Genomic DNA, 55,494 nt, shown 5'->3' with positions numbered 1-55,494 from the left:
ATCGACAAGAGTGACATCCGCAACGTCGTCCATTTCGACTTGCCCAAATCCATCGAGAACTACAGCCAGGAAATCGGTCGTGCAGGCCGGGATGGGGCGACGTCGGAGTGTCTGGTGCTGGCCAATCGCGACAGCCTGAACGTGCTGGAGAACTTCGTTTACGGCGACACGCCGGAGCAGGAAGGCATTCGACTGGTGCTGGAAGATCTGCAAGGCGCGCGCAACGACAGTCAATGGGAGTTTCTGCTGGCGCCCTTGTCGGACCTCAGCAACATCCGCCAACTGCCCCTCAAGACGCTGCTGGTGCAGTTGGAACTGCGCGGGATCATCGCGCCGCGTTATTCGTATTTCGCGGAGTACCGCTTCAAGTACCTGATCGAGCCGCAGGTGCTGGTGCAGCGGTTTCAAGGCGAACGACGCGAATTCGTGCAGGCGCTGACCGAGACATCAAGCCGGGCGCGGACGTGGGCAACCGTCAACTTCGACGCGATGTATCAGCAGTATCAGGCCGAGCGCGGGCGCGTGGTGACGGCGCTGGATTTCTTTCAGGAGAAGGGCTGGATCGAGCTTGAAAGCAAGCAGATGACCGAGGTCTACAGCCTGATCGCCGCCGGCTTCGACGCACAGGCGCTGAGCGAGGAGTTGCATGACTACTTCGTCCATCATGAAAAGACCGAAGTCGCGCGCATCCACGCGATGCTCGAGCTGTTCGCCAGCGAGCAGTGCCTTAGTCATCGTCTCGCTCAATATTTTGGCGACGACCGTGCGCCCGAGCGCTGTGGTCATTGTTCGGTGTGCGAGGGGCATGTGGCCGTACTCCCCGAGCCGCCAGCCTTGACGCCTTTGGTAGAGCAGGACTTCGCGGACCTGTGCAGTGAGTTCGTCGGCAAGCACCTTGAGATCCGTGGGCATGAACCGGGCGCGGAGTGCCTGACGCGGTTCCTCTGCGGGATCAGCGTGCCGATGTTTACCCGGCTCAAGGCCCGTAATATCGGCGGATTTGCGGCGCTGGAGGCCTATCCGTATGCGGAGGTGCGTCAGTGGATTCAGCGCCAGATTCAATAGTGGTCACGAACCTCATGAACGAAGAAACAAGACAGACACACCGGAGGGATCCCCATGAATGACACCCCGCAGCGCGCCGACTATCGCCACTTCCAGCCGATCGTGACGCGCTGGCACGACAACGATGTGTACGGCCATATCAATAACGTCACGTACTACAGCTTTTTTGACAGCGCGGTGAATACCTATCTGATCGAACAGGGCGGGCTGGATATTCATGACGGTGAAACAGTGGGATTCGTGGTGAGTTCGTCGTGCGATTACTTTGCGTCGATCGCCTATCCCGAGCTGATCGAGGTCGGGCTGCGGGTCGGCAAGCTGGGCAACAGTTCGGTGCAATACGAATTGGCAGTATTCAAGACGGGAGAGGAGGAGGCGCGGGCAGCAGGCCGCTTCGTGCATGTGTTTGTGGATCGGGCGTCCAATCATCCAGTGCCGATCCCGGCAGGGTTGCGGCAGGCGCTTGAGCGATTGGTGGCCTGAACATAAAACCGGCCGCGTTATCGGCGGCCGGCGTTTATCGGGTCAGATGCGCGAGAGGAACTCGACGGCATCAGTCACGATGGTGCTTGCGATGACCATACGCGTGGCCGCGACCATGTTTGTAGTCGCGGCGATCGCCACGGTAGCCACGGCCTCGGTCGTCGTCACGGCGGCTTTCGTCGCCCATGTAGTTACCAAGTGCGCCGCCCGCGCCGCCGCCTGCTGCTGCGCCGATCAAACTGCCGGTGCTACCACCGACGCTGCGACCGATCACGTTACCGCCAGCGGCACCCAGGCCGCCGCCGATTGCGGCTTCGGTACGGTTCCGGCGGTTGGCGCCCACTGCGCCACCGGCCGCACCGCCAAGGCCGGCACCAATTGCCGAACCTGTGCTGCCGCCGACCTGTTGGCCAACGACGGAGCCGAGTACCCCACCCAATGCGCCGCCCACGCCGGCCGTCACGTTATCGCCTGCTGAGGCAAAACCGCTGACCAGTGAGAACGACAACAACAGAATCGAGGAATACTTCATATATGGATGCTCATAGGGATGACGCCGCGATCCTGCGATCATGAAGAAAATGTCACAATCGAATTCCGACGAATAGCACGACCTGTATACAAAACCCTAACTTATTGTTTTGGCTCGGGAACCTAAGTCAGGTTGGTGAGTCATACGCTACTTGATAAGGCCCGAATCTCGCGATTCGGGCCTTTTTTGTGCTTGCAGGAAGGGTGAGCTTTTCTTGCGACGAGGCCGGTACATCCGCTAACTATCCAGCGGTTGTTAGATCCCTTTCGCGAGCAAGCTCGCTCCCACATGGGCAGCAGTCGACTTGATATTCGGCCAGGCCGATGGACCTGTGGGAGTGAGCTTGCTCAAGAATGCGCCGGAACATTCAGCCAGTTTCTCTAGAGACTGGAAGCAGGCCTTAGCGAGCAAGCTCGCCCCCACGTGCGCAGCGGTCGACTTGATATTTGGCTAGGCCGCTGAACCTGTGGGAGTGAGCTTGCTCACGAATGGGCCGGAACATTCAGCCGATTTCTCTAGAGACTGAAAGCATGTCTATGTGGGCCATCTCGCCCACATAGACATGCTTTGCTACGCAGATCAGATAATCCGAGCTGTTTCCGCGTGGCGCTCAAGCTTGATCGCGACGAACTTGGACGTTGGGGTACTGCTGCCGTCGCCGACGCTTTCCAGCGGTACCAGCGGGTTCACTTCCGGGTAATACGCAGCGGCCTGGCCGGCCGGGATGTCAAACGGCAGCAGGGTGAAGCCCTTCACGCGCCGGGTGATGTCATCGCCCCAGATCGACACGATGTCGACTTTCTGACCCGGTACGAAGCCCAGCCGAATGATGTCGGCCTCGTTCACGAACATCACGTCACGCTGACCTTTCACGCCGCGATAACGGTCGTCCAGGCCATAGATGGTGGTGTTGTACTGATCGTGCGAACGCATGGACTGCATGATCAGGTCCGGCACGATGCCTGTCCCGCGCACGCTTTCATGCACCAGATCGCTCGGCAATACGTTCGGCTTGAAGTTGGCCCGCGCACTTGGCGTGTTCCAGCGACGGGAGCCTGCGGCGTTGCCCAGATAGAAACCACCCGGGTTCTTGATCTTCTCGTTGAAGTTCTGGAACGACGGAATGGTGTCGGCGATCAGGTCGCGAATGCGGCTGTAGTCCGCCACCAACCACAGCCAGTCTACCGGCTGCTTGCCCAGCGTTGCGTTGGCGATGCCTGCCAGGATCGCAGGCTCGGAACGCATCTGCGCTGACAGCGGCTTGAGCTGGCCGTTGGACGCATGAACCATGCTGAAAGAGTCTTCAACGGTCACCGCTTGCGGGCCTTCGGCCTGGATGTCGATGTCGGTACGGCCGAAGCACGGCAGAATCAGCGCCTCCTTGCCATGGGCCAGGTGGCTGCGGTTGAGCTTGGTGCTGATCTGCACGGTCAGGTCGCAGTTGCTCAGGGCTTCGAAGGTGCGCGGGCTGTCCGGGGTTGCCTGGGCGAAGTTACCGCCCAGACCAATAAAGACCTTCGCGCGGCCTTCCAGCATCGCGTGAATCGCTTCAACGACGTTATGGCCGTTTTCACGCGGCACCTTGAACTGGAAACGTTTCTCCAGCGCATCGAGGAAGAACGCCGGTGGACGCTCGTTGATGCCCATCGTGCGGTCGCCCTGCACGTTGCTGTGACCGCGCACCGGACACAGGCCAGCGCCGGGCCGGCCGATGTTGCCGCGCAGCAGCATCAGGTTGGAAACTTCCTGGATGGTCGGCACCGAATGGCGGTGCTGAGTGATGCCCATCGCCCAGCACATGATCACGTTCTTGCCTTTGGCGTACATGCGCGCGGCGAGTTCGATGTCAGTCAGTGGCAGCCCCGACTGCTCGACGATGAATTCCCACGAGGTGTCGTCGATGGCGGCCAGGTATTCCAGCACGCCGTTGGTGTGTTCGTTGAGGAAGGTGTGATCGAACACCGACGGCTCGTTGCTCGCCTGGGCTTCACGCTCCCACTGCAGCAGGAACTTGGCCATGCCGCGCAGCAGGGCCATGTCGCCGCCCAGTGCCGGACGGAAATACGCCGTGTTGGTCGGCTCCGAACCGTTGCTGAGCATTTCCAGCGGATGCTGCGGGTGCTGAAAACGCTCCAGACCGCGCTCTTTCAGCGGGTTGACGCACACCACTTGGGCGCCACGTTTAACCGCTTCACGCAGCGGTTCCAGCATGCGCGGGTGGTTAGTGCCCGGGTTCTGGCCGAGGACGAAAATCGCGTCCGCGTGTTCGAAGTCTTCGAACGTCACTGTGCCTTTGCCGACGCCCACGCTTTGCGACAACGCAACGCCGCTGGCTTCGTGGCACATGTTCGAACAGTCAGGGAAGTTGTTGGTGCCGTAGGCACGCACGAACAGCTGATACAGATACGCCGCTTCATTGCTGGCACGGCCCGAGGTGTAGAACTCGGCCATGTTCGGGCTTGGCAAGCTGTTCAAGTGCTTGGCGATCAGGGCGAAGGCGTCGTCCCAGGCGATCGGCTTGTAGCGATCGGTTTGAGCGTCGTAGACCATCGGTTCGGTCAGACGGCCCTGGTATTCCAGCCAGTAATCACTTTGTTCGAGCAGCGAGCTGACGCTGTAACGAGCGAAGAAGGACGGGTCGACGCGGCGCTTGGTCGCTTCCCAGTTCACTGCCTTGGCGCCGTTCTCGCAGAACTTGACCATGCCGCTTTCCGGCGAATCGCCCCACGCGCAGCCCGGGCAGTCGAAGCCGCCGTTCTGGTTGGTCTTGAGCATCGTGCGGATGTTCTTCAGGGCGTTGTCGCTGGTCAGCCAGAAGTGGGCGACGCTGATCAATGCGCCCCATCCGCCGGCCGGCCCTTTGTAGGGCTTGTAGCGAGGGGTCGATACTTTGTCGGCTTCTTTATGCATGCTCACGCTTGATTCTCCAACGCAGGACTGTAAACCCGCGGCGCACTGTGTTTAGGCAGATGAATGAGGTTGAGGTTGTGGCGGCGAGCCCATTGCAGCGCCAGCCCGGTGGGCGATGACAGGCTGACCAGGGTCTGAATGCCGGCACGTAATACTTTTTGAATGAGTTCGAGGCTGCAGCGGCTGGTGACGATGGCCAGACCGCCCGTGGTTGGGATGTCCTGGCGAATCAGCGCGCCGATCAGCTTGTCCAAAGCGTTATGTCGGCCGATGTCTTCACGACCTAAGAGAATTTCGCCGCGAGCGTCCATGAACATCGCTGCATGGACGGCGCCGCAGTGTTCACCCAACGGCTGAAATTGGCCCATACGTTCGCGCAGGCCTTTCAGCCATTCGGCGGGGGGAAGGGGCGCGCCGGGCAGCACGTTGAGCTCGGGCAACGCCTGCTCCACGGCTTCGACGCCACACAGGCCGCAGCCGCTAGTGCCGGCCATTTGCCGTCGCTGGGTCTTCAGATTCCAGAACGCGCGGCTGGCGATTTCCACTTCTGCGGTCTGCGCAGAGCCGCAGCCACCGAGCTTGATGTCGTAGATCTCATCCGGTGATTCGATGAGCCCACTGCCGATGCTGAAGCCGACGATAAAGTCTTCCAGATCGCTGGGCGTGACCAACATGACTGCCTGGCTGATGCCGTTATAGGCGATCGCCAACGCGACTTCCTCGGCGAGCACATTGGGCTCGCTGACGTCGTGTTCGAGGTTCGAATAGCTGTAGGACTGGCTTGCGGCGGGCGCGGGCAGTTGTTGTGCGGGCGCCGTGATATCCATGTGCTTGGCGTGCATCGGGAGTGACCGGCAGATTGATTAGGCTTAAGCCTAGGCCTCTGGTCGGATAACGTCTAATTGCTAGTACTGATGCGCCGATAGATGACGTCGATCAAGATGCTTCCATCATTGTGTGGTACAGCGCCAGGCAAGCTTCAGCCAATGCCGAACGTGGCGCGGAGCGTCGCATGATCAAGCCAAGCCGGGCGAGGGTTTGCGCGTCTTCGATGGGCTGCAAACGCAGATGCTCAGTGAGGTATTCAAGGCCGCCGTGCAGCGGCATGATCGCGCAGCAGAAACCGCCATGAACCGCTTGCAGCAGTTGATGGACGGCATCGGTCTGGATGATCGGCTGCGGATGAAGGCCGCGGCTGTGGAAGTTGTGATCGATGGACTGCCGAAAGTGCATGCCGCTGGTGAGCATGCCCAAGGGCAGTTCGGTCAGGCTTTCCCAGCTTGAAGTGGCTTCGGCAAAGCTGAAATAACGCTGGTCGTACATCACGCCCATACGGGTTTCGGCCAGTTGCAGTGAGTCAAACCGTTCGGTATCCAGCCGGTCCAGATACGAAACCCCGAGGTCCAGGCGGTTACTGGCGAGTTGGTCGAGGATCTGCTCGGAGCTCAGGGATGAAAGCTCGAAGCGCATGTTCGGGTGCAGGGAGTGCAAACGTTGCAGCAAGGGCAATGGATCAAAATTGGAGAGCGGCACCACGCCCAGCCGTAATGTGCCGACCAGATGCCCGCGACAGGCGGCTGCTTCAGCCTGCAAACCGTCGTACGCCGCCAGCACGGTGCGCGCCCACGCCAGAACGCGTTCGCCCGGCGCAGTGAAACCTTCGAAGCGCTGGCCGCGATTGACCAGTGGCAGGTCCAGCTCTTCCTCAAGGCTGCGCAGACGCATCGACAGTGTCGGTTGCGTGATGTGGCAGCGCGCAGCGGCCTGCCCGAAGTGACGGGTTTCGTCGAGGGCGATCAGAAATTTCAGCTGTTTAATATCCATCTTCACTCCAGAAGGCACAGGCTGGCCCGGCGAAGTCTATCGCGACCGAACGTCGAATGGCTTGAAACCTTGGGGCGCGGCATCGGGTCGGAGTTTTGTCGGGCAATGTCAGCGGATTAGATGTTGCGCGGGGAAACCACAACGACATCACAACGACACCAAGGAGAAACCCATGAGTCTGTTCAGTTTTGTGAAGGAAGCCGGCGAGAAGCTTATCGACCTGCTCACCCCGGGAAACGCCAATGCCAGTGATGAGCTGAAAAAGCACATCGAGTCTGTTGGCTTGGGCAATCCCAATGTTCACGCAACGGTCGAAGGTGACAAGATCACTTTGACGGGCGAAGTCGCCAGTCAGGAAGAGAAAGAGAAGGTCGTGCTGGCTGCCGGCAACATTTCCGGCGTGGGTAGCGTCGATGATCAACTGACTATCGCCGCCGGCGCACCTGCCGTAGTTGCCGCGACGTTCGTCACTGTCCAGAAGGGCGATACGCTGAGCGCTATTTCGCTGCGCGTTTATCACGATGCCAACAAGTACCAGAAAATCTTCGACGCCAACAAGCCGATGCTGAAGGACGTCAACAAGATCTATCCGGGTCAGGTTCTGCGTATTCCTGAGTAAGCCTGTTGTATTGACCGTACTGCCCTCCGTAACTGTATTGGGCGTGCGGTGATTATTCGTAGCAGCACGCTTGCCCGCGAAAAATCGTACATCCGGTTGATCTGCATCGGGGGTACGAATCCTTCGCGGGCAAGCGTGCTTCTACAGCTGTTTTGTGGTGCTTATAAGCCCTGAATCAACGACCGATAGTCTTCAACCGCTTCGAATTCTTCCGTGTCTTTAGGCCCTTTGCGACTGTCCGGCTCACGTACCGCCAGCAGATGACCAATGCCGTATCGGCCCGCGCTGCGCAAGATCGGCAAGGTGTCGTCAATGAACAGACTGCGCGCAGGATCGAACTTGATGTCGTTTTGCAGCGCGTCCCAAAACTGCGGGTTTTCCTTGGGGTAGCCGTAGTCATGGGAGCTGATCAGACGCTCGAAGTAGGGTGCCAACTCCAGTCTTTCCATCTTCAGCGACAGCGAGTCCCGGTGCGCGTTGGTAATCATGATCACCCGTTTTCCGGCCTGCTTGATGGCGGCCAGAAACGTCTCGGCGTCAGGGCGCAAGGCGATGAGGTGAGCGATTTCAACTTTCAGGTCCTTCACCGGCAGGTTCAGCTCGGTGCTCCAGAAGTCGGTGCAGTACCAGTTGAGGGTGCCGGCGTTTTTTTCGAAGAGCGGCATCAGCTCCATTTGCGCCATCGCCAGACTGACCCCGTGCACTTCGGCATAGCGCTTGGGCAGATGCTCCAGCCAGAAGTGATTGTCGAAATGCAGGTCGAGCAGCGTGCCGTCCATATCCAGCAGAACGGTGTCGATATCGCGCCAGGGCAAGGAAGGCATACAGGTCTCTCGGCGTTGAATGAGTCGCGTGGGTTTGCGGCGAAGACATCCGCAAAAGCCACGGTATAGTAACCCGTCTACGCCAAGGAGCTCGTCATGCAGCAGAAACCTACCGTCCTCTCTCGCGAAATCGTCGCGAGCAGCCGTCTGTTCCGCGTTGAAGAAGTGCAATTGCGCTTCTCCAACGGCGTCGAGCGTACCTACGAGCGGCTGGTCGGCAGCGGCAGTGGCTACGGCGCGGTGATGATCGTAGCCATGCTCGATGCAGATCACGCCGTACTCGTCGAGGAGTACTGCGGCGGCACTGACCAATACGAGCTTTCGCTGCCCAAAGGCTTGATCGAACCAGGCGAAGACGTGTTGGCCGCCGCCAATCGCGAGCTCAAGGAAGAGGCCGGTTATGGCGCGCGGACCTTGGTGCACCTGACCGAACTCTCTCTTTCGCCGGGCTACATGAGCCAGAAAATTCAGGTCGTGCTGGCCACCGATTTGTATGAAGAAACGCTGCCCGGCGATGAGCCTGAGCCAATGCGTGTGGACAAGGTCAATTTGCGCGAGCTTTCCAGTCTGGTGCAGAACCCGCAGTTCACTGAGGGGCGCGCGCTGGCTGCGTTGTACCTTGCCCGCGACCTGCTGGCCGAGCGTGGGGATTTCCTGCCATGAACCCGACATTTTCCCAATTGCCACACCCGCTGCTTGCGCCCGTGATCGAGCTTTGCCGCCAGGCTGGAGAAGTTACTCTGCCGTTCTGGCGCTCCGGCGTGGACGTCACGGTCAAGTCGGACGACTCGCCTGTCACCGCCGCCGACCTGGCCGCCCATGAGCTGCTGGTGGCGGGCCTCAAGGCGCTGGATCCGAGCATTCATATCCTCTCCGAAGAGGACGCCAACATCCCGTTGAGCGAACGCAGCCAGTGGCAACGCTGGTGGCTGGTGGACCCGCTGGATGGCACCAAGGAATTTATCGCCGGCAGCGAAGAGTTCACCGTCAACGTGGCGCTGATCGAGAACGGTCGTGTGGTATTTGGCGTGGTATCGATGCCGACCAATAACCGCTGCTATTTCGGTGGCGCCGGTCTGGGCGCGTGGCGCAGTGACGATGCGCAGCATCTGGCGCCGATCAGCGTGCGCAACGAGCCGGGCGCGGGAGAAGCGTTCACCGTGGTCGCCAGCCGTCGTCACTCCAGCCCCGAGCAACAGAGGTTGCTCGCCGGGTTATCGGAAGTAGTGGGTGAGCTTGAGCTGACGAATATCGGCAGCTCGCTGAAGTTTTGCCTGCTCGCCGAAGGGGCTGCCGACTGCTACCCGCGTCTGGCGCCGACTTCTCAGTGGGACACCGCTGCTGCCCAAGGCGTGGTGGAAGGCGCCGGCGGCGTGGTGTTGAACCTGGACGGCACGACCTTCGAGTACCCGGCACGGGAGACACTGCTCAATTCGTTCTTTCTGGCGTTGCCGGGGGAAGCAACGTGGCGCGACGCGTTGCTGGCGTTGGCGCGGACTTGAGCTCACATCAGGGCTGGTAAATCTCCAGCGGCTGGAATGCCGCTTTCGTGAGCAAGCTCACTCCTACAGGGGCTGTGTCGGCTGCGAGAAAGCGCGGTGTCAGAGGACGCCGCAAATATATTTGCCAACGGTGATTTGTGGGAGCGAGCTTGCTCGCGAACAGGTCGGTATATCCACGCAATTTTCAGCGGCTGGAATGCTGTCTTTGTGAGCAAGCTCACTCCACAAGGGGCTGTGTCGGCTGCGAGAAAGCGCGGTGTCAGAGGACGCCGCAAATATATTGGCCAACGGTGATTTGTGGGAGCGAGCTTGCTCGCGAACAGGTCGGTATATCCACGCAGTTTTCAGCGGCTGGAATGCTGTCTTTGTGAGCAAGCTCACCCCCACAGGGGCTGTGTCGGCTGCAACAAAGCGCGGTGTCAGAGGACGCCGCAAATATATTGGCCAACGGTGATTTGTGGGAGCGAGCTTGCTCGCGAACAGGTTGGTATATCCACGCAATTTTCAGCGGCTGGAATGCTGTCTTTTTGAGCAAGCTCACTCCACAAGGGGATGTGTCTGCTGCAACAAAGCGCGGTGTCAGAAGACACCGGAAATATATTTGCCAACGGTGATTTGTAGGAGCGAGCTTGCTCGCGAACAGGTCGGTATATCCACGCAGTTTTCAGCGGCTGGAATGCCGTCTTCGTGAGCAAGCTCACTCCCATAGGGGCTGTGTAGGCTGCGAGAAAGCGCGGTGTCAGAGGACGCCGCAAATATATTTGCCAACGGTGATTTGTGGGAGCGAGCTTGCTCGCGAATAGGTTGGTATATCCACGCAATTTTCAGCGGCTGGAATGCCGTCTTCGTGAGCAAGGTGGAGCGCCACCCCGGTCACTCCCACATAGGCAAGGCGTGTCGGGCAGCTTTGTTCAGCGATGCAGCACGAACTGCCCGACGAATTCCACGGCCGTGTCTTGTGATCCTTCCACCACGATGCGGGTGTGCAGCGTCAGCCTTGCACGGCCGCGGCGTTGGTAGAGCTTCAGAAATTTCTCCCAGCTTGCTTCATCCGGTGCGTCGCAAACTGCGACGCCATCGCGGGTGACCGGCAGGGGATAGCTGATCTGACCGTCCTGAATCACGATGTGCCCGTCATCGATCCCGGCTTCTTTGAGCCGCAAATACAGCCAGCCCCAGCCCACCAGCACCGCGCCGCAATACAGGCTGCCGCCGAATAGGGTGTTCTTGTGATTGACGTTGGGCGCCAATGGCAGGTGCAGACGCAGTTGATGGTCTCGCCAGCCCAGCACCTTGATGCCCATCTCCCGGGTGAGGGGAATGTCCCGGTGCAGCACCGCTTCCAGGTCTCTAGCGGACACGCGTCGCGGGTCAGTCATTATCATCGGACCCCGCGCCGTTGAAGGTCAGCCCATGCTTGCGCAGTTTGTCGTGCAGGGTTTTGCGGGGCAGCCCCAAGGCTTCGGCAAGGCTGCGGACCGAGCTGTGCGGGCGGGTCAGTTCGGCGGCGATCAACGCCCGCTCGAACGCCTCGACCTGCTCGCTCAGCCCGCCGTTGGATGCCACCAGATCCGGCTGCGCGGCGCCTTCCAGTTCCAGCTCAAGCCCCAAGGCGAAACGCTCGGCGGCGTTCTGCAGTTCACGCACGTTGCCCGGCCAGGTGTGGCGCAGCAGCAGCGCGCGATGTCCCGGCTGCAATTCATGGCGGGGCAGACCGTGGCGCAAACTGGCGGTATCGGCGAAATGCTGGAACAGCACTAGCGCATCTTCGCCACGCTCCCGCAGCGGCGGAATGCGCAACGGCGCGACGTTGAGGCGGTAATACAAGTCGGCCCGGAAACGGCCCTGATCCGCCGCCTGGCGCAGGTCTTCTTTAGTCGCCGCGATCACCCGGATGTCCAGCGGGATCTGCTGATTCCCGCCCAGGCGCTCGACCACGCGCTCTTGCAGCAAGCGCAGCAGCTTGACCTGAACGTCCATGCTCATGCTTTCGATTTCATCCAGAAACAGCGTGCCACCGTTGGCGAATTCGAACTTGCCGATGCGACGCTTTTGCGCGCCGGTGAACGCCCCCGACTCATGGCCGAACAGCTCGCTCTCGACCACCGACTCGGCCAGCGCCCCCGCGTTGATCGCCACAAACGGACCGTTACGGCGGTTGGACAAGTCATGCAGCGCGCGGGCGACCACCTCTTTGCCGGCGCCGGTTTCGCCAAGAATCAACACGTCAGCTTTGGTCGCGGCCAGCGCGCCGATCTGATCGCGCAGGCGCTGAATGGGTGCGGACAATCCCACCAGTCGCGTACTCAGTTGCTGACGATCGCTGAGCTCAAGCCGCAGGCTGCGGTTGTCCAGCACCAGCCGGCGTAGTGCCAAGGCGCGACGCACGCTGTCGAGCAGAGCGTCGCTGGCGAACGGTTTTTCCAGAAAATCGTAGGCGCCCGCCCTCATGGCCTGAACCGCCAGCGGGACATCGCCGTGACCGGTGATCAGCAACACCGGCAACTCCGGATCCTGGGCATGCAGCTGATTGAGCAATTCGAGGCCGTCGATGCCCGGCATGCGGATGTCACTGACGATCACCCCCGGCCAGTCACGCTCGATGCGCGCTTGCAGGCCTTTGGCGTCGCTCAGCGGCAGGATTTTCAGGCCGGCGAGGTCGAGCGTCTGGCTCAGGGCCTGACGCAGGTGCGGGTCGTCGTCGATCAGCACCACCTGAATCTGGCTGTCGATGGCGTCGGTGCTCATGCAGATAAGTCCTCAGACGGTTGAAGGTTGACGCCCGAGGCGCCGGTGCGCATCCGCAACGTCAGCAGCGCGCCGCCTTCCGGGTGATTGGCGAACAGCAGCTCGCCGCCCAGTGCGCGCATCAACGTATCGCAGATCGCCAAGCCCAAACCGAGGCCCTGGGTGCGCGTCTTGGTGGTGAAAAACGGCTCGCGCGCGTGCTCCAGCGCTTCTTTGGAAAAACCCGGGCCGTTGTCACGGATGAACAGATTGACACCCTCGGCGTTGTACTCGGCGCTGATCCACAATTTGCGCGGAGGGCCTTTCTCGGTCAGTGCGTCCAGCGCGTTCGCCAGCAGATTGCCCAGCACCTGACGCAGGCGCGTCTCGCCGGCCTGCACCCACAAGGTCGCGGCGGGCAGGTCGCGGATCAGCTCCACTTCCATCGCGCGCCGACGCTTGGCGAGCAGGGCCAACGCATCGTCAAGCGCCGGTTGCAACGCCACGCTTTCGGGTGCATGCCGGTCGCGGCGGGCGAAGGCGCGCAGGTGCGCAATGATCGACGCCATGCGCCCGGTGAGTTCGCTGATCAGCTTGAGGTTGCCGCGGGCGTCTTCGGTACGCTGGTGATCGAGCAGCACTTCGGCGTTCTCGGCGTAGCTGCGAATCGCCGCCAGCGGCTGGTTGAGTTCGTGGCTGATGCTCGCCGACATCGTGCCCAGCGCAGACAGCTTGCCGGCCTGAACCAGTTCGTCCTGGGCGCGAAACAGCTCTTGCTGCGCCTGCTCGCGCTCAAGGACTTCCTGGCGAAGTCGCTGATTGACGCCTTCCAGATCACAGGTCCGCTCGGCGACTCGCACTTCCAGCTCACGGCGCGCCTTGGCCTCGAAGTTGATGCGATCCAGATAATGACGTCGTCGCTGCATCATCAGACCCAGCAGCAACATCAGCACCAGCAACGCCGCACCGCCAATGGCCACGACCGTTCGCACCGGTCTCGACACAAGCACCTTGGGCGCAAGGATATTGACGCTCCAGCCAGTCTCGTCGATCTGCTGCGTCTGGGTCAGCCAGCCGGTTCCATCCAGCTGCAGCGGGCGCGGGTCGCGGGTCGGGTAGGGCTGGATGGCGACGATGGCCTGCTTTTCCTCCTCGCTGAGCGGCCGGGTCGCGCGGAAACGCCAGTTGGGATTGGAGGTGAGGATCACGACGCCGTTGTGGTCGGTGACAAGCAACTGCTCCGGCGTTTTGCCCCACAGCGTTTCGGTGAGGTCCAGGTCGACTTTGACCACCAGCACGCCAATCACAGCGTCGCCATCGCGCACCGCTGCGGCGAAGAAATAGCCGCGTTTGGCCGACGTTGTGCCCAGGCCGAAAAAGCGGCCGAGGTTGCCGGCCATGGCGTTGCTGAAGTACGGACGAAACGCGAAGTTGCGCCCGACGAAGCTGTCACGCTTGTCCCAGTTCGACGCAGCGAGGGTGTCGCCATTGGGCGCCATCAGGTAAATCACCTCGGCGCCAGTCTGCCTGGCGGTGTTCATCAGCAGCAGGTTCGCCTGGGCCTGGGCGTGCTGGTCCTGCGGATTCGCCAGCGTGGCGCGCAGGCCGGGCAGGTCGCCAAGAATCTGCGGCAGGACTTCATAGCGGTGCAAGGTGCCGAGCAGGTTGGCGACGTAAAGGTCGAGCGTCTGGCGATTCTGGCTCAGCAGCTCATTGCGGTAATAGTGTTCGGCCAGGCGTTCGAGCGGCCACAACAGCGGGGCGAGGATCAGCGCCAGCAGGGCAAGGCTGCGCCAGCGAGGACGGCGGGGAAGGGCGTTAGTGCTGATCATGGAATCGCCGGTGGGGTTCGTTGCGATGCGGGGCGGCTGCGGATGTATCAGTGCTCCGCAGCCGCTCAACATCGAGTCGGCCCATTATGCCTACCGCTGCTGCGCTAAGCACTCCAGCAGCGCATCGTGCCAGTCGGGCTGGCTGACGCCCCATTGGCGCTGCAACAGGCTGCAATCCAGACGCGAATTGAGCGGGCGTGCAGCCGGGGTCGGATAAGCGCTGGACGCAATCGGTTCCAGCGCCGCGCAGGGCTTGCCGGTGTTGATCAATTGCTGACCAATTGCTTCAGCGAACCCGAACCACGACGTCTCGCCGCTGGCCGTCAGGTGATAAACACCCCAGGCGCCCGGCGCGCCGTCACGCCAGCGCTCAATCAGCGCGCCGGTGCTGGCGGCGATGGTGCCGGCCCAGGTGGGTGCGCCAATCTGGTCGGCAACGATCGACAACTTCTCTCGCTCTTGCAGCAAGCGCTGCATGGTCAGCAGGAAGTTGCGCCCGGTCAGGGAATAAACCCAGCTCGTGCGCAAAATCAGGTGCTGCCCGCCCGCTGCGGCGATCGCGCGTTCGCCAGCCAACTTGCTGTTGCCGTAAACGCCCAGCGGATTGGGCGTGTCTGCCTCGACCCACGGCCCAGCCTTGCTGCCGTCGAACACGTAATCGGTGGAATAGTGAATCAGCGGAACGCCTAAGGCAGCGGCTTCTTCAGCGAACACACCAGGGGAGGTCGCGTTGATGGCGAAGGCCAGGTCCGGCTCGCTTTCGGCCTGATCCACCGCTGTGTGTGCGGCAGCGTTGATGATCAGGTCAGGCTTGATGTCGCGAACCACCGGGCGGATGGATTCCGGCTGGCTCAAATCAAGCTGATCACGGCCCAGCACAATCAGCTCGCCCATGCTCTGCAGGTGTTGCTGCAGCGCTTGGGACACCTGGCCATGTTGCCCGCTGATCAGAATCCGCAGCGGCGCACTCACGGGAACAGATCCGCTTCTTTCAGGGTCTTGCCGAGCTGATCTTTGGCCGACAGTCGAGGTGCTTCGTTCAGGCCCCAGTCGATGTTCAGCTCCGGATCGTCCCAGCGAATGCAGCGCTCGGCCGACGGCGTGTAGTAGTCGGTGGTCTTGTAGAGGAATTCGGCGTAGTCGCTCAGCACCACGAAGCCGTGGGCGAAACCTTTGGGAATCCACAGCTGACGAGCGTTCTCGGCCGACAGCTCCAGACCGAACCACTGGCCGAACTGCGGCGAGCTGCGACGGATGTCGACGGCGATGTCCAGCACGCTGCCAGCGGTCACGCGCACCAGTTTCCCCTGAGGATTTTCAATCTGGTAATGCAGCCCGCGCAGGACGCCTTTTTGCGAGCGCGAGTGATTGTCCTGGACGAACTGATCAGCTACGCCGGTGGCCTCGGCAAAGGCCCGGGCGTTGAAGCTTTCGTAGAAGAAGCCACGCTCATCGCCGAACACTTTGGGTTCGATGATGAGGACTTCAGGCAACTTGCTGGCAACCACTTTCACTGACTTTCCCCTGCGATCTTGAACAGGTACTGACCGTAGCCGGTCTTGCCGAAATATTCAGCCCGATTCAACAGGTGGGCGCGGTCAATCCAGCCATTCTGATAGGCGATCTCTTCCAGACACGCGACTTTCAGGCCTTGACGGTGCTCAATGGTCTGCACGTATTGCGACGCGTCCAGCAGGCTGTCATGAGTGCCTGTGTCGAGCCAGGCGAAACCGCGGCCTAAACGTTCAACGCGCAAGTCGCCGCGCTTGAGGTAAGCGTTGTTGACGTCGGTGATCTCCAGCTCGCCGCGCGGGGACGGCTTGACGTCCTTGGCGATCTGGATGACCTCGTTGTCGTAGAAATACAGACCGGTCACGGCGTAGCTGGATTTAGGCGCCTTGGGCTTCTCTTCGATGGACAGCGCGTGGCCGTGCTCATCGAAATCGATCACGCCAAAACGCTCCGGATCCTTGACCCAGTAGCCGAACACAGTCGCGCCGGAGGTGTTGTCCGCCGCACGCTTGAGCTGTTCGCTGAAGTGCTGACCATGGAAGATGTTGTCGCCGAGAATCAGGCATACCGAGTCATCGCCGATGAACTCTTCGCCAAGCAGGAATGCCTGCGCGAGGCCGTCCGGCTTGGGCTGCTCCTTGTAATGAAAGCGCACGCCGAACTGACTGCCGTCACCCAGCAGCGCCCGGTATTGCGGCAGGTCCAGCGGCGTCGAGATGACCAGGATGTCCTTGATCCCGGCCAGCATCAGCACCGAGATCGGGTAGTAGATCATCGGTTTGTCGTAGATCGGCAACAGCTGTTTGGAGACCCCGAGGGTAATCGGGTGCAGGCGTGTGCCCGAGCCGCCCGCCAGTACAATTCCTTTAGTCATGCAATCAGTTCCTTTACGTTGGTGCCCAGGCGTTCGCCCTGATAACTGCCATCCTGCACGTTGCGGCACCATTCAAGGTTGTCGAGATACCACTGCACGGTTTTGCGCAGACCGGATTCGAATGTCTCCTCCGGCGTCCAGCCCAGTTCGCGCTCGATTTTGCTGGCGTCGATGGCGTAGCGCATGTCATGGCCAGGGCGGTCAGTCACGTAGGTGATCAGGTCCGCGTAGTTGGCCACGCCTTTGCGCTGTTCCGGCGCCAGTTCTTCGAGCAGCGCGCAGATGCCGCGCACGACGTCGATGTTCTTTTGTTCGTTGTGGCCGCCGATGTTGTAGGTCTCGCCGACCTGGCCCTCGGTCACCACTTTGAGCAGTGCGCGGGCGTGATCCTCGACAAACAGCCAGTCACGCACCTGCAAGCCATTGCCGTACACCGGCAGCGGCTTCCCGGCCAGGGCGTTGAGGATCACCAGCGGGATGAGTTTCTCGGGGAAATGGAACGGGCCGTAGTTGTTCGAGCAGTTGGTGACGACCACCGGCAGCCCGTAGGTGCGTTGCCAGGCGCGAACCAGATGGTCCGATGCCGCTTTGCTGGCCGAATACGGCGAGCTTGGCGCGTAGGGCGTGGTTTCAGTGAACAGGTCGTCCACGCCATGCAGGTCGCCATACACCTCATCGGTGGAAATGTGGTGAAAGCGGAAGGCGGCGCGCTCGTCTTCAGGCAAGGTCAGCCAGTAGCTGCGGGTCGCTTCCAGCAGGCTGTAGGTGCCGACGATGTTGGTCTGGATGAACTCCGACGGGCCGTCAATCGAACGGTCGACGTGGGATTCTGCCGCCAGGTGCATGATCGCGTCAGGCTTGAAGCGCGCGAGGACTTTGCTTACCGCAGCCTGGTCAACGATGTCTTCTTGCACGAACTCATACCGAGTGTTGTTCGCAATGCCCTGCAGCGATTCAAGATTCCCGGCGTAGGTCAGCTTGTCGAAATTGAGGACGTCGTGATCGGTGTTGTTGATCAGATGACGGATCAGCGCAGAGCCGATGAAGCCGGCGCCACCGGTAACAAGTATTCGCATGGATAAACCTTCTTCCCTGGAAAGATGTAAGACGATGGAGCATAGCTTGTGGGCCCTTGCTCACTGGCGCAAGGCGCAATCCGCCGACAGGCGATGATATTAATTGATGGCCCATCGCGATTAGCGCCATAAAACCGCCGTACGTGTTTCATGACCTTAACGCTTTGCCTATCTGTCGGTCTTTTAACGCATTTCTTTATTGGCTATGGCGCGGGGTTGATTAACCGCCGCGCAACTGGCGATAGTATTTGGGCGCCTCTATCTTTCAGGACTTTCTTCATGTCGCTTGACACCTTGATTCGCCGCTCCAGCCTGCCATGCCCGGATGTCGGTGCCGCGCAGGCCGCCGAATGGTTGGCGACGTATTACGGACTGTCGGGGGCGTTGAAAGAATTGGGTAGCCATCAAGACCGAAACTTCCTGCTGGACTGCGGTGACGGGCGACGTTTCGTTCTGAAGATCTGTCACGGAGATTACTCAACCTCCGAACTTGCCGCGCAGCATGCGGCGCTGCGGCATTTGAGCCGCGAGTCGCCGGTGCGCGTCCCGGCGGTGATGCCGACGTTGAACGGTGAGGACCTGTTGACCGTTGATCACAACGGCAACGCCGTGCACTTTCGCGTTCTGGAGTTTATCAACGGACAATCACTCGCCCACGTTGCGCACCTGAACCGGCACATTGTGACTGGGCTGGCGCAGCTCTGCGCCCGTGTCGACGTGGCGCTGGCGGGGTTCGAGCACGCCGGCCTTGATCGTGTTTTGCAATGGGACCCTCGCCACGCCTTTGCGTTGATCGAGCACTTGCTCCCGGTCATTCCCGACGCCGACAAGCGCGCCTGTATCGCCGAGGCCGCCGAGCAGGCCCAGGCCTATTTGCTGCCGCTGGTGGCGTCGCTGCCGGTGCAGGCGATCCACATGGACATCACTGAGTACAACGTGGTCTGGGCTCGAGATGCCCATCGCCAGTGGCAGCTTCAAGGCCTGATCGACTTTGGTGACCTGATCCGTACATGGCGCATCGCCGATCTTTCGGTGACCTGCGCCGCGCTGCTGCACCACGCCGAGGGCGATCCGTTTTTTATCCTGCCCGCCGTTCAGGCTTACCACCTTATTAATCCCCTTCAGACTGAGGAGCTGCTGGCGCTGTGGCCGTTGATCGTCGCGCGCTCGGCCGTGCTGGTCTTGGGCAGCGAGCAACAGGCGAGCATCGAGCCGGAAAACACCTACATCCAGGCCAATCTGGCGAGCGAGTGGAACATCTTCGACGTCGCCACTTCCGTGCCGATTGCGCTGATGGAAGCGGCGATTCTCGACGCAGTAGGTGAATGGGAAACGGACGAAGAGCCCGAGCCGTTTTCGCCGCTGTTGCCGAACTTGAGCGGGCAGGGTTTTAGGCTCGTGGACCTGGGTGTGCTCAGCGAGCACTTTGTGGCCGGCAACTGGGAACAGAGCGGCATCGACGAGCAACTATTAAGAGAGGCTGCGCAAGCTCACGGGCTGGCCGCCAGCCGCTACGGTGAATATCGGCTATCGCGCACGTTGCCGGACAGCGCAAAGGAGCCGGATACCTTCGCGTTGCATACCGAACTGCACATCCCCCACGGCACCGTTGTTCATGCGCCGTTTGCCGGAATACTGCGCCACACCGCTGACGGCGCCTTGCAGCTGGTTGGCGCCGAGGTGAGCCTGCGTCTGTGGGGGGTACGTTCTGATTTTGATTCCGGCGTCGAGTTCGGCGCGGGGGACGTGATCGGTCAGGGCGGCGGCGCGTTGATCGTGCAGCTGTGTTCGGAGCCTGACGTGAGCCCGCCGTTGTTCACCACCCCGTCGCGGGCTCCCGCCTGGCGTTCGCTGTGCCCGTCACCCAAAGGGCTCCTGGGTTTCGATTGCGATGCGCCGGCGTTGGCCGATTCCGCCGCGCTGCTCGCCCGTCGCGACGCCAGCTTCGCCCGCTCTCAAAAGCATTATTACCAGGCCCCGCCGCAGATCGAGCGCGGCTGGCGCAACCACCTGATTGACCTGCAGGGCCGGTCCTATCTGGACATGCTCAACAACGTCGCGGTGCTTGGTCATGGCCATCCGCGCATGGCCGAGGTTGCGTCGCGGCAGTGGTCGCTGCTCAACACCAACTCACGCTTTCATTACGCAGCGATCGCCGAGTTTTCCGAGCGGCTGCTGAAGCTGGCGCCCGCCGGCATGGACCGTGTATTTCTGGTGAACAGCGGCACCGAGGCGAATGATCTGGCGATTCGTCTGGCCTGGGCCTACAGCGGCGGCCGCGATGTCTTGAGCGTGCTGGAGGCTTATCACGGCTGGTCGGTGGCCACCGATGCGATTTCGACATCCATCGCCGACAACCCGCAAGCCCTGAGCACGCGTCCCGACTGGGTGCACCCGGTGGTGGCGCCCAATACCTATCGCGGTGAGTTTCGTGGCGCGGACACTGCGCCGTTCTACTTGCGCAGCGTTGACGCGCATTTGAGCGCGCTAAAGGAGCAGGGGCGGCAAGTGGCGGGCTTCATCTGCGAGCCGGTGTACGGCAATGCCGGCGGAATCTCCCTGCCGCCGGGTTATCTGCAGCAGGTCTACGCCAGGGTCCGTGATCAGGGCGGCGTGTGCATCGCCGATGAAGTGCAGGTGGGTTATGGCCGGCTGGGCCAGTTCTTCTGGGGCTTCGAAGAGCAGGGCGTGGTGCCGGACATCATCACAATGGCCAAAGGCATGGGCAACGGCCATCCCCTCGGCGCCGTCATCACCCGCCGCGAGATCGCTGAGGCGCTGGAAGCCGAGGGCTATTTCTTTTCGTCGTCAGGCGGCAGTCCGGTGAGTTGCCGCATCGGCATGGCGGTGCTCGACGTCATGGAAGAAGAAAAGCTTTGGGAGAACGCCCGCGTGGTGGGCGGCTATTTCAAGGAACGCCTGCTCACGCTGATCGACAAACACCCGTTGGCCGGGGCTGTCCACGGCTCGGGGTTCTATCTGGGACTTGAGCTGGTTCGCGACCGTGAGACGCTGGAACCCGCAACCGAGGAAACGGCCTACTTGTGCGATCGTCTTCGTGAGCTGGGGATCTTCATGCAGCCTACGGGGGATTATCTGAACATCCTCAAGATCAAGCCGCCGATGGTGACCAGCCGCCGGAGCGTGGACTTCTTCGTCGACAGTGTGTCGAAGGTGCTGGGTGAGCTGGAGAGCTGAGCTGACTCCTACCCGTCGAGCATAGATCGATATATATCGGTGTTGGCTGCCCGGTTGTGCGCCGAAAGCTCGATTAGTGTTTTTAAATCCGATTTTTATCGTCTATAACGTCTTCCTTATTTGGCCGTAGACGCCCACGTCGTTTCATGGAGTTCTGATTACCGTGACCACTCTCAACAGCACCCCCCGCGCCGATGGCTTCTACATGCCTGCCGAGTGGGCGCCGCAAACGCAAACCTGGATGATCTGGCCCGAGCGTCCGGACAACTGGCGTCTGGGCGGCAAGCCGGTTCAGAACGATCACGTTGCCGTGGCCAAGGCCATCGCCCGTTTCGAGCCTGTCACCGTCGGCGTTTCGGCGGCACAGTACGACAATGCCCGCGCACGACTGAATGTGCCCAACATCCGCGTCGTCGAGCTCAGCAGCAACGACGCCTGGGTGCGTGATAGCGGTCCGACCTTCGTCATCAATGACGCGGGCGAGGTTCGCGGCGTCAATTGGGGCTTCAACGCCTGGGGCGGTTTCGACGGCGGGCTTTACGCACCGTGGAACCTGGATGAACAGGTCGCCAGCAAAGTGTTGGAAATCGAGCGCTGCTCGCGCTACGTCACCGAAGGGTTTGTGCTGGAAGGCGGCTCGATCCACGTTGATGGCGAGGGCACGCTGATCACCACGGAAGAATGCCTGCTCAACCGCAACCGCAACCCGCACTTGTCTCGCGAAGACATTGAAGCCGTGCTGCGCGATCACCTGTCGGTCGAAAAAATCATCTGGCTGCCGGATGGTTTGTACAACGACGAGACCGACGGGCATGTGGATAACTTCTGCTGCTACGTACGCCCCGGTGAAGTGTTACTCGCCTGGACCGATGATCCGAAAGACCCCAATTTCCCGCGGTGCCAGGCGGCCATGAAAGTGCTGGAAAATGCCCGGGACGCCAAGGGACGTCCGTTCGTCGTACACAGGATGCCGATCCCGGGCCCGCTGTTTGCCACTGAAGAAGAGTGCGCCGGTGTGGATCAGGTGCATGGCAGCCAGGAGCGCAACCCATCGGTGCGTCTGGCCGGTTCGTACGTGAATTTTCTGATCGTTAACGGCGGCATCATTGCCCCGTGTTTCGACGATCCGATGGATGACACGGCCCGCAAGATCCTCCAGCAGTTGTTCCCGGAACACGAGGTGGTCATGGTTCCGGGCCGTGAAATGTTGCTGGGCGGCGGCAACATTCACTGCCTGACGCAGCAGCAACCGGCCCCCCATCGCAGCTGAGTTGGTTCGCTTCTTGCTGTCATCAAGCCCATCAGACGATGGGCTTTTTTATGGGCGGACAGTTTCCAGTCGGTCGTAGGAAGATGGGATCCCAAGGCGCGGAATTGCTCGCGCCGGGTCGTCCGTCTGTAACAAAAGCCCCGTAGATTTCGCAGTCCACGACATAAGAGGTTGTCCTTATGAACGCAGGTCATGAGTTGCGAGTGACTCGAGGTTTTTCTGCGAGCAGTGAAGCACGGCAGATGATGGCGGACTGGTTACGGACGACCCGGATCCCGATGGAGCGCATGCCTGACGTGCAGGCGCTGGAGCAACGCGGTGATTTTCGAGAGATGCTCTCCAAGCGTTACCCCATCGGGCTGATCAACGACGCAGAGATCGAAGCAATGTTGGGCCTGCTTCACAGCTGACAAAGGTGTTGTGGATGCGACCACAGACACGGCCTGCCTCGGTTTGACTTTCATCAAATTGACACCCCGGCAGGCCGGGGATAGCATTCGCGGCTCCACCGCCTGTGGCCTAGCGCCATGTACGTGCATCAGTAGTCCACTGCGATGATTTCGTGCGGGCTTCCGGAACGGTTCCAGTTCCGGGGGACGCAATTGCCCACCCCCGGGCATTTGCCACAGCGCGCGATTAATCCGCTCACAAGGACAACAAGATGAAACAGCGTATCGGCCTGCTCGCTCTGGGCATCCTTGCCGCCACTCACGCCATGGCGGACGGTCAGGCAGATTCCAAGGGCTTCGTCGAAGACAGCAGCCTGAAGATCAACCTGCGTAACGCCTACATCAATCGTGACTATAAAAACGGACCGCAGGACCGCTCGGAATGGGGTCAGGCCTTCATGGCTGGCTACACGTCCGGTTTCACCCAGGGCGTGGTGGGCGTTGGCGTTGACGCCTTTGGTCTGTACGCAGCGCGTCTGGACGGAGGCAAGGGCAAGAGCGGCGCGGGCGGTATCGACTTCTTCAAACAGGGCGACAGCGGCAACGCGGCGGACGACCTGTCGCGCTTTGGCGGCGCGGTCAAATTCCGGGTTTCCAATACCGAACTGAAATACGGCGACATGATGCCGGAGCTGCCAGTACTCAATTACGACAACTCGCGTCTGTTGCCTGAGTCCTACACCGGCACCATGATCACCTCCAAAGAGATTAAAGGCCTCACGCTGGTGGCCGGCCGCTTCACTGCCGAAACCCGCAAGAGCGCCGAAGGCCGCGACAGCGGTGATCTGAAAAGCATCAACGTTTACGGCGGCAGCTACAAATTCACCGAAGCCCTGAGCGCCGCGTTTTACGCCTCTGACGACGAAGACGTGCTGAAGAAGCAGTACGTGAACCTGAACTACGTCTGGGCGATGCCGAAAGATCAGTCGCTGACCTTCGACTTCAACGGCTATAAGACCAAGCTGGACAAAGACTTCGCCGTCGACGACGCCCGCGACAACAAGATCTGGAGCCTGGCGGCGACTTGGGCGGTGGGCATCCACTCCTTCACCCTCGCGCATCAGCGCAGCACCGGCGAGACCGGTTACACCTACGGCGGCTACCGCAACGCAGGCGGCACCGGCGATGGCGGCAATACCATCTACCTGGCGAACTCCTACTGGTCAGACTTCAACGGCAAGGACGAGCGTTCGTGGCAGGTGGGCTACGGCGTGAACCTGGGAACAGTTGTCACTCCAGGCCTTAGCTACCGCGTGGCCTACGTGCGCGGCGACAATATCGACGACGGCAGCGGTCGTGGGCGTGGCGAAGAGCGCGAACTGTTCAGCCAGTTGACCTACGTGGTCCAGAGCGGCCCGGTCAAAGACCTGTCGGTGCGCCTGCGTAACTCGTTCCTGCGCGTCTCCAACGATGTGGATCAATACAACGTTGGCGGTAACGAAACGCGGATCTTCGTCGATTACCCGATCAACGTGTTCTGATGTTTGAAGTCTTCTGACTGACGTGAATCTGTAGGAGATTCATGTGGTCCAGACGTCGCGCTTTCGCAAGGCAAACACCATCTCTGTGGGAATGAGCTTGCTCGCGAAGACTGCATGACAGCCGCTGGAGATCTAGCGGCTGTACTCGCCTCTTCGTGAGCAAGCTCACTCCCACGAGTCGAGCGGCGTGCCTGAGATGCTGAGTCGACCCCGATCCTGTGGGAGCGAGCTTGCTCGCGAAAGGCTTACTTCCAGCCCCAGAGGAAATGGCTGAACGTTCCGGCTCCTCGAGCAAGGTGGATCGCCGCCCCGCTCTCCCGCTACCATCGCCGCATCTCACTCCCTTCGGTTTCATCATGGCAATCGCCGCGCCGCCCGACCTCACCGATACCGCCGTCCCCGTGCAACCTTTGTCACGGACGTACCCGCGCGGGTTGTACATCGAGCCCCATGAGCATGAGTGGGGGCAGGTGTTGTATGCGATGTCGGGCGTGATGTGGGTCGAGACCCCCAATGAAGCGCTGGTCGTGCCGCCGCAGCGCGCGGTCTGGCTGCCGCCTGGCGTGCCCCATGCCATCCGCGTGGTGTCGGATCTGGAAATGCGCAACATCTACCTGCGCCCGGCGCTCGCTCGGACTCTCGACACCACGGTTCAGGTGCTGGAAGTCGGTCGCTTGTTGCGCGAATTGATCGTCGGTCTAGTGGCCGAGCAGGACAAGGAGTCGGACTACTACGAGGCCGTGGTGAACCTGGCGTTGCTCGAACTCAAGCGTGCCCGGCGTTCGCTGCTGAAAGTGCCGATGCCCGATGACAGCGACCGCAGGCTGATGAACGTGTGCCAGGCGGTGATGATCGAGCCGTCCATCGACGTGTCGTTCGAACAGCACGCCGAAAACGCCGGTGCCAGTGTGCGGACGCTGTCCCGGCTGTTTCAGGCGGTGCTCGGCATGGGTTTCGCCGAATGGCGGCGACAGGTGCAACTGGCGACCTCGGTGGCGGGGATCATTCAGGGCGTGCCGGTCAACGCCATCGCCCGTTCCATGGGGTATTCGCCGAGCAGCTTCAGCGACATGTTCCGCCGCGAACTGGGCATGGCGCCTTCTCAGTACCCGGTCGCTGATCCCGCTAGCTAGCGCGTGCGCTGCTTCTGTCCGAAATTCAGAAGCTCTTGGCCGGTAGCGCCTGCCGATCCTTCTTACACTCTGGTCATCGCTTAACGCAGTCGCGCCGCCATCGAGCCGCGCGTCCCACGCACCGGAGTTTGTCATGAGCTACGTCATTTCCCTCGCCATCGGTATCGCCGTCGGTTTGCTGTACGGCCTGCTGGATTTCCGTTCACCCGCACCGCCTCTGGTCGCACTGGTTGGCCTGCTCGGCATGCAAGCCGGTGAATGGCTGTGGCCGGTGGGCAAGCAGTTCTTGTCCAATCTGGCGTCCTGAATCGACGACTTCCCTTTCCCCACTCTGGATGAATCCATATGAAAGCTCTGCATTTCTCCCGCACCGGCGACTTGGCTGCGCTGGAAGTCGTCGATCTGCCCACGCCTGTCCCGACGGCTGGCGAAGTTCTGGTGCAGGTCAAGGCCGCAGGCCTGAACCCCAGCGACGTCAAAAACGTCCTGGGCCGTTTCCCCTACACCACGATGCCTCGCATTCCGGGTCGTGACTTCGCGGGCGTTGTCGTCGAAGGCCCGCAGGAACTGATCGGCAAAGAAGTGTGGGGCACTGGCAAGGAAATCGGCTTTGTCCGCGACGGCTCCCACGCGGGCTACATCACCCTGTCGGCCAGAGGCGTGGCGATCAAACCGGCGTCGCTGACTTTCAGCCAGGCCGCCAGCCTGGGCGTCCCGTACACCACGGCGTGGGACGCGCTTGAGCGCAGCCTCGTGCAGGCTGGCACTCGGTTGCTGGTCATCGGTGCCAATGGCGCGGTGGGGAGCGCCGCCATCGCACTGGCGAAGATACGCGGCGCCCAGGTGCTGGCAGCGGTGCGTAAACCCGACCAGCTGAAAACGCTGCAAGAGCAAGGCTTCAACGCGATCCAGCTCGACAAGCCGGAAGACCTGGGCACTCAAGTGAACGCGGTTTTTTCAGGCGGCGCCGACGTGATCTTCGACACCACCGGCTTCTGGCTGCCGGCTTCTGTGCCTGCGTTGGCGCAATTCGGTCGCATCGCAATTATTGCCGCGCCAACGGACGGTCACGTGCAACTGCCGGCGCTGGCGCTGTACCGCAAGGGCGGTTCGGTGGTGGGGATCAACTCGTTGCTGTACGGCGTTGAAGCCTGCGCGCGGATGCTTGAGCAGTTCGGCAAACAGTTCGACGACGGCACCTTGCCGCTGCCGACCGGCCTGATTGAATCACCGCTGGAAGAGGGCCTGGCGCGTTACGCCGATGTGAATCAAGGCGGCGCTGACAAGGTGATTTTGCTGCCGTGACAGGCGAGCATGGGCGTTAGAGCAGCGCTGACCCGATCACTGGACGGGCAGCCCTTTCAGATAGTCATGCTGGACGCGTTTGATCGACCCGTTTGACTGAAGCTTGTCGATCGCCGCCCTAAGCTTCTCGACCATCTGAGGGTCGCAGTCCTTGGAGCACGCCAGATACAGATCGGCGGTCATCAACGGCCTGCTCATCAACAGCGGCCACTCGCTGATCTGCTTCCAGATGTAGAGCGTTTCCGGCACGCCGTTAAACCACGCATCCACCCGGCCCTTGAGCAACATCAGCGCCGGGTTCTCGCCGATCTTCAGCGGATAAATCTGAGCGGCTGAAAAGCCTTCCTCACGTAGCCGCGTCTCCTGCGCCGAGCCACTGCCGACGGCGATCATCTTGAAGGTCTGGCGCGCCTCTTCAAAACTCTCGACATGACGATCAAGGCTGAAAAACGCCCGGTCCATCGTCATCACCGGAGCGATCCAGGTGAAGCTGTCTTCACGACTTTGTGTGCGGGTCAGCGGCGCGATGAGCCTGTTGGTGCCCAGCATCACGTCCCGTTGCGCCCGTGGCCACGGAGGTGAGAGCAGGTGAGCGGAATACCCGGCCATTGCCATGGCCTGCAGGGTGATGTCGCCCGCTATCCCGTGCTGGTCACCCTGGCTGGCCATGGTCAGCGGCGGAGCCTCGGCCACGTACACGTCAACGAAAGGAAGTGCATACGCCATCGACGAGCACGCCAAGAGCGCACCGGCCGCGTAACGGATACAACAGGAAATCCATTTCATGGCAGTCATGCTCAAAGGGAATAGGGCGTCAAAACAGGTCTTGTGCCTGGCTTGCTATCCAGTCTGGCATTGGTTAGTCGTCTCTGCCGGGCACAGCGCGCATCCTGCGTAAGTTTCGGGGAAAAATTTGAGCAAAGGCGAATCAGGTCTTGTTGTGCTCATTGGTGTAGCGGCCGCTCAGCACCCAGCCACACTCCAGCAAGGTTTCAATCCAGTCCTCGTACGAGTCGTCCACGTCCAGCAAGTTCATGAACTGATCTTCGATATGGCACCGAAAGGTCTGCTCCTCTACGTTCCACTCCACATCCCGAATCCGCCAGACGCGCTGCATCGGCAACTGAATGTTCAAGCCATGGAAGGGGACGAACGGCAGCTCCACTTCGTAAAGCAGCTTGGACCATTCAGACGAAATCTCCGGGGTCTGGTGGGTCCAGACGTACTTGATCAATCGGACTTTGTGCACGGTTGGGCCTTCTATCGTGTTTCTGATGGCGGGTCGCTGTCCTGACGCAGACGCGAGGGCCCGTTGGATGGGTATACGTTACTCGATGGGGGCGGGATGGGGGAGGGGGCGCTTTGAATCTTAGAGCGCCATTTGAACCTAATAGTTTGGTTCCCTCTGGGTGGCAGCCGTTTAGGCGTGATCCTGGTGAATGACCACGTTGAGCCCTTCTTCCTGATCTGGGGCGACGAAGTAGCTGGTGATCAGATCGAATTCAGCGTCGGTTGCTGCGAAGTCGTGTTCACCGCCTTCATTTCTCAGGTGCAGCCGGGCGCGGCAGGTTTCGTCGTCGACGTCGATGAAGTGAAGGCTGTGCGAGGCCTGTGCGGTAGCAGCCAGACTGCGTAACCAGTGGCGGTCTGCGGGAGTATTAGCGGGGAAATCGAGAACCACATTGATCCTGGCCTTTAGCATGTCGATGACTAAAGGGCCTACGACATCTCGGAGCCTTCTTGAGAGTGTTACGTAGTCTGCGACTGAGTGGATCTGGTCTGGGTAGAGTCTTGAGAGCCAATGGTCTTCGGTCAGCAGGATCGCTGCATGTTCGGCTTTTAGAGAGTTCGCCACGGTGGATTTCCCGGATGCGATCTTGCCGCACAGGAGGTGGAGCGTGGGATTGGCCATGGAGACGCGTCCTTATGTCGAAGCACGATGATGCCCGTGGATTGAGGCGGGGACAATGAGGGTCTGTGTGGAGATGGCTGAGGCTTTTCAGTTGGTGAATGTGTGCCGCAATTCCCACACTGAAACGCCCAAATAAAAAAGGCCCACCTCTCGGTGAGCCTTTTAGCTTAATCTGGTGCGGCACCAGACGAACGGTTGCTTGCTGTGAGGATAGGAAATTCGCGGGGCTGGAATCTGGTGAGTTTATTGGCGTACCTCAGAGGGTAGCTATAAATAAATCAGCTAGTTATGGCGTTTGGTGGAATCGAATTGGGGATCAGGTGGTCGCCAAGTTCGCCAAGTTCGCCGCGTTCAACCTGACCACGAACATAAGCCGCGTAATCGGCCAACACCTGCTGATCAATCTGCCGCCCATCATTGAACTTAGGGTCATCCTCAGACCGGCATCACACCACGAACTTTTGCCACCGATCTGCGTGCGCCTTGACCGCGCCGTAATTTCCACCCCTACGTGATTGGCTAGGTGAAGAGGTGATTAGCTTCAAGCCGTACGAAGTGCCCAGTGGCATTTTAAGCTCGCTTGCTAAAATAGAAAAAGCCGCCGATTGGCGACACTTAGTCAGATCTTTTAAATGCCGAACTACATCCTGACGAACTATTTCTTTTGTTGAGCTCGCAGCATTAGTTCTTTTACACGTTTGATTACATACTGCTCAAAAAGCGCGTGATCTTTGAATCCTGGTAGTTGGCTTCGAGATCTGAAAGATCTCAAGACGCCCCCGCAAATATCATCCTCGGCTAAGTGTTTGTTCTTATCAAATGCTGCCGACATGATTGCGTTAATGCTGCCAAGCTTAGGCTTTAAATTCGTATCATCAAGGATTTGATTAAGAATTTCTCGCCATGGACGAGTATCAATCTCAATTATTTCTTTACCTTTGAATGACCAAGAGCAAAAGGACATTCCGTCCACGGAAAATTCTTCGTATTCGTGATCTATATCTTTGTAAAGTCGGCGAGGATAAGAGCTTCTGTCGTCATGCGGAGCGAATCTGGTGCGCTTGGTTTGAAAAATGGCCCCGTCGCCTTCATTAAGGCGAGCACAGGCTATCGGTGCATCCAATTCATTGAAGATCTTGTAAAAAACAGCCTCCTTTGAAGCTCCGGTCAAAGCGAGAACTTTTCTAAAAAAACTCTCAATCGATGCACATTCACTGAATAGTGATTTCAACCAATCAGTCGGCATTAATAATTCAGCGGCGAACCTATTGGCTTCTTGCTCCATCACGTAATAATCTTGATCGTCGGATCCGGGGTCTAGGTGCGATACCACAGTTCCAGTGTGCCAAGGGATTACGATATGTCCGATCTCATGAGCTAAGGTAAAACATTGCCTTGTCTCGGGATAGTCGCTGTTAATGTAAATTGTCGGCCGATCTTGCTCGCCAATTCCGACAGTTATACCGTCGGCTTTGAAAGGAAAGCTTCGATAACGCACCTCGCCGAAAGTGTTTGCCAAATCCAGAAGGTCGTATGGAGGAGTCAGGTTTTTTCGTTTAAGTACTCTAGCAGCCATCCGTTCTTCTGGAGACATTAACTACCTTCCTCGTCTTTCAACCACTCTATGATACGCTTCGCTTCTAATGGTGAAGACGCGCGAGCAGCCAGAGCGTATCGGTCCCTGTTCAACTCTTCTTCAAAACTTATTCCATGTTTTCTTGCCGATAGAATATATGGAAGCATAGAAGGGTTTGTGGACCAGACCGAGTATTCTTCCCAGGTCATGCCAAGATATTCGTGAAGTTCCTGGTCAATACCTTTTCGGCCTTCGTGCCAGTCCTCGACGAAGTCATCTACTTCATCGGTCAATACATCGCCTCTAAGGCAAAGTTTTACAAAGCTCATGTCAATCCCCTAGTTTGGGTTAAACCGCCGTCCTCTGACGGGTGGTTTCAAGGTTATCCCCGTTTTAGGACATACCGAGCCCAAGTGGTAACCGCGCTTATCAAATACCTCAAACTCCCCGTGAAGGGAGTCCCAAGAATAGTAGCGCTGTTCGTTGGGATCGAAATAGTATTGCCTGCCACCCTCGACTTTGTGCTTCTTAAAGCTGTCGACAATGGAAGGCTTGGGTCGTGCAATGCCGCCCATCTGAACTCCTTCGCTTTTTGTTCGCCTCGCTCCCTTCGTCCGTGGAGCCGTTTGGCAGAATGCTATCTGATAAAGCACCGATTGTCTGTAACACTTGATGCTACCGAGATCTGCATTCAAGTGTGCGGAAGAAGCGAGAATATTGAGAAGTGCGTAAAAGTGGAAAACGATTAGCTAGGCCATCCCGATAGCTGGGCGGGCTGTCTCGGGTGTCGGACATGGCCATCAGGATCATGCCTCGGTCAGATGTTGAAAACCCATGATGTATTTAGACGCCGAGCGAGCAGCCGGATCGTCAACATGTAATAGTACCGATTCGCTGCGTTGACGAATGCGATGATTTAGAAACCAAGCCAAATGCTTTCTTTGCCAAAACCAAGGGTTTTTTCGCTGCCAGCGTTCTGCGATTGCAGCGTGGATAATCGTTGCCTGCCGCAAATGGCGTTTCCGCGTTGCTTGTGACCCGGTCAGTACGCCGCCCAAGAAGACCTCCATATCGAAAGGTTCAGTCATGGTCGCCCTCCAATGTAGGCGCCGACCACGTCAATCCGGCCGTGCCCCATTTCATAGCTGACTTGCGTCCGAGCCTCACGATCAAGACTCCTATCTACCTGAGAACATTCACCGCCGTTGATAGGTGCTTGGTGCAGGGTGATCTGCTCGTAGAGCTCACATGCATACGCCGCTCGCAGCTCATGGAAGCCTTGTACGAGTTGGGCTGCAGCAGCGATAGGAGCGCCCGTCTCTTTCCGGGAGCAAGAGACGGGCGCAGGTTGGCGCAAGGAAATGCCTACGCGAATAGATCGCAGCGGGGCAGCTACAAAGACGAACCGCCCACCTTGGCGATCGACACCTCAATCAACGCCCGCGCCGCATCAAGCTGATGCACCACCGAGCGCGCTAACGGGCGGAATTCCAGCGTGCAGTTATCTGCGACTTCGTAGGCGGTGGCTGCGGCGCAGGCGAGGTATTCGGAGGCGGTGAGCAATGCGTCCTCAGCTCTTACGCCGGGCTTGACCGAGAGCAGGCTCAGGTTGCCGAGGTTGGCGTTGGTGCAGGTTGATTGTGGGGCGGGTGTTTCGGGTGGGTGAGGGGTGGATCTAATCATGGTGTCTCTCCTGACTTGGATGAGACCGACACCGTTCGCGACTAAACGAATAGGTGGCGGCTGTACGCGGGTTAGTCGACCGGGAAGTCAGGCACCCGGCGCACCCGAAGGTGCCCCTCGTACAGCCACCATAAAAGGACAGAACCGATGTCGATGACAGCGGCTCAGGTTATGGGGCGTTACGCGCCTGACGTGTTCGGGCGACTAAACCCGGTCGTTGTTTGCAACGACACGCGGGAAGGTAGTCGCCGGATCAGACACGTTCAAGCGGTCGAGAGGATATCGCTTAATTTCAGAAGCGTCCTACGGGATTTCGGACTTTTTGTGGGGGTTGGGCGGGGAGGTAGGGCGGTAGTGCGGCGGAGTGCGCTTTCGCGGGGATTGGCGGTGTGGCATTTGGCACAAACAAAAAAGGCCCACCTTTCGGTGAGCCTTTTTGCTAAGTCTGGTGCCGGCACCAGGAGTCGAACCCGGGACCTACTGATTACAAGTCAGTTGCTCTACCAACTGAGCTATACCGGCGTTGTGGGCGCTGATTATAGGGATTTGATCTGGCGAGTAAAGCCCTAATTTCAGTTTTTTCGCGGCCCTTATGCCGGAAGGTGATTACCGTTATTCACAATCCGCACAAACCGAAGGCGACGATCGGTCAGATTCGGGAACCATTCTCAATCGTTCGCAAGCTACTGTTTTAGCGCCAATTTTACGCTGCCTAAAAAATGAACAAATGGTTACATCCCTCTCACGGCAGGATTTCCGGGCGTTCGCTGGAATTTCATCAACAGACTTATCCACAGGCGCGCGCGTCAAAAAATGCTCACGGCCATTCTGCGAGAATGAGCAGATTCCGCGGAGTGATTTGGCTGTCGCAGAAGGTGCCGATGCGCACGTCATACCCGCACTCAGTCAGATAAAGCGCGCGGTCCAGGATGAGCCACATCTCCAATGGCCGGCGGAAGAGGTTGCGCAGCAATTCGAGGTTGCGCACTTCGGCCAGACGCCTCCAGCCCGCCGCTTCAAATGCCTCCCAGTGCTGAACGCCGGGGGAGGGGAGTTGCTTGAGTTCGGCGAGGTCGCGGCAATAGTCGGCGAAGGTTTTGTCGAGCCAGGCGCTGGGCAGTGAGGGTGTTGGCAGATAGTCGTCGATGCCACGTAGCTCTCGCTGCAGCAGGTCGAAGCCGAGGCGTCGGGCCATGGAGGTGTCGCGCTGGCGGCGCACGCGGGCGCCGGCGGTGACGGTTTCGCTGAGGGGCAGGCCGAGGTCATCGATGGAGAGCGTGAGCGTGGACGCTTTGCCCTGCTGGGAGATCGGTACGTAGTGCTCGCCGACGATGCGGTTGTAGCAGCAGGGCGCGATGGCCAGTTGTCGGCAGCGTGCGTGGCTGGCGAGGTGCATGAGGCGCACATGAAGGTCGCCGCAGGCGTGCAAAGCGACGGGCGTGTGATGCGCTTCCAGGCGCCCGGCTGGATCGTCGGCCATAACGTCTTGGTGCAGATGGTCGGCGGTGAGGCCCAGTTTTTCGCTGAGATGCCTTCCTGATTCAACCAGGTCCGCATCGTATTCCAGGCAGGTCAGCGACTGACCGCCATGGGCGAGGCGTCGACCGAGATGGCCTTTGCCCGAACACCAATCCAGCCAGTGGGTTGGCTGCCTTTGAAAGCTCAAGCGGCTGGCGAAGGCTTCGATTTGCTGCCATTTGCGGCCGGGTACGTCGACGCTCATGCGCGATGACACAGGCGCCAGACTAACGGGGGGCAGCGCGTCGATCTCACTTAACGCCGTCGCTTGTAAAGCCAGCTGAGCAAAGGGCTGAGGCGCATCGAGAAGTCCGGGGTGGTTGTGTGCAGCTTCTGCTTCTTCGAGCGAACGCTGCCGCAGCCAGCGTGACAGCTCCGGGTGCTGCGACTCCCACGGCAGGTGGCGATGGGTGAAGGGGCGCGGGCGCCACAGGGCCTGATGCTCCAGGAGGAAGGCATCGAGCGCTGCGAACCGGGATTGGAGTTGCGTGAGTGTGAGTGGCATTGGATTAAGGCAGTCGGGATATGCGTTGCAGCATACGGTGAATCATGGGCAGGGAGCGCACTTCAGCCACGGTGATCTTTGGCGGCTGAAGTGACGCTTTCGCGAGCAAGCTCGCTCCCACATGGACCGCGTTCTCTGCGTGAGTAAGCTTGCTCCCACAGGTTTCCCGCTAGAGCGCGCATCAGGCTTCACCGCCCTTGGCTGGCGTCCACCCGCAAGTACCGCTCCAGCAGTTTGAAGCCTTGCACCAGCACGAACGACATCACCAGATAGATCAGCCCGGCGATCAGGAAGGTCTGCTCCGGCATGTAGGTCCGCGCGTTGATGGTGCGGGCCATGCCGGTGATGTCGAGCAGGGTCACGGTGCTCGCCAATGCGCTGGCCTTGAGCATCAGAATGACTTCGTTGCTGTATGCCGGCAGGCCGATGCGCGCGGCGCGGGGCAGGATGATGTACAGCAGCGCTTTGCCTTTGGACATGCCGAGTGCGCGGGCCGCTTCGATTTCGCCAGGCGGCACCGCCTGAATGGCGCCGCGCAGGATCTCCGCGATGTAGGCGGTGGTGTGCAGCGTCATGGTCAGCGCCGCGCAGAAGAACGGATCGCGCAGGTAAGGCCACAGCGGCCCTTTGGTGACGGCGTCGAACTGCGCCAGGCCGTAATACACCAGAAACAGCTGCACCAGCAGCGGCGTGCCACGGAAAAAGAAGATGTAGGCGTAAGGCAGCGCCCGGACATAGGCGTTACGCGATGCGCGAGCGATGCCCAGCGGTATGGCGAGGATAAGGCCGGCAATCACCGCGACGGCGACCAGCTCCAGCGTGACGGTGGCGCCGTGCAGCAGTTTCGGCAGCCACTTGAGGACAAATTCCCAACTCATGACGCGCTCCTCACAAAGCCCACGGATGCGCGTTTTTCCAGCCATGCCAGGCCGATCATCGACAGCGCGGTCATGCACAGGTACATCAGCGCCGCGACCATATAGAAGGTGAAAGGCTGCTTGGTGGACGTGACAGCGATCTGCGCGTGGCGCATGACCTCCTCAAGGCCGATGACCGACACCAGCGCGGTGTCCTTCATCAAAATCATGAACAGGTTACCCAGTCCCGGCAGCGCGATGCGCCACATCTGCGGCATCACCAGTTTGAAGAAGATGCGTGAGCGCGACATGCCCAGCGCAAGCCCCGCCTCGCGATGACCCTTCGGGATCGACAGCATGGCGCCGCGAAACACCTCGGTGGCGTACGCGCCGAAGCACAGGCCCAGGGCAATGACGCCAGCCGCGAACGCACTCAGCGACAGGTTGGGAATATCGAACAGCTTGCCGATCGCCCGCATCGAGCTGACCGTGCCGAAGTAGATCAGCAATACCCACAGCAATTCGGGGATGCCGCGCACCAGCGTGGAGTAAGTGCCGCCCAGCCACTGCAAGGCCCGATTCGGCGAAGTCTTCGCCAGCGCCCCGAGCAGGCCGAGGACCAATCCCAGGCAGAGGGCCGACAGCGCAAGTTGAAGTGTCATCAGCATGCCGGCGGCCAGGGCCGGGCCGAATCCATAGAGATCGAAGTTCATGGCTTTGTTTGTCTAGAGGGCAGGCGCCGCTGCCTATAAGGGAAGGCAGCAGCGCAGGTCAGGCAGGTCAGAGGATGCTGAACGGGAAGTACTTGTCGTTGATCTTCTTGTAGGTGCCGTCGGCGATGATTTCTTTCAGTGCTTCGCTCAGCTTGTCGCGCAGCGGGTCGTCTTTACGCACCGCGATGCCGATCTTGTCGTCAACCGGAAGCGCATCACCTTTGAACTCGAAGCTCTGGCCTTCCTTGCCTTTCAGCCACTCATAGCTGGCGTATTTATCGCCGAGCAGTGCGTCGAGGCGGCCCGAGGCCAGGTCGAGAAAGGCGTTTTCCTGGGAGTCGTACAGCTTGACGGTCACGTCGTCGCCCCAGTTGTCTTCCAGCCACGAGCCGGAAAGCGTCGCACGTTGTGCGCCGATGGTCTTGCCCTTCAGCGTCTCCTTGATGGCGGCCAGGTCGCCGCTGAGGTTGGTGGTTTTTGGCGCGACGAACTGCAGCTTGTTGGAGTAGTACGGGATAGTGAAATCCACGGCCTGCATGCGCTCTTCGGTGATCGACATCGACGAGATCAGGAAGTCGAACTTCTGCGCGTTGAGCGCTGGAATGATGCCGTCCCAATCGGACGTGACCGTTTCACACGTCACTTTCATCTTGGCGCACAGGGCGTTGCCGATCTCTACATCAAAGCCCACCACCTGACCGCTGGCGTCCTTGTTGTTGAACGGCGGATAGGCGCCCTCGATGCCCATTTTCAGGGTCTCGGCAGCAAAGGCGCTGGAGGCCATTGCCAGGGTGGCGGCAGCGGCCAACAGAATAGTTCTCAGGGTCTGCATCGATGTTGCTCCGTTAGCGATTGCTGGACATGAATTGTTTGCAGCGCGCCGACCGCGGGTCATCGAAGACCTGGTCTGGCGATCCTTGTTCTTCTACCAGCCCTTGGTGCAGGAAAACCACTTCGCTGGACACCTGCCGGGCGAAATTCATTTCGTGGGTCACCATCAGCATGGTCCGGCCTTCTTCGGCCAGGCCACGAATAACGCTAAGCACTTCCTGCACCATCTCGGGATCGAGGGCAGAGGTAGGTTCATCGAACAGAATGACCTTGGGCTGCATCGCGAGCGTGCGCGCAATGGCGGCACGTTGTTGCTGGCCGCCCGACAATTGTGCCGGATAGGCATGACGCTTGTCGGCGATCCCCACTTTGGCCAACAGCGCTTCGGCGACTTCAGTGGCCTCGGCTTTGCTCTGCCCCAGCACACGACGCGGCGCCTCGGTGATGTTATCGAGGACGGTCATGTGCGGCCACAGATTGAAATTCTGAAAAACAAAGCCGATCTCGCTGCGCAGGCGGTTGATCTGACGGTTGTCGGCGGCGATCAGTTCACCTTTGCGGATGGCTTTGAGCTTGAGCTCTTCCCCGGCAATGAGAATCTGCCCCTGATGGGGGTTCTCCAGCAAATTGATGCAGCGCAGCAGCGTCGACTTGCCTGAGCCGGAGGAACCCAGAATCGAAATCACGTCGCCATCGCGCGCGCTCAGCGAGATGCCCTTGAGCACGTCGAGTTGGCCGTAGCGTTTGTGCAGATTGCGGATTTCCAGGGCGGGCGTGGCCTCGGCCATGTTCAGTCCTCGTGTGTTCGGTGAGCTCATCGGGTTGCCAGTTGGACACAACCTGGCGGTCGCACGGTCGTGCGGCGCGAGCTTCATAAGGATGAGCTTGATGAGCGCTGGCATTGAATGCCGTTGCGCAAAAAGGGCGCGATGGTGCCAGCTTTAACCGTCGTGGGGAAGGGTGTTTCGGCCATGAGCGCAATCGACGGCCATTCTTGTGCGCTTATTTGGTGCCGTTTCGTATTTAGTGTGTATTTTCGGTGCGGCTAATCGTCACCCTCCTGTTGCTCCAAGTAACGTTTCCTACACGAGTGGCGAATTGCTATTGCATTCATGGACTTGCGGAAATCGTCTGGAGTGGGCGTATCCCGCTGCGACGTCGCATTTGAAACATCTTGGCGTAATTCTTGCGTAAAAAATAAATAACAGAGCTGTTGTGTTCTCTTTACGAAGAGCCTCTACACGTCCTGATCCGTACAAAATCCTTCTAAGGTTGGTTCCATGAGCAGTACACCCAACGCTTCAAACCTTGAACAAGGGCTCAAACCGCGGCACATCACGATGCTCTCTATCGCCGGCGTCATCGGCGCTGGCCTCTTCGTCGGCTCCGGCCACGCGATCGCCGAAGCAGGGCCGGCCGTGCTTCTGGCGTACGGCGCCGCAGGCACGCTGGTGGTACTGGTGATGCGCATGCTGGCGGAAATGGCTGTCGCTTCGCCTGACACCGGTTCTTTTTCGACCTACGCCGACCGCGCGATCGGGCACTGGGCCGGCTTCACCATCGGTTGGTTGTACTGGTGGTTCTGGGTGCTGGTCATTCCGCTGGAAGCCAACGCCGCCGCGACCATCCTGCACGCGTGGTTCCCGAACGTTGCGATCTGGGCATTCACGCTGGTGATCACCCTGCTGCTCACCGCGACCAACCTGTTCAGCGTGAAGAACTACGGAGAGTTCGAGTTCTGGTTCGCCCTGATCAAAGTGCTCGCGATCATCGGCTTTGTGGTGCTGGGCATTGCGGCGGTGTTGGGTCTGCTGCCGAACAGCCAGGTCAGCGGCGTCAGTCACTTGTATGACACGCAGGGCTTCCTGCCTAACGGCATGGGTGCGGTGCTGGCGGCGATGCTGACCACCATGTTCTCGTTCATGGGGACGGAGATTGTCACCATCGCGGCGGCAGAGTCGAAGAATCCTGGCCAGCAAATTACCAAGGCCACCAACTCGGTGATCTGGCGGATCTGCCTGTTCTACCTGCTCTCGATCCTCCTCGTCGTCTCGCTGGTGCCGTGGAACGACAGCCGCTTGGCTGAAGTGGGTTCGTACCAGACCGTGCTCGACCTGATGGGCATTCCGAACGCCAAGCTGATCGTCGACATCGTCGTGCTGGTCGCAGTGACCAGTTGCCTGAACTCGGCGCTGTACACGGCTTCACGCATGCTGTTTTCCCTCGGCAAACGGGGTGACGCCCCTGCTGTTTCCCAGCGCACCACCAAAGCCGGCACGCCTTACTGGGCGGTGCTGCTGTCGACCGGCGCTGCGTTTGCTGCCGTGTTCGCCAACTACGTTGCGCCCGCGGCGGTCTTCGACTTCCTGCTGGCAAGCTCGGGCGCCATCGCGCTGTTGGTGTACCTGGTGATTGCCGTGTCCCAGCTGCGTATGCGCCGCAAGCGTGAAGCAGAAGGCCAGGCGGTGGATTTCCGCATGTGGCTGTTCCCCGGCCTGACGTGGGCGGTGATCGTGTTCATCGTCGCCGTGCTGACCATCATGCTGTTCCAGGAAGGCCACCGTATGGAAATCATCGCCACCGGGCTGCTGAGCCTGATGGTTGTGGCAGCAGGCCTGATCGTTTCAAGCCGTCGCAAGGCGGGGAAGGCAGGGAAAGTTGTGTTGAATTGATGGGGGAGTGAGTCGGTGTGACCGACCGCTGCCGAGAAGCCGCTATCAGGGATGATGGCGGTTTTTTTTTGGCTCCACGATTGGGTCGCGCAGAGGAGATTCGGCGGCTTAGCTCATCCTGCTCAGCACTGATTTTCCGCGCACCTGATGCAGTACCACCGCCGCCAGATGCAGCGCTACCAAACCTGCCAACGCTGCGCACAGGACGTGGTGCAGCTGATGCAACTCCAGCAGCGCGATCTTTGAGTGAATGAGCTGTGGCAGCGGCACCAGCGCCAGCAGCATCACCGGATGGCTCATCATCAGCACCCCAGTAATCAGCACGCCCGCCACCGTCCCGTAGATCGCCTTGTGCGCAGCGCTCGCCAGTCGCGCCTGGACGTTTTTAGCGGAGTGCCGCGCAGGGGCTCTGATCGCCAGCCACAACCGCCACGCGAAGAACGGAATAAACAGACTGGTCAGTTGGGGGTTGAACGACTCAACCCACAGCCGAAATGGGTCGTTCTGATCCAGCAATGCCACGCCGAAGCCGCTGAACGTCGCCCACAGGATGACGGCAGCAGACAACCAATGCAGGACAATTCGGGTTCGGGAGTAAGCGCTCGTTTCGCCTGGGATGGGTTCAGGCGAAGGAGTGTTTGGGAGTGTCAAAACGGCTAGCCTTTAGTTGAGAAGGAGTTGCATTCTCGTAATGGCGCAAAGCTACCGTTTTGACCGGGGTCATGTAAATCAAAAAACGTTTTAAGAACGCCCGCCTGCACCTTTCGCGTTCTTTTTCTGCAGGATCACGGACGCTTCGTTGTAGGCAGTCTGGAAGGCATCGCTGCCGATCCATTCAACGGCCGCGTCTTCATCTTCCTCGTGGAAGAGCCCGCGGTAGGTGATCAGCAGGCCCATCATGAAGTCGGTCGCCGGCTCTTCGTCTTCTTCAGCAATCACCAACTCCAGCACCGGGTATTGCAGGAAGACCACGCACAGCGCCAGCAGGCTTATCGATTCCGCCTGCTTCATTGCTTCGAACAGGTCGTCGAAGTCCGCCGGGTCGAAACCGTTCTCTTCGATGTCTTTGAAATCGAACGTGCTCAGATCAATTTCGACGTCATCGAAAGGCTCGTTGACGAAGGCGTGGTTGAGCACCGGGTGAATGACGCTCGGCCGGGCCTTGCCGGAACGGTTCTGCTTGGCCTTGGCCTTTGCACGCTGGGCGCGCTTTTGCTGTTTGTCGGGGGAGGCCATGACGGCGGTTCCTTGTGCGGTGCAGCCATTCGCATGGCCCAGGATCATCGGGCGCGTATTGTATTCAGTCTTGAGCCGGTTCGTCGTGCTTGTTGCGGTCGATCCCCAGCATCTCCATCGTGGATTCCATCTCGATCTCGCTGAGAATGGCGCGGAACGCCTCATAGAAATCATCGTCGTGAATGCGCGCCCTGACAGTCGCCTCATCCAGTCCGTGGGCCCACATCATGTAGGCGCCCAGCGTGTTCACCAGAACGTCGAGGTAGTCGTCGAAATTGAAGTCGTAGAAGGCGTGTGCGGCTATCGGACCTTTGGCAAAGGCATCGAGCAAATCCAGGAACCCTTTCTGCTCAGCAACCTTGAGCACTTCGTAATGCGCGAGGCGTTGCTCCTGAGACGGCTCTGGCGCAGGGGACTGGTAAACCTCCATCAGCAGCATTTCGTCCTCAGTGATCGACATCTCGTCGGCTTCGCCCCTTATCACCGCCGCCATCGCTTCCCGCTCTTCTTCGTCCATGGTTTCGAGGATGTCGGGCTCCACGAAATTCTTAAGCAAGGTATCGTCGTCCAGCTCTGCGTCGTCCTCCGAGAAGAAATCAGGCATGAAGTAATCCGGCACGATCGGGTCGGGAGTCTGCGGGTGCTGGCGGGCGACTCGCTGCTCTTTGGCTTTGGTCTTGGCGCGCTTGGCTCGTTTTTGCTGCTTGCTGACAGATGCCATCACGAAGCTTCCTTGGTTGGCTCCAGCCTGCGATGTTAATAAATCGCGCCCAATAAAAAACCCTGAATCTTTCGATGCAGGGGTTTTTTGGTGTTTTTGGTGCCTAGAGACAGAATCGCAAGGGGTGGGTCTGAATGGCTGTCCATCTCGGCGCTGGCCACCCGCCAGTAGTTCTACCTCATCAAGATTTATCCACGGCAGCCGATGTGAGGGTATGAGCATTCCGCTGGACATACTCTGAGTTGAATCTCCCTAGCCCAGTCCAGCACCGTTGTTTTAGTCCTGCTCGATGCTTCCCCGAGAGGCTACTTCACCCACTTGAGATTGAATCCATGCGAATCACTGTACCGATACTGCTTTTAGGAATGCTTGGCACTCAATGCGCGCTGGCGGCTGGGGACGGAACATCCGCAGTGGGCGGAGGCATAGGCGGCGCGCTTGGGAATGTCATTGGACAGCAAATGGGTGGAAGCACCGGCGCGGCGGTGGGTGCGGGTGTCGGCGGAGCCGCTGGCGGAGCTTTGGGCGCCAAAAGAGGAAGCAAGACCGAGGCGGCTATCGGCGGGGGGCTGGGATCAGCGGGTGGGTCTGTCATTGGTAACCAGTTGGGTGGCTCAACAGGGTCAACCATAGGTGCCGGCTTAGGCGGCGCTGCCGGAGGCGCAGTGGGTAGCAACATGGCAGATGACGGCGGCAACAACCGCTCTCACGGCAAGCGACATGGACACAAGAAAAATAAGCATGATTGAAAGCCCGGCGATCTGCTCCCATACCTCCATCGAGTGATTTGAGCGACGACACGCGCGTTTGTCGGAGACGTCGGCCACCACCTAGGCGTCTTCACACATATACGGCTCTGCGCTTACGAATCCATTCACGTCTATTCGGGCTTACAAAGAAGCGGTAGGGAACCGTGAAAAGCAAAAAGCCCGCACGAGGCGGGCTTCTTGTGTGTTTTCAACTGTGCTTGGCATCACCTGAAAACGGAAGGTGGTGCCCAGAGACGGAATCGAACCGCCGACACGGGGATTTTCAATCCCCTGCTCTACCGACTGAGCTATCTGGGCAACGGGGCGCATTAAACGTGTTTTTCAGGAGGTCGTCAAGCATGGTGTTGAAAAAAATCTGAATTATTTCCTCCGCTTACGACGAACACTGTCTGCCAAGGGTTATTCGGCAGGAGGAACGTAGCCGTCGGCCTTGGCGTATTCCTCGCCGGACAGGTATTTGTCCATCTCGGTCTGCAGGAATTTGCGATCTTCGGCGTTCATCATGTTCAGGCGGCGCTCGTTGATCAGCAGGGTCTGGTGTTTCTGCCAGTCGCCCCAGGCTTTCAGCGAGACGTTGTTGTAGATGTCTTCACCTTTGGCGCCCGGATACGGCGGACGGTCCAAGCCAGGCAATTCTTCTTTGTATTTGCGGCACATCACGGTGCGGGTCATGAGGACTCTCCTGCATTCAGTACGTCGGCTGCGTTTTTCAGCAGTTTCTTCACCGGGGCGGCAAGGCCCAGGCGCGGCGGGGTGGCGAGGTTATACCAGAGCCAGTCGTCCTCGGCCACGTGATGGACGGACGCGCGGACCCGGACCAGCCAGGGCTCGATGGTCAGCTGGAAGTGGCTGAACGTGTGGATCAGGCCCGGCAGGGCTTGATGCTCGCCCAATTCAAGGGCGTGCTGGTCGGCCAGATGCTGCATGTCGTTGAAGTCGTCCAGCTCCGGCAAGCTCCACAGCCCGCCCCAAAGCCCGGTCGACGGGCGGCGATAGAGCAGAATCTCGCCTTCGTCGTTGGCAAAGATCGGCATCAAGGTGCGCTTTTGCGGCACGACCTTGCGCGGTTTCGGTATTGGATAGCGGGTTTCCTGACCGAGCATGTGCGCTTCGCATCCACGTTCCAGGGGGCAGAGCAGGCAACTGGGTTTGGTCCGGGTGCAAAGTGTGGCGCCTAGATCCATCATCGCCTGGGTGTAGTGATTGACGCGGCTGTGCGGCGTGTAGCGCTCTGCCGTGGCCCACATCTGCTTCGCCACCTTGGGCTCACCCGGATAGCCTTCCTGAGCGGTGAAGCGGGCGAGCACGCGCTTGACGTTGCCGTCGAGGATCGGCGCGCGCAGGCCCATGCTGATGCTGGCAATTGCGCCCGCCGTGGAGAGGCCGATACCGGGCAGCTCGACGAGCTTTTCCACGTCGCGGGGGAATTCACCGCCGTGCTGGGCCACCACGATTTTCGCGGCTTTCTGCAGGTTGCGCGCGCGGGTGTAGTAACCCAGCCCGGTCCACAGATGCAGGACCTCATCTTCCGGCGCTTCGGCCAACGCCTGCACGGTCGGGAGCGAGTCCATGAATTTATCGAAATAGCCAAGCACCGTGCTGACCTGGGTTTGCTGCAGCATGATTTCCGACACCCACACACGGTAGGGGGTGATGTCGTGTTGCCAAGGGAGATCGTGACGGCCGTGGCGGTCGTACCAGTCGAGAACGGCGGAGGAGAACTGCTCGGGTTGCATCAAGGGTTCCGGTGATAAGAGAGAGTCGGGTTGCATCGCCATGTCTTGCCCGCGAGTGCGCTGGGTCAGCCACCACCATGGTGTATGACCCGACGCCTTCGCGAGCAAGCTCGCTCCCACAATTTGGAGGCGCAGCGGCTGCTGGACGGGGTTAACGCTTGAACAATCCCTTGATCGCGTCCTTGAGCTCGGGACTCACCTTGTCCCCCAGCTTTTCATCGATCTTGTCGCCGATCCGGTCGCCTGCCAGCTTGGCAGCGACCTTGCCCAGGCCGTCGTTATCCAGACGGCAGGCCTTGGCGCCCATTTCCAGCGGGCCGCGGCAGAGCACCGGCCATTCGATGCCGACAAAGCGCGGATTCACTTCGCAGGCGGGGTCCGGCATGTCGCTCTTGTCGCCTTCGATGATCACGCCGACGCGGTAGTTCAAGCCCATGACGCGCAGGTCGATGTCGCCATCGCCGTTGACCGTCAGGCCCGGGGTGCGGACTTTCAGGTCCGGGTTGCTGGCCACGCCGTTGCGGAACACCAGATTGCCATTCAACTGCTGGAACGGCGTGTCCTTGCCGCGCGGTTCGCCGCTCAAGCTCTTGCGATTGAGCGTCGAGATGCCGCGGCAGAGCTGCTGCTCGAGGTTGGCGTTGACCAGCACGCCATCGTTCAGCGCAAAACTCGCGGTACCGTTGAGGCTCTCGACCAGGGCCTTCTCGCTGTTGCCTTTGGCGGTCACATCGCTGGTGAGGTTAAGCAAACCGCGCAGCGGCGGCGTGGTGCCCTGGCTCTGAATGAAATGTTCCACCGGCACCTTGGCAACGCGCGTCTGAACACGTGCCAATGGCACTTCAGGGCGCGCATCCAAGTCGCCCTTGACCTCGAAATTACCGTTGTACAGATCGCCGCGCAGGCTGCTGACCGTGATCACGCCATCAAGCGCCGAGGTTTTCAGCGCCGCGTTCTGGATCGGCAGTTTCTCCAGGGTCAGCTTGCCGAAGCTCAGGTCGGCGTCGACGTCCAGTTTGCGCAGGCGCTCGAGGGGCAGCAGTTTCGCGTCGCTCCAGGCGCCTTGAGTCGGCTGATTCGGCAGAGGCGAGGTGCCCGACGCCACCATGGCTTCGGCTTCCGCGCCCTGAACTTCGGCTCTGCGCGCGGCACCGGCGCTCTTCGTCTGCTCGCCTTCGGGCTTGCGATATCGGTCGGCGTCGAACGCATCGGCCTTGAGTTGCAGGCGCAGGGATTGTTTAGCGAAATCTTCCACGGCGACACGACCGGTGATGGTGCTGTCGTCGAGTTTCACCCTGAGGTCATCCAGCGAAACGCTATTGGGCGTCGCCGCGATACGGGTGACCAATTCCAGTTTGTTCAGGCTGCCGTCGCCAAGGGGTGGCGCAGGTTGACCGACACCGTCGAGGAAGTCGCGCAGGTTGAACTGGGCAATCGAGATACCGCCTGTAAGCTGCGGCGTCTTGTCCAGATCACGCACATGCAACTCGCCGAGAGCCCGCAGTTGATTGGCGGACAGCTTCAGATTGGTCCATTCCGCGACATTGGCGGACATGTCTGCCAGCAATTGGCCCTGGGCCGAGAACGTCAGCGTCTTGCCCTGCAGCGGATCGCCCGCCGCTTCCCCGGAGAACCGCATGTCATCAAGCTGATAACGTTTAAGCGCGCGATCAAAACGCAGCTTGCCGGTCAGTTCGGTTTTGGTGCGCACGACGGGTTGGTTGGTGCTGAGAAACGCGGTCAGTTTCAGCGGGATATCGGTCGCGTTGTGGATCGGGCCGGTGCTCAGCTGAATGCTCTCGGCGGTGAACTGCCGGGCCTTGGGAATATCGTTGAAATCGATCCGCGCGTTGTTCACGGTCAGGCTGTCAATGTCCAGCTTGAGCGGCTGCCACTGCTTGTCGGGTTTAGCCGGCGCTGTATTGGCCGGCGCATCCGGCGTGGCGGGCGGCTGGGCTGGATTGGCCGCAGTGGCGGGGACTTTGCCGATGTCTTCCCAGTTGCCATGGCCGTTTTCGTCGCGGGTCAGCGTCAGGTTCAGGCCCTCGACACGTACATCGCTCATCTGCACTTCCTTGCGCAGCAGCGGCAGTACGCGCACGGACAACCCGAGCATCTGCAGGTCGGCGAAGGGTTTGGACGGCTCGCTCAAGGTGGCAACGCTGGCATCGTGCAGCTCCAGGCCCAGCCACGGAAACAGGCTCCAGCCGATATCGCCATTGAGCGTCAGCTCGACGTGGGCGCGATCGCGAACCAGTTTTCGAATCTCGTCTTTGTAGTCGTTGGGATCAAAAAAGTGGGTCAAGGCAAAGCCGAGAGCCACGATGATCAGCAACAGCCCGAGGAGGGTGAGCCCCAGGATTTTGCCGAACGCTTTCATGGGCGAGTCCTTGTGTCGAGTCGTTCAAAATTTAGCCCGCGAGTATAGCGTCCTCACGCAGGCATCGGGTTTTGGATCGCCACAGACACCTCCGATCGAAATGTCAGCGCCTTGCACAATGACAAACGGCACGAAAAAGGTAGTAGCAGAATGCTTTCTTTTCTGTCGCAAATGGTAATCTCGCGCCGTTCGCCAGCTTTGCTGCGTCGAATTGTCACGTAAAGAGACGGTCTGCCGATAAACCACCGAGGCCTGCGTGCTTGAAGAGTGGTGGCAGAGCGATGTCGCTGTTCTTGCGGGATATAACTAAAAATTGGGGGCAACAATAAATGACTACGAGCACTGCTCTGGGCGGTACGGCCGCTCAGCCTGCGTTCTTGTCCAAAGAGCGCATTATCGCCAAACGCGGTTTCAACCGTTGGCTGGTTCCGCCAGCTGCATTGGCAATCCATCTGTGTATCGGCATGGCCTATGGCTTCTCGGTGTTCTGGCTGCCGTTGTCCAAGGCAATCGGCATCAAGACTGCTGTCGCCTGCCCGGCTGACATGGGTTTCTTCGAGCAAGTCATTTCGTCCAGTTGTGACTGGCCGATCTCCATGCTCGGCTGGATCTACACCCTGTTCTTCATTTTCCTTGGCTGCTCCGCAGCGATCTGGGGCGGCTGGCTGGAACACGCGGGCCCGCGCAAGGCCGGTGTTGTATCGGCGCTGTGCTGGTGTGGCGGTCTGCTGATCTCGGCGCTGGGCGTATACACGCACCAGATCTGGCTGATGTGGATCGGCTCGGGCGTGATCGGCGGTATCGGTCTTGGCCTGGGTTATATCTCGCCGGTCTCGACGCTGATCAAATGGTTCCCGGACAAGCGCGGCATGGCGACCGGTATGGCGATCATGGGTTTCGGCGGTGGCGCGATGGTGGGTGCTCCGCTGGCTACCGCACTGATGAGCCACTTCGCCACGCCTGACAGCGTTGGCGTATGGCAGAGCTTCGCGGTGATGGCGGTGATTTACTTCATCTTCATGATCGGCGGCGCACTGTCGTACCGCGTTCCGCCCACCGGCTGGAAACCTGAAGGCTGGACTGCTCCGGCGAAGAAAGCCAACAGCGCGATGATCACCAACCGTCACGTGCACGTCAGCGTTGCATGGAAGACGCCTCAGTTTCGTCTGGTCTGGCTGGTGCTGTGCCTGAACGTTTCGGCAGGCATCGGTATTCTCGGCATGGCTTCGCCCCTGCTGCAGGAAGTGTTCGGCGGCAAGCTGCTGGGCACCGATCAGCCGTTCGGCCAACTGGATGCCTCGCAACTGGCGGCCATCGCGGCCATTGCGGCCGGCTTCACCGGTCTGCTGAGCCTGTTCAACATCGGCGGCCGTTTCTTCTGGGCCTCGTTCTCGGACTACATCGGCCGTAAAGCCACCTACTTCGTGTTCTTCGCACTGGGCTTTTTGCTCTACGCGTCGGTACCGACCCTGGGTCACTTGGGCAGCGTTGCGCTGTTCGTGGCGGCGTTCTGCGTCGTGCTGTCGATGTACGGCGGCGGTTTCGCCACCGTTCCGGCTTACCTGGCTGACCTGTTTGGTACGCAAATGGTCGGCGCGATTCACGGTCGCTTGCTGACTGCATGGGCTGCCGCTGGTGTGCTTGGCCCGGTATTGGTGAACTACCTGCGTGAGTACCAGCTGAGCCACGGCGTTGCTCGTGCCGATGCCTACGACATCACCTTGTACATCCTCGCGGGTCTGCTGGTGTTGGGCTTCATCTGCAACCTGCTGGTGCGTCCGGTGGCCGACAAATACTTCATGACCGACGAGCAGCTGAAGGCTGAACAAGCCATCGGTCACGATGCCGGCGCAGATCACAGCACTTCGCTGGAATGGAAAGCGGACCCAAGCACCAAGCCACTGGCGATTCTGGCCTGGCTGGCAGTGGGCATTCCGCTGGCATGGGGCGTGTGGATCACTCTGCAGAAGACTGCGGTGTTGTTTCACTAAAAGCTGATCTGGTTAGCCTGAGATGCTTCAGGCTGACCTGAACCTGTGGGAGTGAGCGTGCTCGCGAAGGCGGTCTAACGGACGGCAGAGATGTCGAATGTGAGGGCCTATTCGCGAGCAAGCCCGCTCCCACATTTTTTTGCCTGTACGTATTCGCTTGTATACACATGTCTATCCCATGCAGCCCGCATTCCCCCGGTCCGGCATTGCTCGCTTCATGTTTCTGTTTCCCCGCCACACGCCTATAATGGCCGCCTTTTCGCCCAATGATTTTGCGGAGCTGGTGATGGCCGAACGTATGGTGTTCGTCGAGCGCGACACTCTGGAAACCCAGATCAAAGCCTCGATCAACCTGGATGGCACAGGAAAGTCCCGATTCGACATCGGCGTTCCTTTTCTTGAACACATGCTCGACCAGATCGCCCGTCACGGGCTGATCGATCTGGACATCGAATGCAAAGGCGACCTGCATATCGACGATCACCACACCGTGGAAGACGTCGGCATCACGCTGGGCCAGGCGTTCAGCAAAGCCATCGGCGACAAAAAAGGCATCCGTCGCTACGGCCACGCCTATGTCCCGCTGGATGAAGCGCTGTCGCGCGTGGTCATCGACTTCTCCGGTCGTCCTGGCCTGCAAATGCATGTGCCGTACACCCGCGCCACCGTCGGCGGCTTTGATGTGGACCTGTTCCAGGAATTCTTCCAGGGGTTCGTCAACCACGCCAACGTCACGCTGCACATCGACAACCTGCGCGGCCACAACACTCACCACCAGATCGAAACCGTCTTCAAGGCGTTCGGCCGTGCACTGCGCATGGCGGTAGAACTGGACGACCGCATGGCCGGCCAGATGCCTTCGACCAAAGGCGTGCTGTAATGCAGACCGTTGCCGTTATCGACTATGGCATGGGCAATCTGCACTCGGTGGCCAAGGCGCTAGAGCACGTCGGCGCCGGTCGCGTGCTGATTACCAGCGATGCCGACGTCATCCGTGAAGCTGACCGCGTCGTGTTTCCCGGTGTCGGCGCGATCCGCGACTGCATGGCGGAAATTCGTCGGCTGGGCTTCGATGCCCTGGTGCGTGAAGTCAGTCAGGACCGTCCGTTTCTCGGGATCTGCGTGGGCATGCAGGCGCTGATGGAGCGTAGCGAAGAGAGCGGCGGTGTTGATTGCATCGGCACTTTCCCCGGTCAGGTGCGCTTCTTCGGCAAGGACCTCCACGAAGATGGCCAGCACCTGAAAGTCCCGCACATGGGCTGGAACGAAGTGGCGCAGGCCGTGGATCACCCGCTCTGGGCCAACATTCCGGACATGGCGCGGTTCTACTTCGTGCATAGCTATTACATCGAATCGCCCAACCCGCAGCAGATCGTCGGTCGTGGCCATTACGGTCATGACTTCGCCGCCGCATTGGCCGATGGCTCGCGCTTCGCCGTGCAGTTCCACCCCGAGAAGAGCCACACCCATGGCCTGCAGTTGCTGCAGAACTTCGCGGCGTGGGACGGCCGCTGGTAATGAGCAAGAAGACCAAACCGCCGATTCTGACCCTCACTCCCGAGCAGGAGAGCGAGGCGTGCCACAGGATCAAGCGGTTCATGGAAGACCGTTTCGAGCTGGACCTGGGTTCGTTCGAAGCGGCTGAAATCCTGGAATTGTTCACCCGCGAGATCGCGCCGCATTACTACAACCGGGCGATCTTCGATGTTCAGACGCACCTCAAGGAGCGTTTCGAAAGCATCGAGAGCGACCTGTGGGCGTTGGAGAAGAGCAGCTAGAAGCGGCAAGTTTCAAGCTGCAAGAATGGTTAGATGCGCAGACTTGCAGCTTATAGCTCGCGGCGCGCAGCTCTTTTGACGAAGGAAAAAGAATGCTCATTATTCCCGCGATCGACCTTAAAGACGGCGCATGTGTACGACTGCGCCAGGGTCGGATGGAAGATTCCACGGTGTTCTCCGATGATCCGGTGAGCATGGCTGCAAAATGGGTCGAGGGCGGCTGCCGTCGCTTGCATCTGGTTGACCTGAACGGTGCGTTCGAAGGCCAGCCGGTCAATGGCGAAGTCGTGACAGCGATTGCGCGTCGTTACCCGAACCTGCCGATCCAGATCGGTGGCGGCATACGCTCGCTGGAAACCATTGAGCACTACGTCAAAGCCGGCGTGAGTTACGTGATCATCGGCACCAAAGCGGTCAAGGACCCTGACTTCGTCGCCGAAGCCTGCCGCGCGTTCCCTGGCAAAGTGATTGTAGGCCTGGATGCCAAAGATGGCTTCGTCGCCACCGACGGCTGGGCTGAGGTCAGCACCGTGCAGGTGATCGACCTGGCCAAGCGCTTTGAGGCCGACGGCGTCTCGGCCATCGTTTATACCGACATCGCCAAAGACGGCATGATGCAGGGCTGCAACGTCCCGTTCACCGCCGCGCTGGCCGCTGCCACCCGCATTCCGGTGATCGCGTCGGGCGGCATTCATAACCTGGGCGACATCAAAGCGCTGCTCGACGCCAAGGCACCGGGCATCATCGGCGCAATCACCGGCCGTGCGATTTATGAAGGCACGCTGGATGTGGCTGAAGCACAGGCGTTTTGTGACAGCTACGCAGTCAGCTCCGAGCAGTAAGCTTCAAGCTGCAAGCTGACCTCGATCCGCTTCTACTTGCAGCTTAAAGCTTGAAGCTTGTTACTTAAGGACTAACCATGGCCCTTGCCAAACGCATCATCCCTTGCCTCGACGTCGACAACGGCCGTGTGGTCAAGGGCGTGAAGTTCGAGAACATCCGCGACGCCGGTGATCCGGTCGAGATCGCCCGTCGTTATGACGAGCAGGGTGCCGACGAGATTACCTTCCTCGACATCACCGCCAGCGTCGACGGCCGCGACACCACGCTGCACACCGTCGAGCGCATGGCCAGTCAGGTGTTCATCCCGCTGACCGTTGGCGGCGGCGTGCGCACGGTGCAGGACATTCGCAATCTGCTCAACGCCGGTGCCGACAAGGTGTCGATCAACACCGCTGCGGTGTTCAATCCTGAGTTCGTTGGTGAAGCCGCTGCCCGTTTCGGTTCGCAGTGCATCGTCGTGGCCATCGATGCCAAACGGGTTTCGCTGCCCGGCGAAGCGCCACGCTGGGAAATCTTCACCCATGGCGGTCGCAAGCCGACCGGCCTGGACGCGGTGATGTGGGCCAAAAAGATGGAAGACCTTGGCGCCGGCGAGATCCTGCTCACCAGCATGGATCAGGACGGGATGAAAAACGGCTTCGATCTCGGCGTGACCCGTGCCATCAGTGATGCGCTGGGCATCCCGGTGATTGCTTCAGGCGGCGTCGGCAATCTTGAGCACCTGGCGGCCGGCGTGCTGGAAGGCCACGCCAGTGCCGTGCTGGCGGCGAGTATTTTCCACTTTGGCGAATACACCGTGCCTGAGGCCAAGGCGTACATGGCGGCGCAAGGGATCGTGGTTCGCTGAGCCTTCGGCCGCTCAGTCCTTGTTGCTTGAGGGCTGAGTCTCCGTAGGCAGGCTCACTCCCGCACGGCGGTGCCCGCATTGCGCCGAAGTGGTCTGGCGCATCGTGGCGAGCCTGCTCTGAAGGCGACCGTCCCGGTCGTCGAACTGGACTTTGCTGATCGTTAGCGGCACTCTCTTGCCGTCGTCAGGATCAGGGGCCAGGGATATGTTCAAAGGTGTTTTTCTTGCACTGATCAGCGTCGCGATAATGCTGTCAGGAGCCGCCCGGGCCGACGATACGCCGGCCTATTCAATGGTCCTGCTGACCGAAAACTTCCCGCCTTACAACATGGCTACCGACGGCAAGAATTTCGCTCAGGAAGCCAACATCAAGGGCATCGCCGTCGAGGTGGTGCGCGAGACCTTCAAGCGCGCCGATGTCGGCTACAACATGACCCTGCGCTTCCCCTGGGATCGCATCTACAAGCTGGCGCTGGAAAATCCTGGTTACGGCGTGTTCGTGACTGCGCGGTTGCCCGAGCGCGAAAAACGCTTCAAGTGGGTCGGACCAATCGGCCCGGACGACTGGATTCTGCTGGCGCGCGCTGACAGCCCGATCCAGCTGAGCACTCTTGAGGCTGCACGGTCTTACCGAATCGGTGCCTACAAGGGCGACGCCATTGCCGTGGAGCTGGCGCGTCAGGGTATGAACCCGATCACGGTGCTCAGCGATAAAGACAACGCCAGGAAGCTGGTCGATGGCCAGCTCGATCTGTGGGCCACGGGTGATCCGGCGGGTCGCTATCTGGCGCGGCAGGAGGGCATCACAGGGTTGAAAACCGTGCTGCGTTTCAACAGTGCCGAACTGTTTCTGGCATTGAACAAAGACACCCCGGACGCCGTGGTCCAACGGCTGCAAAGTGCGCTGGATCAGCTGCGCAAAGAAGGCGTGATCGATTCGATTTTCGCCAAATATCTCTAGCGAAGCAGTGTCGGCCTAGCGATAACGCCCGTTCTTGCCATGGCCGGCCATCGCCTCATTTCCGCGCTCAGTGACCATGTGGCGGATCTCGATCAGCTCTATACCTTGGGATTTAAGCTTGGGCAGCTCGCGCTCAAGCACATCGAGCGTCACCGGATAGGGATGACCGATCATCACGGCCGAGCCTTGCTTGTGAGCGAGTTTGATCGCCGTCTGAAGCTGGCCGCTGATGGCCTCTGCGGTGCGCTCGTCGTCGAGAAAAACATCGCGGGACACGCTGGCCAGACCAATCTTCTGCGCTTCAGCCGCGGCAACGGTTTTGGCGCTGGTGCGGCTGTCGACCAGAAACAAATGACGGCGCTGCAACTCGCCCACCAACCAGCCCATGGCCACCGGCTCGGCCGTCATGCGGCTGCCCATGTGGTTGTTGATGCCAGCGGCGTAGGGGACTTTCAGCAGCGCGGCGTTCAGACGCGATTCGAGTTCGGGCAGCGGCAGTTCCGGATGCCAGGCGTACGGCCCGGTCGCCGGGTCCATGGGCATGTGCAGCATGACCGTCTTGCCAGCCTTGTGCGCCTGACGGGCAAAGTCCGTTGCGTGGGGCGTGTCAGGCATGATCGCCAGCGTCACGGGGCCGGGAAGGGCCAGCGCGCGGCTGTCCCGTTCAGGGTTTTGCCCGAGATCGTCAATGATCAGGCTGAGATAAGCGACCTTCGGCGCTTTGCCTGCGGTCGCTGAGGATTCGGCGGGCGCTGCGTGTGCAGCACCCGTTGTGAAGGCAAGGGCGCAAATGAGCCCGGTCAACCAGACGCGCATCTCAATTGCCGCGCGTGACGCTCAAACCCTTGAGCAAGCTGAGGGCCTGGTTCATCTGGTAGTCATCGTCCTGCGGACGCGCCTTGCCAGCCTTGGCCTTGGTGGTCGGTTTGTCCGCGCCGCCGTTGCCGTTGCCCAAGTGACCGAGCAGATCGGCCTCTTTGTAGTTGTCGCCATCGGCTTCGGCCGTAAGCTTGGCGCGTTTCACTTCGATGTCCGGATTGATGCCCTGGGCCTGAATCGAGCGGCCGTTCGGCGTGTAATACAGCGCCGTAGTGATCTTCAGCGCGCGGTCGTTAGCCAGCGGCAGAACGGTTTGCACCGAGCCTTTGCCGAACGTATCAGTACCCATCAGGATGCCGCGCTTCTGGTCTTGCAATGCACCGGCGACGATCTCCGACGCCGAGGCGCTGCCGCCGTTGATCAGTACCACCAGAGGCACACCTTCGCTGGCGTCAGCCGGGTCTGCCGAGAAGCGCAGTTCCGAGTTGGCAATGCGGCCTTTGGTGTAAACGATCAGGCCCTTGGTCAGGAAGTGGTCAGCCACCTCGACCGCCGCCTGCAACACACCGCCCGGGTTGTTGCGCAGGTCGAGGATCAGGCCGCTCATCTTCTTGCCGTTGTCCTTGCGGAGCTTGGCCAGCGCCTTGCCGACTTCCTCACCGGTCTTGACCTGGAATTGGGTGATGCGGATGTAACCGTAACCCGGCTCCAGCATCTGCGCCTTCACGCTTTTGACCTGGATGGTTGCGCGGGCCAGCGTCACATCGAATGGAGTGCCGCCGTCACGCACCAGCGTCAGGGTGATTTTTTCGCCGATCTTGCCGCGCATTTTGTCCACGGCTTCCTGCATCGTCTGGCCCTGGGTTGGCGTGCCGTTGATTTTGACGATCAGGTCACCCGCTTCGATGCCAGCTTTGGACGCAGGGGTGTCATCGATGGGGGAGACGACTTTTACAAAGCCGTCTTCGACGCCCACTTCGATACCCAGCCCGCCGAACTCGCCACTGGTGCTTTCCTGCAGCTCCTGGAAATCTTCCGGGCCCAGGTAAGCGGAGTGGGGATCAAGGTTGCTGAGCATGCCTTTGATGGCGTTTTCCAGCAGGGTCTTGTCATCCACGGGCTCGACGTACGCGGCTTTGATCCGGTCCATGACCTCGGCGAAGGTGCGCAGCTCGTCGAGCGGCAGCGGCGCCTTGATGTTCGCGGCGTTGGCGGGCGCAGTGGCGGCAGGCGCAGCAGCAGGGGCGGCGCCGGCAGCCTGGGCCAGAGGAGCGCCGATAACCACGGCGATAGTCAGGGCCAGCGAGGTGAGGCGGGACGAAAACAGCATGTCTTACGAACTCCTGAGTGAGGTGTCGACTTATCCTTGAGTGCGACACCATTGGGCCGGATCACTAGGGCGACCCTGCTGACGAATAGCGAAATACAACGCCGGAGTGTCCTGACCGCCACCGCTGTTACCAACAGTAGAGATCGCGTCTCCGGCTTTTACGACGTCCCCGGCCTCTTTCAACAGGCTCTGGTTGTGACCGTACAGACTCAAATAACCATTGCCGTGGTCGAGAATGACCAGAAGCCCGGCGCCGCGCAACCAGTCGGCGAAGACCACCCGACCACCGTGCACCGCGCGGACCTGGCTGCCTGCAGCCGCACTGATCAACACACCGTCCCACTTGGTGCGCTCGTCATCGCCACGGCTTTCACCGAATCGCGCCAACAATCGACCATCGACGGGCCAAGGAAGTTTTCCCCTTGCTTGCTCAAAAGCGCCGCCGTACGACTGACCGGCACTGGAAACCATCGCGCCGGGCGCCTTGGTCGGCCGACGAGGGGCCACATCGGTGTCGTCCTTCGCATCGTCTTTGGCCCGGTTCTTCGCCAGCGCTTCTTGCTCGCGCTGACGTTTTTCGGCTTCCTGCTGCGCGAGCAATGCCTTCTGGCGAGCCTCTTCGGCTTCGCGAGCCTGGCGGGCGAGGGTTTCTTCGATGGTCTTGAGAACCTTGGTCAGGTCGGCCTGATCCTGCTGCCGCGACTGAAGCTTCTGGTCGCGAACCTTGTAATCCTGATTCAGCTTGGCCAGTGCTACCTGACGTTCCTGGCGAACGGTATCGAGCTGGGCTTTCTGGTCATCCAGCGAACTCTTCTGCACCAGGAGCTGCGCTTGCTGCAGGTCGATGTCTTTCTCGACGCCGGCCAGCTGGTGCAAGGTTTCATTGAAGTTGCGCAACTGCTCCAGGCGGGCCTGGCTCAGGTAATCGTAATAGGTGAGGGTGCGGGCGAATTTTTCGGGATTCTGCTGATTGAGCAGCAGTTTGAGGTATTCCTGGCGGCCGCTCTGGTAGGCAGCGCGGGCTTGAATCGCGATCAGTCGTTGCTGTTCAACGCGTGCGCTCTGGAGTTTTTTTTTCTCCTGGTCGAGCCGTTGCAGCTCGCTTTCAGTCTTTTTTAGTTCTTTTTGCAGGGCCTCCACCTGCTTTTCCAGCTTGCCCATCTGAGTTTCAGTGGAGCGCAGGTCTTTCTGGACGCCGG

The 55,494-nt window shown here is 59.9% G+C and carries 54 protein-coding genes, 2 tRNA genes and 2 pseudogenes (2 of these 58 cut by a window edge); 21 read left to right on the top strand and 37 right to left on the bottom strand.

What is annotated here, in order from left to right; genetic code table 11:
* Together AC3ISG_RS23585 and AC3ISG_RS23580 are read left to right on the top strand one after the other, a co-directional pair.
* A protein-coding gene (locus tag AC3ISG_RS23585) for a RecQ family ATP-dependent DNA helicase (protein WP_489298086.1) crosses the window boundary here: on the top strand, positions 1–1,065 show its 3' portion. It extends 867 nt beyond the left edge of the window; 1,065 of the gene's 1,932 nt are visible here — the last part of the coding sequence; its start codon lies off the left edge, out of view; its stop codon occupies positions 1,063–1,065.
* Between the two features lie 54 nt (positions 1,066–1,119).
* Positions 1,120–1,548: an acyl-CoA thioesterase gene (locus AC3ISG_RS23580; protein ID WP_489298085.1), complete on the top strand. Its 429-nt coding sequence runs from the start codon at positions 1,120–1,122 to the stop codon at positions 1,546–1,548.
* A gap of 70 nt (positions 1,549–1,618) precedes the next feature.
* Here the strand turns inward: AC3ISG_RS23580 and AC3ISG_RS23575 are convergent, their stop codons facing one another.
* The 4 genes from AC3ISG_RS23575 to AC3ISG_RS23560 form a co-directional block, all read right to left on the bottom strand.
* A complete protein-coding gene (locus tag AC3ISG_RS23575) occupies positions 1,619–2,080 on the bottom strand; it encodes a YMGG-like glycine zipper-containing protein (protein ID WP_037016408.1) in 462 nt (153 codons plus the stop codon).
* 579 nt (positions 2,081–2,659) lie between these two features.
* Positions 2,660–4,990: an FdhF/YdeP family oxidoreductase gene (locus tag AC3ISG_RS23570; protein WP_163022078.1), complete on the bottom strand. Its 2,331-nt coding sequence runs from the start codon at positions 4,988–4,990 to the stop codon at positions 2,660–2,662.
* A 2-nt stretch (positions 4,991–4,992) separates the two neighbouring features.
* The gene (gene fdhD / locus AC3ISG_RS23565) at positions 4,993–5,832 is read right to left on the bottom strand and encodes a formate dehydrogenase accessory sulfurtransferase FdhD (RefSeq protein WP_489298084.1); all 840 of its coding nucleotides are present in this window, start codon (positions 5,830–5,832) and stop codon (positions 4,993–4,995) included.
* Between the two features lie 94 nt (positions 5,833–5,926).
* On the bottom strand, positions 5,927–6,814 hold the full coding sequence (locus AC3ISG_RS23560; RefSeq protein WP_122534057.1) for a LysR family transcriptional regulator: 888 nt from the start codon (positions 6,812–6,814) through the stop codon (positions 5,927–5,929).
* Between the two features lie 172 nt (positions 6,815–6,986).
* Here AC3ISG_RS23560 and lysM point away from each other — a divergent pair, with 172 nt between their 5' ends.
* Positions 6,987–7,433 carry a peptidoglycan-binding protein LysM gene (gene lysM, locus AC3ISG_RS23555; protein ID WP_489298083.1) on the top strand — a complete coding sequence of 149 codons (447 nt, stop codon included), beginning with the start codon at positions 6,987–6,989 and terminating at the stop codon, positions 7,431–7,433.
* A 161-nt stretch (positions 7,434–7,594) separates the two neighbouring features.
* Here the strand turns inward: lysM and yrfG are convergent, their stop codons facing one another.
* Positions 7,595–8,257, bottom strand: a complete 663-nt coding sequence (gene yrfG / locus AC3ISG_RS23550) for a GMP/IMP nucleotidase (protein WP_489298082.1) — start codon at positions 8,255–8,257, stop codon at positions 7,595–7,597.
* Between the two features lie 96 nt (positions 8,258–8,353).
* On the opposite strand from yrfG, the gene nudE reads away from it, so the two are divergent.
* The gene (gene nudE, locus AC3ISG_RS23545; RefSeq protein ID WP_122623475.1) at positions 8,354–8,920 is read left to right on the top strand and encodes an ADP compounds hydrolase NudE; all 567 of its coding nucleotides are present in this window, start codon (positions 8,354–8,356) and stop codon (positions 8,918–8,920) included.
* Positions 8,917–9,759: a 3'(2'),5'-bisphosphate nucleotidase CysQ gene (gene cysQ / locus AC3ISG_RS23540; protein ID WP_272629521.1), complete on the top strand. Its 843-nt coding sequence runs from the start codon at positions 8,917–8,919 to the stop codon at positions 9,757–9,759. Before nudE ends, cysQ begins: the two co-directional genes overlap by 4 nt.
* Positions 9,760–10,670: 911 nt before the next feature.
* On the opposite strand, the gene AC3ISG_RS23535 is transcribed toward cysQ, so the two are convergent.
* The 7 genes from AC3ISG_RS23535 to rfbB form a co-directional block, all read right to left on the bottom strand.
* A complete protein-coding gene (locus AC3ISG_RS23535) occupies positions 10,671–11,144 on the bottom strand; it encodes a YiiD C-terminal domain-containing protein (protein WP_489298081.1) in 474 nt (157 codons plus the stop codon).
* A complete protein-coding gene (locus AC3ISG_RS23530) occupies positions 11,131–12,507 on the bottom strand; it encodes a sigma-54-dependent transcriptional regulator (protein ID WP_122623472.1) in 1,377 nt (458 codons plus the stop codon). The genes AC3ISG_RS23535 and AC3ISG_RS23530 overlap by 14 nt, the downstream gene beginning before the upstream one ends.
* Positions 12,504–14,318: a sensor histidine kinase gene (locus tag AC3ISG_RS23525; protein WP_272629515.1), complete on the bottom strand. Its 1,815-nt coding sequence runs from the start codon at positions 14,316–14,318 to the stop codon at positions 12,504–12,506. The genes AC3ISG_RS23530 and AC3ISG_RS23525 overlap by 4 nt, the downstream gene beginning before the upstream one ends.
* A 90-nt stretch (positions 14,319–14,408) precedes the next feature.
* Entirely contained in the window at positions 14,409–15,290 is an 882-nt protein-coding gene (gene rfbD, locus AC3ISG_RS23520; RefSeq protein WP_489298080.1) for a dTDP-4-dehydrorhamnose reductase, read from the bottom strand.
* On the bottom strand, positions 15,287–15,832 hold the full coding sequence (gene rfbC, locus AC3ISG_RS23515; RefSeq protein WP_122534050.1) for a dTDP-4-dehydrorhamnose 3,5-epimerase: 546 nt from the start codon (positions 15,830–15,832) through the stop codon (positions 15,287–15,289). Before rfbC ends, rfbD begins: the two co-directional genes overlap by 4 nt.
* The gene (gene rfbA / locus AC3ISG_RS23510) at positions 15,829–16,704 is read right to left on the bottom strand and encodes a glucose-1-phosphate thymidylyltransferase RfbA (RefSeq protein ID WP_122534049.1); all 876 of its coding nucleotides are present in this window, start codon (positions 16,702–16,704) and stop codon (positions 15,829–15,831) included. Before rfbA ends, rfbC begins: the two co-directional genes overlap by 4 nt.
* Positions 16,701–17,780 (bottom strand): dTDP-glucose 4,6-dehydratase, encoded by a 1,080-nt coding sequence (gene rfbB, locus AC3ISG_RS23505; RefSeq protein WP_122534048.1) that lies wholly within the window; start codon positions 17,778–17,780, stop codon positions 16,701–16,703. The genes rfbA and rfbB overlap by 4 nt, the downstream gene beginning before the upstream one ends.
* Before the next feature lie 279 nt (positions 17,781–18,059).
* Between rfbB and AC3ISG_RS23500 the strand changes: the two genes are divergently transcribed.
* From AC3ISG_RS23500 to AC3ISG_RS23470, 7 genes are all read left to right on the top strand, one after another.
* Positions 18,060–20,978, top strand: coding sequence for an aminotransferase (locus AC3ISG_RS23500; RefSeq protein WP_489298079.1), 2,919 nt, complete (start codon positions 18,060–18,062; stop codon positions 20,976–20,978).
* A gap of 163 nt (positions 20,979–21,141) precedes the next feature.
* The gene (gene aguA, locus AC3ISG_RS23495; RefSeq protein WP_489298078.1) at positions 21,142–22,248 is read left to right on the top strand and encodes an agmatine deiminase; all 1,107 of its coding nucleotides are present in this window, start codon (positions 21,142–21,144) and stop codon (positions 22,246–22,248) included.
* A gap of 179 nt (positions 22,249–22,427) precedes the next feature.
* Positions 22,428–22,658: a hypothetical protein gene (locus AC3ISG_RS23490; protein ID WP_122534045.1), complete on the top strand. Its 231-nt coding sequence runs from the start codon at positions 22,428–22,430 to the stop codon at positions 22,656–22,658.
* Positions 22,659–22,909: 251 nt separating this feature from the next.
* The gene (locus AC3ISG_RS23485) at positions 22,910–24,178 is read left to right on the top strand and encodes an OprD family porin (protein WP_122534044.1); all 1,269 of its coding nucleotides are present in this window, start codon (positions 22,910–22,912) and stop codon (positions 24,176–24,178) included.
* A gap of 356 nt (positions 24,179–24,534) precedes the next feature.
* Positions 24,535–25,311 carry an AraC family transcriptional regulator gene (locus tag AC3ISG_RS23480; RefSeq protein WP_122622916.1) on the top strand — a complete coding sequence of 259 codons (777 nt, stop codon included), beginning with the start codon at positions 24,535–24,537 and terminating at the stop codon, positions 25,309–25,311.
* 133 nt (positions 25,312–25,444) lie between these two features.
* Positions 25,445–25,618, top strand: coding sequence for a DUF1427 family protein (locus AC3ISG_RS23475; RefSeq protein WP_074889899.1), 174 nt, complete (start codon positions 25,445–25,447; stop codon positions 25,616–25,618).
* Between the two features lie 38 nt (positions 25,619–25,656).
* The gene (locus AC3ISG_RS23470) at positions 25,657–26,616 is read left to right on the top strand and encodes a quinone oxidoreductase family protein (protein WP_489298077.1); all 960 of its coding nucleotides are present in this window, start codon (positions 25,657–25,659) and stop codon (positions 26,614–26,616) included.
* 36 nt (positions 26,617–26,652) lie between these two features.
* Here AC3ISG_RS23470 and AC3ISG_RS23465 read toward each other — a convergent pair whose 3' ends face one another.
* The 15 genes and pseudogenes from AC3ISG_RS23465 to AC3ISG_RS23395 form a co-directional block, all read right to left on the bottom strand.
* Positions 26,653–27,402, bottom strand: coding sequence for a substrate-binding periplasmic protein (locus AC3ISG_RS23465; RefSeq protein ID WP_489298076.1), 750 nt, complete (start codon positions 27,400–27,402; stop codon positions 26,653–26,655).
* Between the two features lie 142 nt (positions 27,403–27,544).
* Positions 27,545–27,865 (bottom strand): hypothetical protein, encoded by a 321-nt coding sequence (locus AC3ISG_RS23460; RefSeq protein ID WP_037016364.1) that lies wholly within the window; start codon positions 27,863–27,865, stop codon positions 27,545–27,547.
* Positions 27,866–28,036: 171 nt separating this feature from the next.
* A complete protein-coding gene (locus AC3ISG_RS23455; protein ID WP_489298075.1) occupies positions 28,037–28,528 on the bottom strand; it encodes a P-loop nucleotide/nucleoside kinase family protein in 492 nt (163 codons plus the stop codon).
* Positions 28,529–29,183: 655 nt separating this feature from the next.
* Complete coding sequence (locus AC3ISG_RS23450) at positions 29,184–30,122, bottom strand: ImmA/IrrE family metallo-endopeptidase (protein WP_489298074.1); 939 nt, start codon at positions 30,120–30,122, stop codon at positions 29,184–29,186.
* Entirely contained in the window at positions 30,122–30,433 is a 312-nt protein-coding gene (locus AC3ISG_RS23445) for a hypothetical protein (protein ID WP_024694185.1), read from the bottom strand. Before AC3ISG_RS23445 ends, AC3ISG_RS23450 begins: the two co-directional genes overlap by 1 nt.
* A 9-nt stretch (positions 30,434–30,442) precedes the next feature.
* Positions 30,443–30,679 carry a colicin E3/pyocin S6 family cytotoxin gene (locus tag AC3ISG_RS23440; RefSeq protein WP_024694186.1) on the bottom strand — a complete coding sequence of 79 codons (237 nt, stop codon included), beginning with the start codon at positions 30,677–30,679 and terminating at the stop codon, positions 30,443–30,445.
* Between the two features lie 242 nt (positions 30,680–30,921).
* Positions 30,922–31,192, bottom strand: a pseudogene (locus tag AC3ISG_RS23435) (hypothetical protein).
* Positions 31,189–31,389, bottom strand: a pseudogene (locus AC3ISG_RS23430) (integrase domain-containing protein); the annotation flags it as partial. The pseudogenes AC3ISG_RS23435 and AC3ISG_RS23430, both read right to left, overlap by 4 nt.
* 107 nt (positions 31,390–31,496) lie before the next feature.
* Positions 31,497–31,787 (bottom strand): DUF6124 family protein, encoded by a 291-nt coding sequence (locus AC3ISG_RS23425; protein ID WP_489298073.1) that lies wholly within the window; start codon positions 31,785–31,787, stop codon positions 31,497–31,499.
* Positions 31,788–32,233: 446 nt separating this feature from the next.
* Positions 32,234–32,309, bottom strand: a tRNA-Thr gene (locus tag AC3ISG_RS23420).
* A 295-nt stretch (positions 32,310–32,604) separates the two neighbouring features.
* A complete protein-coding gene (locus AC3ISG_RS23415; RefSeq protein ID WP_489298072.1) occupies positions 32,605–33,810 on the bottom strand; it encodes a methyltransferase in 1,206 nt (401 codons plus the stop codon).
* A gap of 188 nt (positions 33,811–33,998) precedes the next feature.
* Positions 33,999–34,688, bottom strand: coding sequence for an ABC transporter permease (locus AC3ISG_RS23410; RefSeq protein ID WP_122622908.1), 690 nt, complete (start codon positions 34,686–34,688; stop codon positions 33,999–34,001).
* Positions 34,685–35,380 (bottom strand): ABC transporter permease, encoded by a 696-nt coding sequence (locus AC3ISG_RS23405; RefSeq protein ID WP_122534033.1) that lies wholly within the window; start codon positions 35,378–35,380, stop codon positions 34,685–34,687. The genes AC3ISG_RS23410 and AC3ISG_RS23405 overlap by 4 nt, the downstream gene beginning before the upstream one ends.
* 67 nt (positions 35,381–35,447) lie before the next feature.
* Positions 35,448–36,212 carry an ABC transporter substrate-binding protein gene (locus tag AC3ISG_RS23400; protein ID WP_489298071.1) on the bottom strand — a complete coding sequence of 255 codons (765 nt, stop codon included), beginning with the start codon at positions 36,210–36,212 and terminating at the stop codon, positions 35,448–35,450.
* A 13-nt stretch (positions 36,213–36,225) separates the two neighbouring features.
* Positions 36,226–36,999 carry an ABC transporter ATP-binding protein gene (locus AC3ISG_RS23395; RefSeq protein ID WP_489298070.1) on the bottom strand — a complete coding sequence of 258 codons (774 nt, stop codon included), beginning with the start codon at positions 36,997–36,999 and terminating at the stop codon, positions 36,226–36,228.
* Between the two features lie 492 nt (positions 37,000–37,491).
* Between AC3ISG_RS23395 and gabP the strand changes: the two genes are divergently transcribed.
* Positions 37,492–38,883: a GABA permease gene (gene gabP / locus AC3ISG_RS23390; protein WP_489298069.1), complete on the top strand. Its 1,392-nt coding sequence runs from the start codon at positions 37,492–37,494 to the stop codon at positions 38,881–38,883.
* A 108-nt stretch (positions 38,884–38,991) separates the two neighbouring features.
* Here gabP and AC3ISG_RS23385 read toward each other — a convergent pair whose 3' ends face one another.
* From AC3ISG_RS23385 to AC3ISG_RS23375, 3 genes are all read right to left on the bottom strand, one after another.
* Positions 38,992–39,534 carry a cytochrome b gene (locus tag AC3ISG_RS23385; RefSeq protein WP_489298068.1) on the bottom strand — a complete coding sequence of 181 codons (543 nt, stop codon included), beginning with the start codon at positions 39,532–39,534 and terminating at the stop codon, positions 38,992–38,994.
* Between the two features lie 90 nt (positions 39,535–39,624).
* A complete protein-coding gene (locus AC3ISG_RS23380) occupies positions 39,625–40,119 on the bottom strand; it encodes a hypothetical protein (protein WP_122534028.1) in 495 nt (164 codons plus the stop codon).
* 64 nt (positions 40,120–40,183) lie between these two features.
* On the bottom strand, positions 40,184–40,840 hold the full coding sequence (locus tag AC3ISG_RS23375; RefSeq protein ID WP_122534027.1) for a hypothetical protein: 657 nt from the start codon (positions 40,838–40,840) through the stop codon (positions 40,184–40,186).
* Between the two features lie 332 nt (positions 40,841–41,172).
* On the opposite strand from AC3ISG_RS23375, the gene AC3ISG_RS23370 reads away from it, so the two are divergent.
* On the top strand, positions 41,173–41,589 hold the full coding sequence (locus tag AC3ISG_RS23370) for a glycine zipper domain-containing protein (protein WP_122622903.1): 417 nt from the start codon (positions 41,173–41,175) through the stop codon (positions 41,587–41,589).
* 242 nt (positions 41,590–41,831) lie between these two features.
* Here the strand turns inward: AC3ISG_RS23370 and AC3ISG_RS23365 are convergent.
* The 4 genes from AC3ISG_RS23365 to AC3ISG_RS23350 form a co-directional block, all read right to left on the bottom strand.
* Positions 41,832–41,907 (bottom strand) — tRNA-Phe (locus tag AC3ISG_RS23365).
* Between the two features lie 102 nt (positions 41,908–42,009).
* Positions 42,010–42,282 (bottom strand): oxidative damage protection protein, encoded by a 273-nt coding sequence (locus AC3ISG_RS23360; protein WP_122622902.1) that lies wholly within the window; start codon positions 42,280–42,282, stop codon positions 42,010–42,012.
* Positions 42,279–43,346 carry an A/G-specific adenine glycosylase gene (mutY, locus tag AC3ISG_RS23355; RefSeq protein ID WP_489298067.1) on the bottom strand — a complete coding sequence of 356 codons (1,068 nt, stop codon included), beginning with the start codon at positions 43,344–43,346 and terminating at the stop codon, positions 42,279–42,281. Before mutY ends, AC3ISG_RS23360 begins: the two co-directional genes overlap by 4 nt.
* A 151-nt stretch (positions 43,347–43,497) precedes the next feature.
* Positions 43,498–45,726: an AsmA family protein gene (locus AC3ISG_RS23350; protein WP_489298066.1), complete on the bottom strand. Its 2,229-nt coding sequence runs from the start codon at positions 45,724–45,726 to the stop codon at positions 43,498–43,500.
* 329 nt (positions 45,727–46,055) lie between these two features.
* Between AC3ISG_RS23350 and AC3ISG_RS23345 the strand changes: the two genes are divergently transcribed.
* From AC3ISG_RS23345 to AC3ISG_RS23315, 7 genes are all read left to right on the top strand, one after another.
* Complete coding sequence (locus AC3ISG_RS23345; RefSeq protein WP_122534021.1) at positions 46,056–47,717, top strand: OFA family MFS transporter; 1,662 nt, start codon at positions 46,056–46,058, stop codon at positions 47,715–47,717.
* Between the two features lie 286 nt (positions 47,718–48,003).
* Entirely contained in the window at positions 48,004–48,597 is a 594-nt protein-coding gene (gene hisB, locus AC3ISG_RS23340) for an imidazoleglycerol-phosphate dehydratase HisB (RefSeq protein WP_065987388.1), read from the top strand.
* Positions 48,597–49,235 carry an imidazole glycerol phosphate synthase subunit HisH gene (hisH, locus tag AC3ISG_RS23335; protein WP_489298065.1) on the top strand — a complete coding sequence of 213 codons (639 nt, stop codon included), beginning with the start codon at positions 48,597–48,599 and terminating at the stop codon, positions 49,233–49,235. The genes hisB and hisH overlap by 1 nt, the downstream gene beginning before the upstream one ends.
* The gene (locus AC3ISG_RS23330; RefSeq protein ID WP_205485137.1) at positions 49,235–49,495 is read left to right on the top strand and encodes a DUF2164 domain-containing protein; all 261 of its coding nucleotides are present in this window, start codon (positions 49,235–49,237) and stop codon (positions 49,493–49,495) included. Before hisH ends, AC3ISG_RS23330 begins: the two co-directional genes overlap by 1 nt.
* 92 nt (positions 49,496–49,587) lie before the next feature.
* Positions 49,588–50,337 (top strand): 1-(5-phosphoribosyl)-5-[(5-phosphoribosylamino)methylideneamino]imidazole-4-carboxamide isomerase, encoded by a 750-nt coding sequence (hisA, locus tag AC3ISG_RS23325; RefSeq protein ID WP_122622897.1) that lies wholly within the window; start codon positions 49,588–49,590, stop codon positions 50,335–50,337.
* 77 nt (positions 50,338–50,414) lie between these two features.
* Entirely contained in the window at positions 50,415–51,185 is a 771-nt protein-coding gene (gene hisF / locus AC3ISG_RS23320) for an imidazole glycerol phosphate synthase subunit HisF (protein WP_122534017.1), read from the top strand.
* A 205-nt stretch (positions 51,186–51,390) separates the two neighbouring features.
* Complete coding sequence (locus AC3ISG_RS23315) at positions 51,391–52,146, top strand: substrate-binding periplasmic protein (protein WP_489298064.1); 756 nt, start codon at positions 51,391–51,393, stop codon at positions 52,144–52,146.
* Between the two features lie 15 nt (positions 52,147–52,161).
* Here the strand turns inward: AC3ISG_RS23315 and AC3ISG_RS23310 are convergent, their stop codons facing one another.
* The 3 genes in view from AC3ISG_RS23310 to AC3ISG_RS23300 are tightly spaced (at most 30 nt apart) and all read right to left on the bottom strand, a layout consistent with a single transcriptional unit that may run on beyond the window.
* A complete protein-coding gene (locus AC3ISG_RS23310; RefSeq protein WP_489298063.1) occupies positions 52,162–52,962 on the bottom strand; it encodes a divergent polysaccharide deacetylase family protein in 801 nt (266 codons plus the stop codon).
* A gap of 1 nt (position 52,963) precedes the next feature.
* Entirely contained in the window at positions 52,964–54,295 is a 1,332-nt protein-coding gene (locus AC3ISG_RS23305; protein ID WP_122534013.1) for a S41 family peptidase, read from the bottom strand.
* 30 nt (positions 54,296–54,325) lie between these two features.
* Positions 54,326–55,494, bottom strand: partial view of a murein hydrolase activator EnvC family protein gene (locus tag AC3ISG_RS23300; RefSeq protein WP_489298062.1) — the 3' portion only. The gene runs 154 nt beyond the window's last position; only the last 1,169 of its 1,323 coding nucleotides appear in the window; its start codon lies off the right edge, out of view; the stop codon is at positions 54,326–54,328.

Source organism: Pseudomonas sp. GL_135 (assembly GCF_057834665.1).
This window is presented reverse-complemented; position numbering and strand designations above follow the sequence as displayed.

What these genes read in the sequence shown, in the direction of transcription:
- AC3ISG_RS23580 (WP_489298085.1), top strand. Translation starts at nt 1,120, where the DNA reads ATGAATGACACCCCGCAGCGCGCCGACTATCGCCACTTCCAGCCGATC.
- AC3ISG_RS23575 (WP_037016408.1), bottom strand. Translation starts at nt 2,080, where the DNA reads ATGAAGTATTCCTCGATTCTGTTGTTGTCGTTCTCACTGGTCAGCGGT.
- AC3ISG_RS23570 (WP_163022078.1), bottom strand. Translation starts at nt 4,990, where the DNA reads ATGCATAAAGAAGCCGACAAAGTATCGACCCCTCGCTACAAGCCCTAC.
- fdhD (WP_489298084.1), bottom strand. Translation starts at nt 5,832, where the DNA reads ATGCACGCCAAGCACATGGATATCACGGCGCCCGCACAACAACTGCCC.
- AC3ISG_RS23560 (WP_122534057.1), bottom strand. Translation starts at nt 6,814, where the DNA reads ATGGATATTAAACAGCTGAAATTTCTGATCGCCCTCGACGAAACCCGT.
- lysM (WP_489298083.1), top strand. Translation starts at nt 6,987, where the DNA reads ATGAGTCTGTTCAGTTTTGTGAAGGAAGCCGGCGAGAAGCTTATCGAC.
- yrfG (WP_489298082.1), bottom strand. Translation starts at nt 8,257, where the DNA reads ATGCCTTCCTTGCCCTGGCGCGATATCGACACCGTTCTGCTGGATATG.
- nudE (WP_122623475.1), top strand. Translation starts at nt 8,354, where the DNA reads ATGCAGCAGAAACCTACCGTCCTCTCTCGCGAAATCGTCGCGAGCAGC.
- cysQ (WP_272629521.1), top strand. Translation starts at nt 8,917, where the DNA reads ATGAACCCGACATTTTCCCAATTGCCACACCCGCTGCTTGCGCCCGTG.
- AC3ISG_RS23535 (WP_489298081.1), bottom strand. Translation starts at nt 11,144, where the DNA reads ATGATAATGACTGACCCGCGACGCGTGTCCGCTAGAGACCTGGAAGCG.
- AC3ISG_RS23530 (WP_122623472.1), bottom strand. Translation starts at nt 12,507, where the DNA reads ATGAGCACCGACGCCATCGACAGCCAGATTCAGGTGGTGCTGATCGAC.
- AC3ISG_RS23525 (WP_272629515.1), bottom strand. Translation starts at nt 14,318, where the DNA reads ATGATCAGCACTAACGCCCTTCCCCGCCGTCCTCGCTGGCGCAGCCTT.
- rfbA (WP_122534049.1), bottom strand. Translation starts at nt 16,704, where the DNA reads ATGACTAAAGGAATTGTACTGGCGGGCGGCTCGGGCACACGCCTGCAC.
- rfbB (WP_122534048.1), bottom strand. Translation starts at nt 17,780, where the DNA reads ATGCGAATACTTGTTACCGGTGGCGCCGGCTTCATCGGCTCTGCGCTG.
- AC3ISG_RS23500 (WP_489298079.1), top strand. Translation starts at nt 18,060, where the DNA reads ATGTCGCTTGACACCTTGATTCGCCGCTCCAGCCTGCCATGCCCGGAT.
- AC3ISG_RS23490 (WP_122534045.1), top strand. Translation starts at nt 22,428, where the DNA reads ATGAACGCAGGTCATGAGTTGCGAGTGACTCGAGGTTTTTCTGCGAGC.
- AC3ISG_RS23485 (WP_122534044.1), top strand. Translation starts at nt 22,910, where the DNA reads ATGAAACAGCGTATCGGCCTGCTCGCTCTGGGCATCCTTGCCGCCACT.
- AC3ISG_RS23480 (WP_122622916.1), top strand. Translation starts at nt 24,535, where the DNA reads ATGGCAATCGCCGCGCCGCCCGACCTCACCGATACCGCCGTCCCCGTG.
- AC3ISG_RS23475 (WP_074889899.1), top strand. Translation starts at nt 25,445, where the DNA reads ATGAGCTACGTCATTTCCCTCGCCATCGGTATCGCCGTCGGTTTGCTG.
- AC3ISG_RS23470 (WP_489298077.1), top strand. Translation starts at nt 25,657, where the DNA reads ATGAAAGCTCTGCATTTCTCCCGCACCGGCGACTTGGCTGCGCTGGAA.
- AC3ISG_RS23465 (WP_489298076.1), bottom strand. Translation starts at nt 27,402, where the DNA reads ATGAAATGGATTTCCTGTTGTATCCGTTACGCGGCCGGTGCGCTCTTG.
- AC3ISG_RS23455 (WP_489298075.1), bottom strand. Translation starts at nt 28,528, where the DNA reads ATGGCCAATCCCACGCTCCACCTCCTGTGCGGCAAGATCGCATCCGGG.
- AC3ISG_RS23450 (WP_489298074.1), bottom strand. Translation starts at nt 30,122, where the DNA reads ATGTCTCCAGAAGAACGGATGGCTGCTAGAGTACTTAAACGAAAAAAC.
- AC3ISG_RS23445 (WP_024694185.1), bottom strand. Translation starts at nt 30,433, where the DNA reads ATGAGCTTTGTAAAACTTTGCCTTAGAGGCGATGTATTGACCGATGAA.
- AC3ISG_RS23440 (WP_024694186.1), bottom strand. Translation starts at nt 30,679, where the DNA reads ATGGGCGGCATTGCACGACCCAAGCCTTCCATTGTCGACAGCTTTAAG.
- AC3ISG_RS23425 (WP_489298073.1), bottom strand. Translation starts at nt 31,787, where the DNA reads ATGATTAGATCCACCCCTCACCCACCCGAAACACCCGCCCCACAATCA.
- AC3ISG_RS23415 (WP_489298072.1), bottom strand. Translation starts at nt 33,810, where the DNA reads ATGCCACTCACACTCACGCAACTCCAATCCCGGTTCGCAGCGCTCGAT.
- AC3ISG_RS23410 (WP_122622908.1), bottom strand. Translation starts at nt 34,688, where the DNA reads ATGAGTTGGGAATTTGTCCTCAAGTGGCTGCCGAAACTGCTGCACGGC.
- AC3ISG_RS23405 (WP_122534033.1), bottom strand. Translation starts at nt 35,380, where the DNA reads ATGAACTTCGATCTCTATGGATTCGGCCCGGCCCTGGCCGCCGGCATG.
- AC3ISG_RS23400 (WP_489298071.1), bottom strand. Translation starts at nt 36,212, where the DNA reads ATGCAGACCCTGAGAACTATTCTGTTGGCCGCTGCCGCCACCCTGGCA.
- AC3ISG_RS23395 (WP_489298070.1), bottom strand. Translation starts at nt 36,999, where the DNA reads ATGGCCGAGGCCACGCCCGCCCTGGAAATCCGCAATCTGCACAAACGC.
- gabP (WP_489298069.1), top strand. Translation starts at nt 37,492, where the DNA reads ATGAGCAGTACACCCAACGCTTCAAACCTTGAACAAGGGCTCAAACCG.
- AC3ISG_RS23380 (WP_122534028.1), bottom strand. Translation starts at nt 40,119, where the DNA reads ATGGCCTCCCCCGACAAACAGCAAAAGCGCGCCCAGCGTGCAAAGGCC.
- AC3ISG_RS23375 (WP_122534027.1), bottom strand. Translation starts at nt 40,840, where the DNA reads ATGGCATCTGTCAGCAAGCAGCAAAAACGAGCCAAGCGCGCCAAGACC.
- AC3ISG_RS23370 (WP_122622903.1), top strand. Translation starts at nt 41,173, where the DNA reads ATGCGAATCACTGTACCGATACTGCTTTTAGGAATGCTTGGCACTCAA.
- AC3ISG_RS23360 (WP_122622902.1), bottom strand. Translation starts at nt 42,282, where the DNA reads ATGACCCGCACCGTGATGTGCCGCAAATACAAAGAAGAATTGCCTGGC.
- mutY (WP_489298067.1), bottom strand. Translation starts at nt 43,346, where the DNA reads ATGCAACCCGAGCAGTTCTCCTCCGCCGTTCTCGACTGGTACGACCGC.
- AC3ISG_RS23350 (WP_489298066.1), bottom strand. Translation starts at nt 45,726, where the DNA reads ATGAAAGCGTTCGGCAAAATCCTGGGGCTCACCCTCCTCGGGCTGTTG.
- AC3ISG_RS23345 (WP_122534021.1), top strand. Translation starts at nt 46,056, where the DNA reads ATGACTACGAGCACTGCTCTGGGCGGTACGGCCGCTCAGCCTGCGTTC.
- hisB (WP_065987388.1), top strand. Translation starts at nt 48,004, where the DNA reads ATGGCCGAACGTATGGTGTTCGTCGAGCGCGACACTCTGGAAACCCAG.
- hisH (WP_489298065.1), top strand. Translation starts at nt 48,597, where the DNA reads ATGCAGACCGTTGCCGTTATCGACTATGGCATGGGCAATCTGCACTCG.
- AC3ISG_RS23330 (WP_205485137.1), top strand. Translation starts at nt 49,235, where the DNA reads ATGAGCAAGAAGACCAAACCGCCGATTCTGACCCTCACTCCCGAGCAG.
- hisA (WP_122622897.1), top strand. Translation starts at nt 49,588, where the DNA reads ATGCTCATTATTCCCGCGATCGACCTTAAAGACGGCGCATGTGTACGA.
- hisF (WP_122534017.1), top strand. Translation starts at nt 50,415, where the DNA reads ATGGCCCTTGCCAAACGCATCATCCCTTGCCTCGACGTCGACAACGGC.
- AC3ISG_RS23315 (WP_489298064.1), top strand. Translation starts at nt 51,391, where the DNA reads ATGTTCAAAGGTGTTTTTCTTGCACTGATCAGCGTCGCGATAATGCTG.
- AC3ISG_RS23310 (WP_489298063.1), bottom strand. Translation starts at nt 52,962, where the DNA reads ATGCGCGTCTGGTTGACCGGGCTCATTTGCGCCCTTGCCTTCACAACG.
- AC3ISG_RS23305 (WP_122534013.1), bottom strand. Translation starts at nt 54,295, where the DNA reads ATGCTGTTTTCGTCCCGCCTCACCTCGCTGGCCCTGACTATCGCCGTG.